The 57,052-nt window shown below is 70.2% G+C and carries 54 protein-coding genes and 2 pseudogenes (2 of these 56 running past the window's edge); 34 read left to right on the top strand and 22 right to left on the bottom strand.

All coding sequences use genetic code 11. The annotated features are described in order from the left end of the window. On the bottom strand, positions 1-955 hold the 5' portion of the coding sequence (locus tag OG488_RS30895) for a fibronectin type III domain-containing protein (protein WP_329234808.1). Its footprint begins 38 nt before the window's first position; the window shows 955 of its 993 coding nt (coding positions 1-955); it begins with the start codon at positions 953-955; its stop codon lies off the left edge, out of view. A 118-nt stretch (positions 956-1,073) separates the two neighbouring features. On the opposite strand from OG488_RS30895, the gene OG488_RS30890 reads away from it, so the two are divergent. Further along, positions 1,074-1,682, top strand: a complete 609-nt coding sequence (locus OG488_RS30890; RefSeq protein ID WP_329234806.1) for a TIGR03086 family metal-binding protein — start codon at positions 1,074-1,076, stop codon at positions 1,680-1,682. A 100-nt stretch (positions 1,683-1,782) separates the two neighbouring features. Here the strand turns inward: OG488_RS30890 and OG488_RS30885 are convergent, their stop codons facing one another. After that, positions 1,783-2,466 (bottom strand): alpha/beta fold hydrolase, encoded by a 684-nt coding sequence (locus tag OG488_RS30885; RefSeq protein ID WP_329234803.1) that lies wholly within the window; start codon positions 2,464-2,466, stop codon positions 1,783-1,785. Positions 2,467-2,530: 64 nt separating this feature from the next. Between OG488_RS30885 and OG488_RS30880 the strand changes: the two genes are divergently transcribed. Both OG488_RS30880 and OG488_RS30875 read left to right on the top strand, forming a co-directional pair. Further along, entirely contained in the window at positions 2,531-3,334 is an 804-nt protein-coding gene (locus tag OG488_RS30880) for a chitosanase (RefSeq protein WP_329234800.1), read from the top strand. Between the two features lie 133 nt (positions 3,335-3,467). Continuing rightward, positions 3,468-4,334 (top strand): chitosanase, encoded by an 867-nt coding sequence (locus OG488_RS30875; RefSeq protein WP_329234797.1) that lies wholly within the window; start codon positions 3,468-3,470, stop codon positions 4,332-4,334. A 66-nt stretch (positions 4,335-4,400) separates the two neighbouring features. On the opposite strand, the gene OG488_RS30870 is transcribed toward OG488_RS30875, so the two are convergent. The 9 genes from OG488_RS30870 to OG488_RS30830 form a co-directional block, all read right to left on the bottom strand. Next, on the bottom strand, positions 4,401-5,873 hold the full coding sequence (locus OG488_RS30870) for a nucleobase:cation symporter-2 family protein (protein ID WP_329234794.1): 1,473 nt from the start codon (positions 5,871-5,873) through the stop codon (positions 4,401-4,403). A 230-nt stretch (positions 5,874-6,103) separates the two neighbouring features. Then, the gene (locus OG488_RS30865; RefSeq protein WP_329234791.1) at positions 6,104-7,501 is read right to left on the bottom strand and encodes an 8-oxoguanine deaminase; all 1,398 of its coding nucleotides are present in this window, start codon (positions 7,499-7,501) and stop codon (positions 6,104-6,106) included. Positions 7,502-7,546: 45 nt separating this feature from the next. Beyond that, entirely contained in the window at positions 7,547-8,947 is a 1,401-nt protein-coding gene (locus OG488_RS30860; protein WP_329234788.1) for a nucleobase:cation symporter-2 family protein, read from the bottom strand. A gap of 65 nt (positions 8,948-9,012) precedes the next feature. Next, on the bottom strand, positions 9,013-9,936 hold the full coding sequence (gene pucL, locus OG488_RS30855) for a factor-independent urate hydroxylase (RefSeq protein ID WP_329234785.1): 924 nt from the start codon (positions 9,934-9,936) through the stop codon (positions 9,013-9,015). A 6-nt stretch (positions 9,937-9,942) separates the two neighbouring features. Beyond that, on the bottom strand, positions 9,943-10,335 hold the full coding sequence (gene uraH / locus OG488_RS30850; RefSeq protein WP_329234782.1) for a hydroxyisourate hydrolase: 393 nt from the start codon (positions 10,333-10,335) through the stop codon (positions 9,943-9,945). A gap of 41 nt (positions 10,336-10,376) precedes the next feature. Further along, on the bottom strand, positions 10,377-10,883 hold the full coding sequence (uraD, locus tag OG488_RS30845; protein WP_329234780.1) for a 2-oxo-4-hydroxy-4-carboxy-5-ureidoimidazoline decarboxylase: 507 nt from the start codon (positions 10,881-10,883) through the stop codon (positions 10,377-10,379). Between the two features lie 156 nt (positions 10,884-11,039). After that, positions 11,040-11,417 carry a helix-turn-helix domain-containing protein gene (locus tag OG488_RS30840; RefSeq protein WP_329234777.1) on the bottom strand — a complete coding sequence of 126 codons (378 nt, stop codon included), beginning with the start codon at positions 11,415-11,417 and terminating at the stop codon, positions 11,040-11,042. Then, positions 11,414-11,665: a hypothetical protein gene (locus tag OG488_RS30835; protein ID WP_329234775.1), complete on the bottom strand. Its 252-nt coding sequence runs from the start codon at positions 11,663-11,665 to the stop codon at positions 11,414-11,416. The genes OG488_RS30840 and OG488_RS30835 overlap by 4 nt, the downstream gene beginning before the upstream one ends. A 176-nt stretch (positions 11,666-11,841) precedes the next feature. Next, on the bottom strand, positions 11,842-12,684 hold the full coding sequence (locus OG488_RS30830) for a GntR family transcriptional regulator (protein WP_329234773.1): 843 nt from the start codon (positions 12,682-12,684) through the stop codon (positions 11,842-11,844). Between the two features lie 249 nt (positions 12,685-12,933). Between OG488_RS30830 and OG488_RS30825 the strand changes: the two genes are divergently transcribed. The 8 genes from OG488_RS30825 to OG488_RS30790 all read left to right on the top strand — a co-directional run bounded on the left by OG488_RS30825 (position 12,934) and on the right by OG488_RS30790 (position 22,714). Further along, entirely contained in the window at positions 12,934-14,199 is a 1,266-nt protein-coding gene (locus OG488_RS30825; protein WP_329234769.1) for an extracellular solute-binding protein, read from the top strand. Positions 14,200-14,240: 41 nt separating this feature from the next. After that, entirely contained in the window at positions 14,241-15,209 is a 969-nt protein-coding gene (locus OG488_RS30820; RefSeq protein ID WP_329234766.1) for a carbohydrate ABC transporter permease, read from the top strand. Continuing rightward, a complete protein-coding gene (locus tag OG488_RS30815) occupies positions 15,206-16,045 on the top strand; it encodes a carbohydrate ABC transporter permease (RefSeq protein WP_329234763.1) in 840 nt (279 codons plus the stop codon). The genes OG488_RS30820 and OG488_RS30815 overlap by 4 nt, the downstream gene beginning before the upstream one ends. A gap of 65 nt (positions 16,046-16,110) precedes the next feature. Next, on the top strand, positions 16,111-17,673 hold the full coding sequence (locus tag OG488_RS30810) for a beta-N-acetylhexosaminidase (RefSeq protein WP_329234760.1): 1,563 nt from the start codon (positions 16,111-16,113) through the stop codon (positions 17,671-17,673). 33 nt (positions 17,674-17,706) lie between these two features. Further along, complete coding sequence (locus OG488_RS30805) at positions 17,707-19,137, top strand: cellulose binding domain-containing protein (RefSeq protein WP_329234757.1); 1,431 nt, start codon at positions 17,707-17,709, stop codon at positions 19,135-19,137. Positions 19,138-19,294: 157 nt separating this feature from the next. Further along, positions 19,295-20,134, top strand: a complete 840-nt coding sequence (locus tag OG488_RS30800; RefSeq protein WP_329234755.1) for a TIM barrel protein — start codon at positions 19,295-19,297, stop codon at positions 20,132-20,134. A gap of 43 nt (positions 20,135-20,177) precedes the next feature. After that, positions 20,178-21,071 (top strand): 2-hydroxy-3-oxopropionate reductase, encoded by an 894-nt coding sequence (locus OG488_RS30795; protein WP_329234752.1) that lies wholly within the window; start codon positions 20,178-20,180, stop codon positions 21,069-21,071. A 185-nt stretch (positions 21,072-21,256) separates the two neighbouring features. Further along, positions 21,257-22,714 (top strand): catalase, encoded by a 1,458-nt coding sequence (locus OG488_RS30790; protein ID WP_329234748.1) that lies wholly within the window; start codon positions 21,257-21,259, stop codon positions 22,712-22,714. Between the two features lie 252 nt (positions 22,715-22,966). Here the strand turns inward: OG488_RS30790 and OG488_RS30785 are convergent, their stop codons facing one another. Then, positions 22,967-23,395 (bottom strand): DUF6083 domain-containing protein, encoded by a 429-nt coding sequence (locus tag OG488_RS30785; protein WP_329234745.1) that lies wholly within the window; start codon positions 23,393-23,395, stop codon positions 22,967-22,969. A gap of 226 nt (positions 23,396-23,621) precedes the next feature. Here OG488_RS30785 and OG488_RS30780 point away from each other — a divergent pair, with 226 nt between their 5' ends. Beyond that, positions 23,622-24,392 (top strand): hypothetical protein, encoded by a 771-nt coding sequence (locus tag OG488_RS30780; protein WP_329234742.1) that lies wholly within the window; start codon positions 23,622-23,624, stop codon positions 24,390-24,392. A gap of 62 nt (positions 24,393-24,454) precedes the next feature. On the opposite strand, the gene gcl is transcribed toward OG488_RS30780, so the two are convergent. Beyond that, on the bottom strand, positions 24,455-26,239 hold the full coding sequence (gcl, locus tag OG488_RS30775) for a glyoxylate carboligase (RefSeq protein WP_329234740.1): 1,785 nt from the start codon (positions 26,237-26,239) through the stop codon (positions 24,455-24,457). Positions 26,240-26,496: 257 nt separating this feature from the next. On the opposite strand from gcl, the gene OG488_RS30770 reads away from it, so the two are divergent. Together OG488_RS30770 and OG488_RS30765 are read left to right on the top strand one after the other, a co-directional pair. Next, on the top strand, positions 26,497-27,240 hold the full coding sequence (locus tag OG488_RS30770) for a hypothetical protein (RefSeq protein ID WP_329234738.1): 744 nt from the start codon (positions 26,497-26,499) through the stop codon (positions 27,238-27,240). A 71-nt stretch (positions 27,241-27,311) separates the two neighbouring features. Further along, a complete protein-coding gene (locus OG488_RS30765; protein WP_329234735.1) occupies positions 27,312-27,533 on the top strand; it encodes a hypothetical protein in 222 nt (73 codons plus the stop codon). A gap of 20 nt (positions 27,534-27,553) precedes the next feature. Here the strand turns inward: OG488_RS30765 and OG488_RS30760 are convergent. Next, positions 27,554-28,480 (bottom strand): annotated as a pseudogene (locus OG488_RS30760) (AMP-binding protein); the annotation flags it as partial. Between the two features lie 28 nt (positions 28,481-28,508). On the opposite strand from OG488_RS30760, the gene OG488_RS30755 reads away from it, so the two are divergent. The 10 genes from OG488_RS30755 to OG488_RS30710 all read left to right on the top strand — a co-directional run bounded on the left by OG488_RS30755 (position 28,509) and on the right by OG488_RS30710 (position 36,306). Continuing rightward, positions 28,509-29,774, top strand: coding sequence for a hypothetical protein (locus tag OG488_RS30755; RefSeq protein WP_329234732.1), 1,266 nt, complete (start codon positions 28,509-28,511; stop codon positions 29,772-29,774). Next, entirely contained in the window at positions 29,771-31,165 is a 1,395-nt protein-coding gene (locus OG488_RS30750; protein ID WP_329234729.1) for a recombinase family protein, read from the top strand. The genes OG488_RS30755 and OG488_RS30750 overlap by 4 nt, the downstream gene beginning before the upstream one ends. Positions 31,166-31,463: 298 nt before the next feature. Continuing rightward, the gene (locus tag OG488_RS30745; RefSeq protein WP_329234727.1) at positions 31,464-31,673 is read left to right on the top strand and encodes a hypothetical protein; all 210 of its coding nucleotides are present in this window, start codon (positions 31,464-31,466) and stop codon (positions 31,671-31,673) included. Then, entirely contained in the window at positions 31,657-32,160 is a 504-nt protein-coding gene (locus OG488_RS30740; protein WP_329234725.1) for a DUF6879 family protein, read from the top strand. The genes OG488_RS30745 and OG488_RS30740 overlap by 17 nt, the downstream gene beginning before the upstream one ends. After that, the gene (locus OG488_RS30735) at positions 32,157-32,990 is read left to right on the top strand and encodes a helix-turn-helix domain-containing protein (protein ID WP_329234722.1); all 834 of its coding nucleotides are present in this window, start codon (positions 32,157-32,159) and stop codon (positions 32,988-32,990) included. The genes OG488_RS30740 and OG488_RS30735 overlap by 4 nt, the downstream gene beginning before the upstream one ends. Before the next feature lie 289 nt (positions 32,991-33,279). After that, positions 33,280-33,507: a DUF7848 domain-containing protein gene (locus OG488_RS30730; RefSeq protein ID WP_329234719.1), complete on the top strand. Its 228-nt coding sequence runs from the start codon at positions 33,280-33,282 to the stop codon at positions 33,505-33,507. Positions 33,508-34,214: 707 nt separating this feature from the next. Beyond that, positions 34,215-34,397 (top strand): helix-turn-helix transcriptional regulator, encoded by a 183-nt coding sequence (locus OG488_RS30725; RefSeq protein ID WP_329234716.1) that lies wholly within the window; start codon positions 34,215-34,217, stop codon positions 34,395-34,397. Next, complete coding sequence (locus tag OG488_RS30720; RefSeq protein ID WP_329234714.1) at positions 34,394-34,633, top strand: hypothetical protein; 240 nt, start codon at positions 34,394-34,396, stop codon at positions 34,631-34,633. Before OG488_RS30725 ends, OG488_RS30720 begins: the two co-directional genes overlap by 4 nt. 109 nt (positions 34,634-34,742) lie before the next feature. Further along, a complete protein-coding gene (locus OG488_RS30715) occupies positions 34,743-35,606 on the top strand; it encodes a hypothetical protein (protein WP_329234712.1) in 864 nt (287 codons plus the stop codon). A gap of 496 nt (positions 35,607-36,102) precedes the next feature. Further along, positions 36,103-36,306, top strand: coding sequence for a hypothetical protein (locus OG488_RS30710; protein WP_329234709.1), 204 nt, complete (start codon positions 36,103-36,105; stop codon positions 36,304-36,306). Between the two features lie 179 nt (positions 36,307-36,485). Here OG488_RS30710 and OG488_RS30705 read toward each other — a convergent pair whose 3' ends face one another. Continuing rightward, on the bottom strand, positions 36,486-36,689 hold the full coding sequence (locus tag OG488_RS30705) for a hypothetical protein (RefSeq protein WP_329234707.1): 204 nt from the start codon (positions 36,687-36,689) through the stop codon (positions 36,486-36,488). A 469-nt stretch (positions 36,690-37,158) separates the two neighbouring features. Here OG488_RS30705 and OG488_RS30700 point away from each other — a divergent pair, with 469 nt between their 5' ends. From OG488_RS30700 to OG488_RS30680, 5 genes are all read left to right on the top strand, one after another. Then, positions 37,159-37,380: a hypothetical protein gene (locus tag OG488_RS30700; RefSeq protein ID WP_329234704.1), complete on the top strand. Its 222-nt coding sequence runs from the start codon at positions 37,159-37,161 to the stop codon at positions 37,378-37,380. Between the two features lie 3 nt (positions 37,381-37,383). Next, entirely contained in the window at positions 37,384-37,815 is a 432-nt protein-coding gene (locus tag OG488_RS30695) for a hypothetical protein (protein WP_329234701.1), read from the top strand. A gap of 457 nt (positions 37,816-38,272) precedes the next feature. After that, entirely contained in the window at positions 38,273-38,737 is a 465-nt protein-coding gene (locus tag OG488_RS30690) for a hypothetical protein (protein ID WP_329234698.1), read from the top strand. Between the two features lie 161 nt (positions 38,738-38,898). After that, positions 38,899-39,495, top strand: a complete 597-nt coding sequence (locus OG488_RS30685; RefSeq protein ID WP_329234695.1) for a hypothetical protein — start codon at positions 38,899-38,901, stop codon at positions 39,493-39,495. A 226-nt stretch (positions 39,496-39,721) separates the two neighbouring features. Then, complete coding sequence (locus tag OG488_RS30680; RefSeq protein WP_329234692.1) at positions 39,722-40,360, top strand: hypothetical protein; 639 nt, start codon at positions 39,722-39,724, stop codon at positions 40,358-40,360. Positions 40,361-40,774: 414 nt separating this feature from the next. Here the strand turns inward: OG488_RS30680 and OG488_RS30675 are convergent. Together OG488_RS30675 and OG488_RS30670 are read right to left on the bottom strand one after the other, a co-directional pair. Then, positions 40,775-41,482 (bottom strand): annotated as a pseudogene (locus tag OG488_RS30675) (AMP-binding protein); the annotation flags it as partial. Continuing rightward, the gene (locus tag OG488_RS30670) at positions 41,479-43,155 is read right to left on the bottom strand and encodes an AMP-binding protein (protein WP_329234687.1); all 1,677 of its coding nucleotides are present in this window, start codon (positions 43,153-43,155) and stop codon (positions 41,479-41,481) included. The pseudogene OG488_RS30675 and the gene OG488_RS30670, both read right to left, overlap by 4 nt. Positions 43,156-43,259: 104 nt before the next feature. Between OG488_RS30670 and OG488_RS30665 the strand changes: the two genes are divergently transcribed. Next, positions 43,260-44,105: a helix-turn-helix transcriptional regulator gene (locus OG488_RS30665; protein ID WP_329234684.1), complete on the top strand. Its 846-nt coding sequence runs from the start codon at positions 43,260-43,262 to the stop codon at positions 44,103-44,105. A 51-nt stretch (positions 44,106-44,156) separates the two neighbouring features. Here the strand turns inward: OG488_RS30665 and OG488_RS30660 are convergent, their stop codons facing one another. Further along, on the bottom strand, positions 44,157-45,275 hold the full coding sequence (locus OG488_RS30660; protein ID WP_329234681.1) for a winged helix DNA-binding domain-containing protein: 1,119 nt from the start codon (positions 45,273-45,275) through the stop codon (positions 44,157-44,159). Between the two features lie 107 nt (positions 45,276-45,382). Between OG488_RS30660 and OG488_RS30655 the strand changes: the two genes are divergently transcribed. After that, the gene (locus OG488_RS30655; protein ID WP_329234678.1) at positions 45,383-46,252 is read left to right on the top strand and encodes a DMT family transporter; all 870 of its coding nucleotides are present in this window, start codon (positions 45,383-45,385) and stop codon (positions 46,250-46,252) included. A gap of 5 nt (positions 46,253-46,257) precedes the next feature. On the opposite strand, the gene OG488_RS30650 is transcribed toward OG488_RS30655, so the two are convergent. Continuing rightward, complete coding sequence (locus OG488_RS30650; RefSeq protein WP_329234675.1) at positions 46,258-47,289, bottom strand: glutathione S-transferase family protein; 1,032 nt, start codon at positions 47,287-47,289, stop codon at positions 46,258-46,260. Then, positions 47,286-48,797: an MFS transporter gene (locus OG488_RS30645; RefSeq protein WP_329234672.1), complete on the bottom strand. Its 1,512-nt coding sequence runs from the start codon at positions 48,795-48,797 to the stop codon at positions 47,286-47,288. The genes OG488_RS30650 and OG488_RS30645 overlap by 4 nt, the downstream gene beginning before the upstream one ends. A 178-nt stretch (positions 48,798-48,975) precedes the next feature. On the opposite strand from OG488_RS30645, the gene OG488_RS30640 reads away from it, so the two are divergent. From OG488_RS30640 to OG488_RS30630, 3 genes are all read left to right on the top strand, one after another. Next, positions 48,976-49,377: a VOC family protein gene (locus OG488_RS30640; protein ID WP_329234669.1), complete on the top strand. Its 402-nt coding sequence runs from the start codon at positions 48,976-48,978 to the stop codon at positions 49,375-49,377. 229 nt (positions 49,378-49,606) lie between these two features. Then, positions 49,607-52,198: a S8 family serine peptidase gene (locus OG488_RS30635; protein ID WP_329234666.1), complete on the top strand. Its 2,592-nt coding sequence runs from the start codon at positions 49,607-49,609 to the stop codon at positions 52,196-52,198. Next, positions 52,195-55,149 carry a VCBS repeat-containing protein gene (locus tag OG488_RS30630; protein ID WP_329234663.1) on the top strand — a complete coding sequence of 985 codons (2,955 nt, stop codon included), beginning with the start codon at positions 52,195-52,197 and terminating at the stop codon, positions 55,147-55,149. The genes OG488_RS30635 and OG488_RS30630 overlap by 4 nt, the downstream gene beginning before the upstream one ends. A 74-nt stretch (positions 55,150-55,223) precedes the next feature. Here OG488_RS30630 and OG488_RS30625 read toward each other — a convergent pair whose 3' ends face one another. Together OG488_RS30625 and OG488_RS30620 are read right to left on the bottom strand one after the other, a co-directional pair. Beyond that, the gene (locus tag OG488_RS30625) at positions 55,224-56,258 is read right to left on the bottom strand and encodes an aldo/keto reductase (RefSeq protein ID WP_329234659.1); all 1,035 of its coding nucleotides are present in this window, start codon (positions 56,256-56,258) and stop codon (positions 55,224-55,226) included. Beyond that, positions 56,255-57,052, bottom strand: partial view of an ABC transporter ATP-binding protein gene (locus OG488_RS30620; protein ID WP_443074251.1) — the 3' portion only. It continues 3,054 nt past the right edge of the window; the window shows 798 of its 3,852 coding nt (coding positions 3,055-3,852); the start codon falls outside the window, past its right edge; the stop codon is at positions 56,255-56,257. Before OG488_RS30620 ends, OG488_RS30625 begins: the two co-directional genes overlap by 4 nt.

Here is a 57,052-nt window from a genome sequence, read left to right as displayed (position 1 = left end):
CGCCCCACGTCCCGTCGGGGAGCTTGGGCCGGATCTTGAGCGAGTAGCGGGTGCCCGGCGGGTCGTCGAGGGTGAGGCGGTACGTCGCGCGGCCCGCGGGCGGGGTCCCGCCCCAGACGATCGTGGTGGTCAGCTTCCCGTTCAGGAACAGCTGGTACGCGGGGATCGTGCCGCCGGTGTCCGGCTGGTCCCAGGAGAGGTCCACCACGAACTCCTTCTGCTGCGCGGTCGTCCTCGTGCGGAGCCCGGTGGGAGCCGTGCTCGCGGGGTCGCCCGGCGCGGACGGGGTGGTGAGGTCGAGCGGGCCGCTGTCGGGCGAGGAACGGTCGGCGGCGTCGCGCGCGCGGACGGTGAAGGTGTAGACGGTCCCGGGGCGCAGGCCGGTGAGCCGGGCCGTGGTCCCGGTGCCGGGGACGCTGTGGATCCTGGCGTCCTCCTGGTAGATGTCGTAGGCCGTCACGCCGACGTCGTCGGTGGATCCGCCCCAGGACAGCGTGACCGTCCGGGCGCTGTCGGCCTCGCCCCGGAGTCTCACCGGGGTGGTGGGCGCCTTCTTGTCGTCCGGCGCGGGGGCGGGTGTGGTGAGGGGGACGGAGGCACTCGCGGGCGAGACGTTCCCGGCCGCGTCACGTGCTCTGACGGTGAAGGCGTAGTCCGTGGAGGCGGTCAGACCGTCGACGTCGGTCATCAGCTTCGTCGCGGGCACCGAGAGGACCTTCTTCCCCCCTCGGTAGACGTCGTAGCCGGTGATCCCGGTGTCGTCCGAGGCCTGCTCCCACATGACGTGGGCGGACGTGGCGCTGCCGGCCTGGGCGGTCACACCCGTGGGGGCGGTGGGTTTCTTCGTGTCGGCCTGCGCGGTACCGCCGCAGGCCGTGAGCGCGGCGAGGAGCAGCGCGGCGGGACAGGCCAACGCGGTGCGTGCGTGGGGGCGTTGCACGGTGATGCCTTCCATCCGACAGCAATGGTCCAGACCTATATGCCATGCGGGCGGGCCCCTCGACAAGGGGGTGGATCGGAACGTTCCGCAATGTCCGCGATGAGTTCCGGGGCCGGGGGGGAGTCCTAGGGACATGGAAACGCACGAGGGAAACGCATCCGGACTCGACCTCGGACCCGTGGCGCGGCAGGTCCGCGCGCTCGCCGGCTCCGTCGACGACGGTCAGCTGGCCGGCCCGACCCCCTGTCCGGACTACGCGGTACGGGAGCTGCTCGGACATCTGCTGGGGCTGACCGCCGCCTTCCGCGACGCGGCCGCCAAGGAGCTCGGGCCGACGACCGACACCTCCCCGGACTCGGCCCTGCCCGTCCTGCCGGCCGACTGGCGCACGGCCCTGCCGCCCCTCCTGGACGAGCTGGTGGCGGCCTGGCGCTCCCCGGCCGCCCTGGAGGGGATGACCAGGGCGGGCGGGGTGGACCTGCCCGGCGAGGTCGCGGGGATGGTCGTACGGAACGAGCTGCTCGTGCACGGCTGGGACCTGGCCCGGTCGACGGGGCAGGAGTTCCGGGCGGACGAGGCGAGCCTGCGCTCGTCGGAGGCGATGCTGGCGCCGGGGGACGACGACAGGTCCGGCGCCGACGCGATCTTCGGCCCGCCCGTCCCCGTCCCGGAAGACGCACCGCTGCTGGACCGCGTCATCGCGCTCAGCGGCCGCCGACCGGACTGGCGGCCGGGCGACTGACGTCCTCGCGGGACCCGGGGCCGCCCAGCCGGGGACCGGCCCCGGGTGGCCGGGCGGCGCGACCGGCGGCCGCGCGCCGGGACCGAGCGCGGCGGGCCTCTCAGCTGGTGAAGAACTCGGTGATCTGGTGGGCCACCTGATCCGGGTGCTTCTTGTGCACCTGGTGGCCGCCGCCCAGGGTGATCAGCCGGCAGTCGGGGATGAGCGAGGCCATGTCGGCCAGCCTCCCCTGCGGCATGGTGCTCTCCGGGCCCCCCGCGAGCATGAGCGTCGGGGCGACGATCTGCCCCAGCTCCTCCTCCCAGCGGGGATCCGGATCGGCGATCTGCGCGCGGACGGCCGGGAGGGCGTTCTCGTCGTAGTCCACCGGTCCCGTGGGGCCGGTGTCGTCGACGAGCTGCCCCGGGAACGGCGGCGGGGTCTCGACCAGCACCAGCCGCTCCACCCGGTCCGCGTGCTCCTCGGCGAGCAGGTAGGCGACCACCCCGCCCATCGCGTGCCCGACGACGCCGACCCGGTCGAGCTCGCAGGCGTCGAGGAACTCCAGGACGTCGTCCCTCATCTGCTCGAAGGCGTACTCGTCGGGCCAGTCGCTCTCGCCGTGCCCGCGCAGGTCGATGGCGTACACCCGCCACTCCTCGCCGAGCAGCGTGCCCACCGCCTCCCAGCTCAGGGACGAGCCCCCGAGACCGTGCAACAGGACCACGGGTGAACCGAAGGGGTCGCCCCAGGTCCGGTACGCCAGCCGTACATCGCCGACGTCCACAACAGACTGATCTTCCATGTACCGAACGCTACAGGCGCCGGACCCCGGTCGGCTCCGGCCCCCGGCCTGGCACGCTTGGTGCGTGAAGCGCAGACGTCTCGCCCTCGCCGCTGCCGCGGCCCTCGTCCTGACCGGCTGCTCCGGCGCCGCCTCCGGCTCCCCCGAGAAGGGCCTCGACGACCCCGCGAAGAAGGACGTCGCGATGCAGCTGGTGTCCAGCGCGGAGAACTCCACCCTGGACTGGAAGGCCCAGTACGGCTACATCGAGGACATCGGCGACGGCCGCGGCTACACCGCCGGCATCATCGGATTCTGCTCCGGCACCGGAGACCTCCTGAGGGTCGTCGAGCGCTACACGGAGAAGCGCCCGGGCAACGCGCTCGCGCCGTTCCTCCCGGCGCTGCGCGCGGTGAACGGCACCGACGCGCACGACGGACTGGGCACCGCCTTCACCAGGGCCTGGGCGAAGGCGGCGGAGGATCCGGCACTCCGGTCGGCGCAGGACGCGGAGCGCGACGCCTCGTACTTCGATCCGGCGGTCGGGCGGGCGGAGGCCGACGGGCTCAGCGCCCTGGGACAGTTCATCTACTACGACGCCTACGTGATGCACGGGTACGCCGACGCCGAGGGGACGGTGGGCTTCCGGACGATACGCGCCCAGGCCCTCGCCGAGGCCGATCCGCCGTCCGGGGGCGGTGACGAGGAGGCGTATCTGAACGCCTTCCTGGACGCCCGGGTGGCCGCGCTCCGCAAGGAGCCGTCGCACAGCGACACCAGCCGCGTGGAGACCGCCCAGCGCGTCTTCGTGCGCGAGGGGAAGCTCCAGCTGGAGACGCCGCTGGCGTGGAGGGTCTACGGGGAGAGCTACCGCATCGACGCGAGCTGACACCCCGGCTCGACACCGATCCGCAGGGAACCCGGAGCGCCGTACGGCGCGCGGGGGGTTACCGCGCGCCCCGAGCTCTGGTAGGAAACCTTCCTAACAGAACATCGGACGACGAACTCCTTCTGGAGGACCGGTGCATCACCCCCACACCAGCACCTCGCGTCGCACCACCCGACTCACCCGCACCGTCGGACTCGCCGTACTGGCCCTCGGGCTGACCTTCACGGCGATTCCGGCCACCGCCCACACCGGCGCCCCCATGCCGCCGGCCGCACACCTGGAGGCAGCCGCGACCGGTCTCGACGACCCCGCGAAGAAGGACATCGCGATGCAGCTCGTGTCGAGCGCGGAGAACTCGACGCTCGACTGGAAGGCCCAGTACGGCTACATCGAGGACATCGGCGACGGCCGCGGCTACACCGCCGGCATCATCGGATTCTGCTCCGGCACCGGGGACATGCTCGCCCTGGTGGAGCTGTACACCGAGCGGAAGCCGGGCAACGTCCTGGCCCCGTACCTGCCCGCCCTGCGGCAGGTCGACGGGACCGACTCGCACGAGGGGCTCGACCCCGGATTCACCGGCGCCTGGGCAGAGGCGGCGTCGGACCCCGTGTTCGAGCAGGCCCAGAACGACGAGCGCGACCGCGTCTACTTCGACCCGGCGGTGCGTCAGGGCAAGGCCGACGGCGTCGGCACGCTCGGCCAGTTCGCGTACTACGACGCCCTCGTGATGCACGGCGGCGGCACCGACGCCACGAGCTTCGGCTCGATCCGGCAGCGGGCCCTGGCCGTGGCGTCACCGCCCACGCAGGGCGGTGACGAGACCGCCTACCTCGACGCGTTCCTGGACGCGCGCGTCTGGGCGATGGAACAGGAGGAGGCCCACTCGGACACCAGCCGGGTCGACACGGCCCAGCGGGTGTTCCTGCGGAACGGCAATCTGGACCTGGACCCGCCGCTCGACTGGCAGGTCTACGGCGACAGCTTCCACATCGGCTGACGCCGTCCACGCCGGAGGTGCGCGTACGGGCCCCCGTCAGGGGTGTCCGTACGCGCACCGCGCACGTCAGTGGGCGACGGGCAGGGCCATCGGGTCCTTCGGCTGTTCGCTGTCCGGCACCCCGGTCTCCGGCTCCGGCTCCTCGTCCGGCCGCAGGCCCCAGTGGTTGAAGGCCAGGTTCAGCACGATCGCCACCACGCAGCCGGTGGAGATGCCGGAGTCCAGGACGACGAGCAGGTCCTCGGGGAAGGCGTGGTAGAAGTCCGGCGCGGCGATCGGGATGAGGCCGACGCCGACGGCCGCCGCGACGATCAGGGCGTTCTCGCCCTTCTCCAGGGCCGCTGTCGCCAGCGTCTGGACACCGCTCGCGGCGACGGATCCGAAGAGCACGATGCCCGCGCCGCCGAGGACCGGAAGCGGTACGAGGGCGATGACGGACGCGGCGACGGGGACCAGGCCGAGCAGCACCAGGATGACTCCGCCGGCGGCGACGACGAACCGGCTGCGGACCTTGGTCATGGCGACCAGCCCTATGTTCTGGGCGAACGCGCTGCACATGAAGCCGTTGAAGAGCGGGCTGACGGCGCTGCCCAGGGTGTCGGCGCGCAGGCCGCCCTCGATGGTCCGCTCGTCCGCCGGGCGCCCGACGATCTTGCCGAGCGCCAGCATGTCGGCGGTGGACTCGGTCATGCAGACCAGCATGACGATGCACATCGAGATGATGGCGGCGACCTCGAACTGCGGGGCGCCGAAGTGGAACGGCGTCGGGAAACCGACCACGTCGGCGTCGCCCAGTGCCCCGAAGTCGGTGATGCCGGCGGGGATCGCGATGAGGGTGCCGATGACCAGGCCGAGCAGGATGGCGATCTGCTGGAGGAAGCCCCGCAGCAGTTTGCGCAGCGCCAGCACGATCACGAGGGTGACGGCGGCCATGGAGATGTTGGTCATCGAGCCGTAGTCGTCGGCCGTCGCGTTGCCGCCCTGCGACCAGTTGAAGGCGACCGGCAGCAGCGAGACACCGATCAGGGTGATGACGGTGCCGGTGACGACGGGCGGGAAGAACCGCACCAGTTTGCAGAAGTACGGGGCGAGGACGAAGCCGAGGAGGCCGGCGACGATGATCGCCCCGAAGATGACGGCGATGCCGTCGTGCCCCCGGTCCTTGCCTATCGCGATCATCGGGGTCACCCCGGCGAACGACACCCCGTTGACGAAGGGCAGTTTGGCACCTATGCGCCAGAACCCGAGGGTCTGGAGCAGGGTGGCTATCCCCGCGGTGAAGAGGCTCGCCCCCATGAGGAAGGCGGTCTCCTTGGCGCTGAGGCCCACGGCGGGCCCCACGATCATGGGCGGGGCCACCACGCCCGCGTACATCGCGGCCACGTGCTGGAGGCCGCTGGTGAACATCCTGAGCGGCGGGAGCCTCTCGTCGACCGGGTGCTTGCCCACCGGTCCTTCCGCCGTATTCCCTTCTGCTGTGGTTCCCTCTGCGGTGCTTCCGTCGACTGCGTTCTTGCGAAACCTGGGCGTAGCTGCCACGGCTTCCTCCGGTCGGGTACACGTCGGGCGACGTGGGTATCAGGGAGGTGGTGCTGAGTGGTGCGTTGGTGCAGGTCGTGCAGCTGGTGCGGGCAGCTTGGAGCTCACCTGTGCGGGGCGCGCGACAGAGATCGCGCGCACCCGGCACAGGCTGCCGTGGACCGTGTGGGTCCGCGGCGGCCGGCCGAGGGCCGTCCCCCCCGGCCGGCCTGTCATGGGGGTGCGGAGCGTCAGGCTCCGGCGGCGATCTGCGCCAGGCGCCTCGCCTCGTCGCGGGTCGCGCGGGCGATGGCGTCCTCGTCCACCGTGGTGAGGCGGCCGTCCTCGACGACGGTCCTGCCGTTGACGAGGGACAGGGTGACGGGGGCCGCGGCGCCGAAGACCAGGGCGGTCACCGGGTCGGCGATGGACGCGTGGGCGAGGGTGTCCAGCTTCCACAGCACGAGGTCGGCGAGCTTGCCCGGCTCCAGGGAGCCGATCTCGTCGCCCCGGCCGAGGACCCTGGCGCCGCCGTGGGTGCCCAGGCGCAGCGCCTGACGGGCGTTCAGCGCCTTCTCGCGGTGGGCGCCGAGGCGGTTGATGAGGAGCGCGTTGCGCAGCTCGGTGTGGAGTTCGCCGGACTCGTTGGACGCGGTGCCGTCGACGCCGAGCCCGACGGGGACACCGGCGGCGAGCATGTCGGGGACGCGGGCGATACCGGCGGCGAGGCGGGCGTTGGAGGACGGGCAGTGCGCGACGCCGGTGCCGGTGCGGGCGAAGGCGGCGATGTCGGAGTCGTTCATGTGGACGCAGTGCGCCATCCACACGTCGTCGCCGAGCCAGCCGGTCGACTCGAAGTAGTCCGTGGGGCCCATCCCGAACAGTTCCTTGCAGAACTGCTCCTCCTCGACGGTCTCCGAACCGTGCGTGTGCAGCCGTACGCCGCGTCGACGCGCCAACTCGGCACCCTGCCGCATCAGTTCGGTGGACACGGAGAAGGGCGAACAGGGGGCGACGGCGACCTGCGTCATCGCACCGAAGGAGGCGTCGTGGTGGGCGTCGATGGTCGCCTCGGTGGCGGCGAGCGCGCCGTCGAGGGTCTCCACCGCGAAGTCCGGCGGCAGCCCGCCGTCCTTCTCGCTGCGGTCCATGGAGCCGCGGGCGAGGGTGAACCGTACGCCCATGTCGCGGGCCGCGCCGATGATCGCGCCGGACAGGTCGCCGGAGCCCTGGGGGTAGACGTAGTGGTGGTCCATCGCGGTGGTGACCCCGCCGCGGGCCATCATCGCCAGCGAACCCTGCGCGGCGGTACGGGCCATGGGCTCGTCGATGCGCGCCCACGTCGGGTAGAGCGCGACCAGCCAGTCGAAGAGGTTGTGGTCGGTCGCGAGGCCCCGGGTGATCCACTGGTAGAAGTGGTGGTGGGTGTTGACCAGGCCGGGTGTGGCGAGGTGGCCGGTGCCGTCGACACGCCGTACGACACCCGTGAGTCCCTCCGGCGCCTTGCCGGCGCCGACGGACTCGATGCGGTTGTCGGCCACGACGATGTACCCCGAGGCGTACTCGGTGTCGTGGGCGTCGACCGTGGCGATCGAGCAGTTCTCGATCACGATGCGCTCAGTGGTCCTTGAATCCGCCGAAGCTGCCATGGTGCTTCCCTCTTCTGTCTCTGGCGATGTGGGCACGGCAGGACCCTAGGAGGATTTGAGTGCCACAGCGTTACGGCTGTGGGTGCCGAGATGATGGAAGAACAGATTGAGCAGGACCGCGACGAGCGCGCCCGCACTGATCCCGGATCCGAGCACGGTCTGTGCCCAGGACGGGAATCCGGCGTAGAAGGCGGGGGCCGCGAGCGGGATGATGCCCGCGCCGAGTGCCACCGCCACGAGGATGATGTTGGAGCTGTCGTCGAGGCCGGCCTCGGCCAGGGTCCGGATGCCGCTCACCGCGATCGAGCCGAACAGGACGATGCCGGCGCCGCCGAGCACGGGCATGGGGACCAGCGAGACGACCGCGCCCAGCATGGGGAACACGCCCAGGACGATCAGGGCGCCGCCGGCCGCGGCGACGACGTAGCGGCTGCGTACCCGCGTGAGCGACACGACGCCGACGTTCTGGGCGAAGGCGCTGGTCGGGAAGCCTCCGAAGACCGGTCCGACGAGCGTGGCGATCCCGTCCGTGCGCAGACCGCGGGTGATCGTGGCGCCGTCGGTGCGCCGCTCGCAGATCTCGCCGAGCGCCAGCATGCCGGCCGACGACTCCGTCATCAGCACGAGCATCACGATGCACAGGGAGAGGATCGCGGCGGGCTGGAACTCGGGTGCGCCGAAGGCGAAGGGCGTCGGCAGGGCGGCCACGGGGGCGGAGCCGAGCGCGGAGAAGTCGGCGAGCCCGAAGGGAATCGCGGCCAGCGTGCCGAGCAGCATGCCCGCGAGCAGGGCGGTCTGCTTGACGAAGCCGCGCCCGAAGCGCTGGATGATCAGGATGACGACGAGGGTGAAGGCGGCCAGCGCCAGGTACTTCATGGCGCCGAAGTCGTCGGCGGTGGCGTCGCCGCCCTGAGCCCAGCCGACCGGTACCGGCATCAGGGTGACGCCGATGAGCGTGATGACGACGCCGGTGACGAGGGGCGGGAAGAAGCGCAGCAGCCGCCCGAAGAAGGGTCCGACGGCCAGGCAGAAGACGCCTGCGACGAGTACCGCCCCGTAGATCGCGGGGAGTTGGTGGCCGGGGGCGCTGGTCTCCGCGATGGCGAGCATCGGCGCGATCCCGGCGGAGGACGCCGCGTTGACGAAGGGCAGCCGGTTCCCGGCGAAGCGTGCGGCACCGAGGGTCTGGAGGAGGGTGGCGAGTCCCGCGATCAGGAGGCTCGCCGCGATGAGACGGGTCATGCCGGCCGCGTCGAGACCGACGGCCTGCCCGATGATGAGCGGAGGGGTGACGACGCCCGCGTACATGGCGGCGATGTGCTGGAGCGCGGCGGGGACGAGCCGCGAGGGCGGGAGCTTCTCGTCCACCGGGTGAACTGCCGTTCCGGCAGCGGTCGGTGGGGCGGTACATGGGCCTTTCGCCGGCCCCGTTGCAGGCTGTGCCATGGGATTTCCCTCCGGGATGACCGGTCCCCGCCGCCTCGGCGGGCGGGGACCGGTTCAGCACCGCGTCAGAGGTTGGTCAGGTCGACCGGGATCTTCGGCTCGACGCCGTCCCGGAGCACCGTCGCCTCGATGAGGCCGTACGGGCGGTCGGCCGCGAAGTACACCTCGTTGTCGTTCTTGAGGCCGAAGGGCTCCAGGTCGACCAGGAAGTGGTGGTTGTTCGGCAGCGAGAAGCGGATCTCGTCGATCTCGCTGCGGTTGTTGATGATGCGCGAACCCATCTGGTAGAGGGTCTGCTGGAGCGAGAGGGAGTACGTCTCCGCGAAGGCCTGGAGCATGTGCTTGCGCGTCTGCTCGTAGGACTTCTCCCAGTTCGGCATGCGCTCGTCGTCGCTGGTCCAGTTGTAGCGCCACTTGGCGGAGACGTCCGTCGCGAGGATGCGGTCGTACGCCTCCTTCAGCGTCGTGTACTTGTCCTTGACGTAGCCCCAGAACTCCGAGTTGGTGGAGTTCATGACGCTCAGGTCCTTGAGGCCGGAGATGACCTCCCACTTCTCACCGTCGAAGGTGATCTGGGTGGTGCGCGTCTCCTGGCCCTTGCGGACGAAGGAGTGCTTGACCTCGTCGGCGCCGATGAACTTGGAGTTGCCGTCGGAGGTCGCGATGCGCTCCCAGCCGTACTCCTCGATCCTGATCCGGGCCACCTGGATCGGCTCCTGCGAGGTCACGAAGTGCCGCGCGAGGTGGATGCCGAACTGCTCGGCGGACTCGATGCCGTGTTCCTTGGCGAAGGCGAACACCGTGTTCTTGGTGGTGTCGGTCGGCAGGACGTTGGCGTTGGAACCGGAGTAGTGGACGTCGTCCATGTCGCCGGAGAGCGCGACCGAGACGTTGAGGTCCTTGATGTGGTGGGTGTCGCCGTCCCGCGTGATCTTGACGACGCGGTTCTCTGCTTTGCCGTACTGGTTCTGGCCGAGAATCGTGGGCATTGTCTGCTAGCTCCCTCGGTAAACGGAGTAGCCGAACGGGTTGAGCAGCAGCGGTACGTGGTAGTGCTCGCCCGGGGTGACGGCGAATGCGATCGCCACCTCCGGGAAGAACGCGCCGCTGTCCCTTACGCGGGGGGCGTCCTGCTGCGCCTCGGCTTGCTTCTTCGCGGTGAAGTACGACTCGGTGTCGAAGACGAGCCGTACGTGGGTGGTTCCTTCCGGCAGGGCCGGCAGGTCTTTGCAGCGCCCGTCCGCGTCGGTCGCGGATCCGCCGAGCGTCACGTACTGCGTGTCGCCGCCGCTGCGGGCGGCCAGGGAGACGGTGACGGCTTCGGCGGGACGGCCGATGCTGGTGTCCAGGATGTGGGTGGACACCGATGCGGTGGTGTCGGTGCTCAAGACCGTCACGCTCCTTGTTTCTCTTCGGGTGGTGCGAGGGCTCAGGAGTCCTGCACGAGGCGGGTCAGCCGGATGCGGTTGATCTTGCCCAGCTCGGTGCGGACGATCTCGCGTTCCTGCTCGGGCGAGTTGCCGGACCGGGCCTTCACCGCGTCGCGCATCTGCTCACCGGTGGCTCCGGTGGCGCAGATCAGGAAGACGTGTCCGAACCGCTCCTGGTAGGCCAGGTTGAGTTCGAGCATCTCGGCCTTGAGCTCCTCGGACGCACCGGCCATCCCCCGCTGCTCACGGGCGGAGGCCGGGTCCCCGGGCTTGGGGCGTCCGATCGGCGGGTGGCCGGCCATCGCCTCGGCCAGGTCCTCCGCGGAGAGCTCGGCCATGGCGGCGTCGCTCGCGGAGAACAGGGCTTCCGGGCCGGTGTAGGGCCGGTGGGCGAGGACGAAGGTTCCCCACGCCGTACTGGCACACACCTCGTGCAGTGCGGCTGTGGCCTCTTCGTCCGCCAGGGTGTTGAACCGGGCGAGGCCCGGTGTGGAGCTCGTAGTCACGGGAGCCTCCGTGGCTTTTTCTCGCTGTGCGTTGTCGGGCTGCGGATAGCTAACGCTCTTCGCAACACCACGTCAACAGTTTGTTGAAATTGCGCGAACAGATGATGCCGCCGCCCGAGTTCCCGGACGGCGGCATCGAGAGGCGTTACGGGTCGGCTAGACACCCTTGGCCGCATTGTCGCGGTTCAGGTAGTTGTAGACGGTGAAGCGGCTGACCCCGAGGGCCCCCGCCACCGTCTCCACCCCGTGCCGCACCGAGAAGGCACCGCGTGCCTCCAGGGTCCGGACCACTCCTTGCTTCGCCTTACGGTCCAGGTCTGCCAGCGGCATCCCGTGCCGCCGCTCCATCGCGGCCAGGATGTGGTCGAGCGATTCGGAGAGCTGCGGGAGCCGTACCGCTATGACGTCCGCCCCCTCCCAGGCGAGCACCACGTCCTCGGTGGTGGCCTGGTCCGGGGCGAGGATCTCGGCCCCCATGGCGTCGACGAGGGGCTTCACCGCGGTGACCAGCGGGTGGTCGGCCGGTTCGGTCACGGGGTGTCCTCCCCGATCACGTTGAGCTGGAGGGAGACCCGGGTGGCGCCCGAGGCCAGGGCCTTGCGCAGCAGGGAGTCCACGGCGGTCAGCACCTGGTCGGCGCCCCCTTCGGCCGTGTTCCCGAAGGGGCCCACGTCCACCGCGTCCAGGTCGGCGGAGTGGATGACCTCGCGGGCCACCACCGCGTGGGCGGGTGCCTCGTCCAGATCGAAGGGCTCGGTGGTGAATTCCACCCTCAAGCGCACGGTGCCTCCCTCATGTCCCGCCGCGTCCGTCGGCTCGCGCGGCTCGCCCCGACCCTAAGGCACGGGCTCCCGGACCCCCTCGGACCCGACGCCCCGGTCCCGGACACCCGGACGCGCCCCGGGCCGGCGCCCGGCGGGCGCCCGCTGCGGGCCGGACGCACCCGGCTCCCCGGCGCTCAGGGCCCCGCCTGGATGTCCCCCCGGGTGGACGAGGCGATCGGGTCGCCGTGCGCGAAGTCCCCGGGCGGGATCCCCGGGTGGTGCCCGTCCCTGACCAGCCCCGCGGTCGCCGCGGCGGGCCCGAGCGCGAGGCGGGAGACGATCCGGTAGCGGTCGCCCCGGTACAGCGAGTGGACGTACTCCACGGGCACCCCGGAGACGTCCGAGGTCAGACGCTCGAAGAGCAGGGCCGGGGAGAGCTCGGGGACCCCCAGGAGCTGGGCCTCCGCCCGTGTGACGACGGTCGGCTCGATGGCCTGGACCGCCTCCCGGACATGGACCCCGTGGGTGTGCCGGAGGTGCTCGTAGAGATCGCCGTCCTCCAGCTCCTGCGCCGACAGGCCGGGGACGAGCGCCGCCCTGATGTGCAGGTGCTCGATCGCCATGGGCGCGCCGTCGACCAGGCGCAGCCGTGCGACGTAGACGACCTCCTCGGCGGGCGACATCCGCAGCTTGCGGCCGACCCGGGCGCCGGCCTGGAGGGTGGTGAACTCCAGGAGCCGGCTCGACCACGCGCCGGCCGCCTGCGGCACGCTCAGGGCGAGGTCCGCCGAGACCAGCTCCTGGGTGATCTTCTCCGGCGCGACGAACATCCCGCGCCCGTGCTCGCGGACCAGCAGGCCGGCGGCCACCAGCTCGTCGACGGCGGCACGCAGGGTGGGCCGGGACACCCCGAGCAGGGCGCAGAGGGCCCGCTCGGACGGGATGGCGTCCCCGGGGCTGCGGCTCTCGATCAGCTCGAGGACCGCGTCGCGCGCCCGTTCCCTCTTGAGCACCGTCCCCGGTACGTCGGCTTTCATGCGTTCCCCTTCGCGCGTTCCGCTCCCTTTACCAGTTGAGCAATCCATGGCCACTGGTCAGAGAGATTCTAACCACCCTCATCGCCATGAGACGAGAGCCGGACGCACCGGAGTCCCCAAAATCCCTTTGTACACAAGGGCTTGACGGCCCCATTGGTCTATGCCACCTTCATCCACCACCAAGAGGTGAGCTGTCCAGTGGGCTTCACTGGTCAGGTGGTCAGGTCTCTGCTCCCGTTGAGGTGAACCGTGAAGTACCGCTTGCTTGCCGGTGTGTCCGCGCTCGTGACGGCCGCCGCTCTCAGTGCCTGCAGCTCCGGCGCCGACGACGCCGAAGGGGCCGGAGGCGTGACGACGGTCGATGTCTGGCTGATGCGGGACAGCGTCTCGGCCGCGTTCCAGAAGGAGTTCACCGAAGGCTTCGAGGCCGCGCACCCGGACATCGACGTGAAGATCCAGATCCAGGAGTGGGACGGCATCGGCCAGAAGATCACCGCCGCCCTGGCCAGCAACGACGCCCCGGACGTGATCGAGGCGGGCAACACGCAGGTGGCGCAGTTCGCGGAGAGCGGCGGGCTGCTGGACCTCAGCGACAAGAAGGACGAGCTGAACGGCGGTGACTGGCTGAAGGGCCTGGCCGAGCCGGGCTCGTACGACGGGAAGCAGTACGGCATCCCGTACTACGCCGCCAACCGGGTCGTGGTCTACCGCAAGGACCTCTTCGAGAAGGCCGGCGTCGACCCCGCGAAGCTCACCACGCGCGAGGAGTGGATCGCCGCCACCACGAAGCTGAACAAGGGCGGCACCCAGGGCATCTACCTGCCGGGACAGCTCTGGTACGCGCTGGCCGGCTTCGTCTGGGACGAGGGCGGGGACCTGGCGACCGAGTCCGGCGGCCGGTGGAAGGGCGCGCTCGACACCCCCGAGGCGCTGCGCGGCATGGCCTTCTACGCCCGGCTCCAGGCGCTCGGCAAGGGCCCCCGGGACTCCGACGAGGACGACCCGCCCCAGGCCGAGGTGATGGCCCAGGGCCAGGTCGCCCAGGTCATCTCCACCCCGGGCGGCGCCAACGTGGTCGTCGAGAACAACCCGGAGCTCGAGGGGAAGCTCGGCTTCTTCCCGATCCCCGGGAAGACGGCGGGCACCCCGGGCGCGGTGTTCACCGGCGGCTCCGACCTGGTCGTCCCGGCGGCGGCCGGACATCCGGACGCGGCGGTGACCTTCATCAGGGAACTGACGGGCGACGCCTGGCAGAAGAAGCTCGCGGTGGCCATGAGCTACGTCCCGAACCGGACGTCGCTCGCCCCGGCCGTGGCGGACGACCCGGGTGCCTCGGCCATGGCCGTCGGCGCGGCGAACGGGCACGCGACGCCGAACACCCCGGGCTGGGCGGCCGTGGAGGCCGAGAACCCGGTCAAGGACTACATGACCGCGGTCCTCACCGGGGGTGACGCGAAGCAGGAGGCGGCCAAGGCCTCCGCCGACATCACGCGGGCCATGAACGCCGGTTCCTGATCCGCCCCCGTCCGTTTCCCACCACCGAGAGGAGGCCCGCCGTGCCGGCTGTCCGCGAAAGACCCGCGCCACGCGTCCACCGTCCACCGAAGGCGCCACCGGGGCGGCGGGCCGGAACACCCCCGCGCGACCTCTGGCCCTACGCCCTGATCGCGCCCGCGATCGGCGGCATGCTCTACCTGCTGGTGTACCCGCTGGTGCGGGCCGTGGTGATCTCCCTCCAGGACTTCCGGCTCCGCCAGCTGATCAGCGGGGACGCGGAGTTCGTGGGACTACGCAACTACCGGACGCTGCTGTCCGACCCGCGCTTCTGGGAGGTGACCGGCCGCACCTTCGTCTTCATGGCCGTCAACGTCGTACTGATCATGGTCATCTCGACGCTGGTCGCGCTGATGACGGAGCGGCTCCGCCGGGCCGGCCGGACGATCGTCCTCTGCTCGCTGGTGCTCGCCTGGGCCATGCCCGTGGTCGCGGCGACGACGGTCTTCCAGTGGCTGTTCCACTCCGAGTTCGGCATCGTCAACCAGTCCCTGACGGCGCTCGGCTTCGGATCCTTCGACCGCTACCCGTGGTTCGCGAACGGTACGGCGTCCTTCACGATCCTGGTCCTGCTGATCGTCTGGCAGTCCGTGCCGTTCGCGGCGGTCACCCTCTACTCCGCCCTGACCACGGTCCCCGCCGAGCTGTACGAGTCGGCCCGCCTCGACGGCGCCTCGGGCTCCCGCATCTTCCGCTCGGTCACCTTCCCGATGCTGCGGCCGATCTTCCTGCTGGTCCTCTCCCTGGAGGTGATCTGGACCTTCAAGGCCTTCGTCCAGATCTGGGTGATGACCCGCGGCGGGCCCGGCGACGCCACCACCATCCTCCCCGTGTACGCGGTCCAGACGGCGCTCTCCAGCCAGCGCTACGACCTGGGATCGGCCGCGTCGATGATCACCGTGGTCCTGATGTCCGGGGTGCTGGTCCTCTACTTCCGCCAGATGCTCCGACAGGAGGACGACCCGCGATGACCTCACCGCACCTCAGGATCCGGCGGATCCCGCTGAACGCCGCCGCCGTCGTGACCGTCGTGGTCTGCCTGTTCCCGGTGTACTGGATGATCTCCACCGCGTTCAAGCCGTCCCGGGACATCCAGTCCTCCGAGCCGCGGCTGGTCCCCTACACCTGGACGCTGGACCACTTCCGCCGGGCCGTACAGGCGGACGGCTTCGAGCTGTTCTGGCGCAACAGCATCCTGGTCACCCTGGGCGCCGTGCTGCTCTCCCTCGTCGTGGCGCTCGGCGCGTCGTTCGCCGTCGCACGGCTGCGGTGGAAGGGCCGGCGGCAGTTCATGCTGCTGGTCTTCGTCGCCCAGATGGCGCCCTGGGAGTCGCTGATCATCCCCATCTACATCATCTCGCGCGACACGGACATGCTCGACCGGCTGCCCACCCTCACCCTCGTCTACTTCATGATCACGCTGCCCTTCACGATCGTGGTGCTCCGGGGCTTCCTGGCGACGATCCCGCCCGAACTGGAGGAGGCCGCCCAGGTCGACGGCTGCACGAGGACGGGGGCGTTCGCACGGGTGGCCCTGCCGCTGCTCGCCCCGGGCCTGATGGCGACCTCGCTCTTCGGATTCATCACCGCCTGGAACGAGTTCGCCTACGCCAACTTCCTGATCATCAAGCAGCAGGACAACCGCACCCTGCCGGTCTGGCTCTCGTCCTTCCAGAACACCTTCGGCACCGACTGGGGCGCCACCATGGCCGCCTCCACGCTCTTCGCGCTGCCCGCCCTCGTGATCTTCCTGGTGCTCCAGCGCCATGTGACCTCCGGCTTCGCGGCCGGCGCGGTCAAGGGCTGAGCCCGCCGGCGTCCCCGCACGCCCGGCCACGCGAACCGCCCGACTCCCCGACCCCGGAGGCCCCCGTGCCCGCATCACGCCCCGAGCTCTCCCTCGTCCCCCGGCCCCGCAAGCTCTCGCCGCGCCCGGGCCGCCTCGTCCTGGACCAGGACACCTCCGTACGCGTCCTGCCGGGTGCCGAGGGGGCGGCGGACCTGCTGCGGACGCTCCTCGGTCCGGCGACCGGGCTGCCCCTGCCGCTCTCGGCCGACGGCCGGGTCGTCCTGGCGCTCGACCCGGAGCTCGGCGGGCTGGGGGCCGAGGGGTACGGCCTCACCGTGGGGCCCCGGACCCTGCTGCTGCGGGCCGCCCGGCCCGACGGCCTGCTGCGGGGCGTCCAGACGATCCGGCAGCTGCTGCCGCCCGAAGCACTGTCCGGCGGTGCGCGCGGCCGGTCCTGGGAGCTGCCGTGCGTCGAGATCAGCGACGTGCCGCGGTATCCCTGGCGCGGCGCGATGCTCGACGTCGCCCGGCACTTCCAGCCCGTCTCCTACCTGCGCCGGTACGTGGACCTGATGGCGCTGCACAAGCTCAACGTCCTGCATCTGCACCTCACGGACGACCAGGGCTGGCGCATGCCCGTCGACGCCTTCCCGCGGCTGACCTCGGTGGGCGGCACCCGGGCCGAGTCGCTGTCCGACGGGGTGCCGCACGCGGGCGCGTACACCAAGGCGGAGCTGCGGGACCTGGTCCGCCACGCGCGGGAGCGGGGGGTGACCGTGGTGCCGGAGATCGAGATGCCGGGCCATGTGCGCGCGGCCCTCGCGGCCTACCCGCACCTGGGGAACCACCCGGAACGGCAGCTGGACGTCTGGACCAGGTGGGGCGTCTGCGACACCGTGCTCGGTGTCCACGAGGAGGTCTTCGCCTTCTGCCGGACCGTGCTGGAGGAGGTCATGGACGTCTTCCCCTCCCCGTACATCCACATCGGCGGCGAGGAGTGCCCCACCGGCGAGTGGGAGGCCTCCCCGGCGGCCCGCGGCCGGGCGGCCGCCGAAGGGCTCACCGGCCCCGGCGACCTGCACGGCTGGTTCATGGGCCGGATCGGCTCGTTCCTCGTCGAGCACGGCCGCCGGCCCACCGGCTGGGCCGAGAGCGGGGCCGAACTGCCTCCCGAATTCACCGTGATGACCTGGCGCGATCCGGCCCACGCCCGCACCGCGGCCCGGCGGGGGCACCAGGTGGTGACCGCGCACCACCGCGCCACCTACCTGGACTACGTCCAGTCCACCGACCCGGACGAGCCCCCCGCCCAGCCGGGTGACCCCGTCCCCCTGCACGCGGTGCACGCCAACGAGCCGGTGCCCGGGGACTGGGAGCCGGAGGAGGCCTCCCGTGTGCTGGGCACCCAGGCGCAGCTGTGGACCGAGTACGTGACGACGCCCGACCGGATCGAATACCTCACCTACCCCCGGCTGTGCGCCCTCGCGGACCGCGCCTGGTCCGGCGGGCGCGGCGACTGGGCCGGGTTCGTCGAGCGGCTGCGCGACCACACCGCCCGGCTGGACGCCCTCGGCGTCCCCTACCGGCCCCTCACCACGCGGTCCCTGGCGACCGCGTCCTCAGGTACAGCGCGACCCCCTCGGTAGCCCGTCCCCCACCGTTCCGGAGAGGAACATGCCATGACCACATTCCGCAGGAGCCGTATCCGCGCGGCGGCGGCCGCCGCCGTCACCCTGGCCCTGGGCTGCACCGCCCTCGCCGCCCTGCCGGGCACGGCCGGTGCCGCCGCGGCCGGCGGGCTCGTCGTCCAGTACCGCACGAGCGCGTCCGGGGCTACGGCCGACCAGAGCGAGCCGTGGCTGAAGGTCCGCAACAGCGGGAGCGCGAGCGTGCCGCTCTCCGACGTCAAGCTGCGCTACTACTTCAAGGGTGACTCGGCGTCGGCGGCCTACCGGTTCGCCTGTTCCTGGGCGGTGAAGGGCTGCGCGAACATCACCGGCACCTTCAGGACCCTGCCGAACCCGACCGCGACCGCCGACCGCTACCTGGAGATCGGCTTCACCGCCGGTGCGGGCACCCTGGCCCCCGGGGCGGACACCGGTGACATGCAGCTGCGCTTCCACCGTGCGGACTGGCAGCCGCTCGGGCAGAGCGACGACTACTCCTTCGGCGCCGAGCGGAACACGTACGGCGACTGGGCCAGGATCACCGCGCAGGTGGGGTCGGTGACGGCCTGGGGCGAGGCCCCCGGGGGCAACGGCCCCACCGACCCGACGGATCCCCCCACCGACCCCCCGGCCGACGGGCCGAGGCTGTTCGACGACTTCAGCTACACCGGTCACACGGATCCCCGGATCGCGGCGAACGGCTGGAGCGTCCGCTCGAACTCCGGCGGCCCCGGGGTGCCGGGCGCCGTCTGGGCTCCGGAGAACGTCACCTTCAGCAGCCAGGGCGGCAGTTCGGTGATGAACCTGGAGACGTCCACGGCGGGCACGGGTGCCTCGACGGAGCAGACGGAGATCCTCACGAAGTCCTCGAAGTTCCGCAACGGCACCTACGCGGCCCGGGTGAAGTTCAGCGACGCGCCGAGGTCGGGTCCCGACGGCGACCACCTCGTCCAGACCTTCTTCACCATCAACGACCTCAAGGCGCCGATGGCGGACGACTACGCGGAGTACGACTTCGAGTACCTGCCGAACGGCGGCTGGGGCGAGCCGTCCAACATCCTCTACACCACGTCCTGGGAGACCTACCGGCCCGACCCGTGGGAGGCGGTCAACCAGCACAGCGAGGCACGGCAGAGCTACGCGGGATGGCACGACCTGGTGGTCACCATCGACAACAGCGCCATCACGTACTACGTCGACGGGCAGCCCTTCGGGACCCACGGCGCGGCGTACCTCCCGGAGCGGCCGATGTCGATCAACTTCAACCAGTGGCTGATCGACCTGGCGGGCCAGACCAGCACCACGCCCCGCTCGTACGACCAGCAGGTGGACTACGTCCTGCACGTGAAGGACCAGGTCCTCTCCCCCGCCCAGGTATCGGCTCTGGTGAGCGGTTACCGGGCGGCGGGCACGACGTTCCAGGACACGGTGCCGGCCGTCTGACCAGGCACGGATGAGCGGTCGCGGGGTGGAGGGCGGGACGGCCTCCACCCCGCTCCCGTGTGTCCGGAATTCGGTTCGCCTCTTGACAGCCTCACCACACGCCAGGCAATCTTCCGTTAAGCAGAAACTAACTTCCGCGATACGGAAGGAGCGCATGATGGGTTTCTCGGACCAGCGCTTCGATGTGAACCTCTCGATCCTCTTCACCGAACTCCCGCTCCTGGAGCGTCCCGCGGCAGCCGCCGCAGCGGGCTTCACCGCGGTCGAGCTCTGGTGGCCGTGGATCGAGACCCCCACCCCCGCGCAGGCCGAGCTCGACGCCCTGAAGAAGGCGCTCGACGACGCGGGCACGCACCTGGTGGGGCTGAACTTCTACGCGGGCCGGCTCCCCGGCCCCGACCGGGGCGCGCTCTCGCTCCCCGGCGAGGAGTCGGACCGCTTCCGCGCCAACATCGACGTGGCGGCGGACTTCGCGGCCTCGGTCGGCTGCAAGGCGCTCAACGCGCTGTACGGCAACCGCGTCGAGGGGGTGGACCCGGCCGTCCAGGACGAACTCGCCCTGGAGAACCTGGTCCTGGCCGCCCGCGCGGCCCACCGGATCGGTGCGACCCTCCTCGTCGAGACGCTCAACGACACGGAGTCGCCGCTCTACCCCCTGGTCAGCGCACCGGCGGGCATCGAGGTGGTCGACCGTGTCAACGAGGCGACGGGGCTGGGCAACGCCACGTTCCTGCTGGACCTCTACCACCTGTCGATGAACGGCGAGGACCTCAGCCAGGTGATCAAGGCGTACGCCGCGAAGACCGGCCACGTCCAGATCGCCGACAACCCGGGGCGCGGCGCACCCGGCACCGGCTCACTCCCGCTGGAGCGGCTCCTCGACGAGCTGACCGAGGCCGGGTACGACGGCTGGGTCGGCCTGGAGTACAAGCCGGGCGACCGCCCGAGCGCCGAGGCGTTCGGCTGGCTCCCCGCCGAGCACCGGCCGGCCCGCTGAGGCCCGCCCCCTCCCGCACACACGTTTACCGGAAGGCACCCTCATGAGCACCAACCTCCCCAAGGTCGCCTGGATCGGGCTCGGCATCATGGGCTCGCCCATGTCCGAGAACCTGGTCGAGGCCGGTTACCAGGTGACCGGCTACACCCTGGAGCAGGACAAGGTCGACCGGCTCGTCGCGGCGGGCGGCAAGGGCGCCGCCTCCATCGCGGAGGCCGTCCGTGACGCCGACGTCGTCATCACGATGGTCCCGGCGTCCCCGCAGGTCGAGGCCATCGCGTACGGCCCCGACGGCATCCTGGAGAACGCCCGGCAGGGCGCGCTGCTGATCGACATGTCCTCGATCACTCCGCAGACCTCCGTGGACCTGGCATCGAACGCGAAGGACAAGGGCATCCGCGTCCTGGACGCCCCCGTCTCCGGCGGTGAGGCCGGCGCGATCGAGGCCGTCCTGTCCATCATGGTCGGCGGCGAGCAGACCGACTTCGACGCCGCGAAGCCGCTGCTCGACGCACTCGGCAAGACGATCGTGCTGTGCGGGCCGCACGGCTCCGGCCAGACGGTGAAGGCGGCCAACCAGCTGATCGTCGCGGTCAACATCCAGGCCTGCGCCGAGGCCGTCGTCTTCCTGGAGAAGTCCGGGGTCGACCTGGCCGCCGCGCTCGACGTGCTGAACGGCGGGCTCGCCGGTTCGACGGTCCTCACCCGCAAGAAGGACAACTTCCTCAAGCGGGACTTCGCCCCGGGCTTCCGGATCGACCTGCACCACAAGGACATGGGCATCGTCACCGACGCCGCCCGCAACGTCGGCGCCGCGCTGCCCGTCGGCGGGGTCGTGGCCCAGCTCGTGGCCTCCCTGCGCGCCCAGGGCGACGGCGGCCTCGACCACTCCGCGCTGCTGCGCTCGGTCGAGCGGCTCTCCGGCTCCCAGGTCTGACACCATCCGGCCCCTCCCAGGGCCCCCTGAACTCCGGGTCGCGGCGGCGCTGACACCTGTCCTGTCGCGCCCAGGCGCTGCCGCGACCCGGAACCCTAACCTCCAATTTCAACAAACTGTTGACGTGGCGATCCTGGCGAATCTACGCTCCTGAGGCCGTCAGCAGCCCCGTACGGAAGGCCCCCATGTCCCAGCGTGTGCTCACGACCGAGTCAGGCGCCCCCGTCGCCGACAACCAGAACTCCGCCTCAGCCGGCGCCGGCGGTCCGCTCCTCATCCAGGACCAGCACCTGCTCGAGAAGCTCGCCCGCTTCAACCGTGAGCGCATCCCGGAGCGCGTCGTCCACGCCCGCGGATCCGGCGCGTACGGCTACTTCGAGGTGACGGACGACGTCACCGGCTTCACCCACGCCGACTTCCTCTCCGAGGTGGGCCGCCGCACCGAGACGTTCATCCGGTTCTCGACGGTCGCCGACTCGCTGGGCGGTGCCGACGCCGTACGCGACCCCCGCGGCTTCGCCCTGAAGTTCTACACGGACCAGGGCAACTACGACCTCGTCGGCAACAACACCCCGGTCTTCTTCATCAAGGACCCGGTCAAGTTCCCCGACTTCATCCACTCCCAGAAGCGGGACCCCTTCACGGGCCGTCAGGAGCCGGACAACGTCTGGGACTTCTGGGCGAACTCCCCCGAGTCGACCCACCAGATCACCTGGCTGATGGGTGACCGCGGGATCCCCGCCTCGTACCGTCACATGAACGGCTTCGGCTCGCACACCTACCAGTGGACGAACGTGGAGGGCGACGCCTTCTTCGTCAAGTACCACTTCAAGACCAACCAGGGCGTGCGCTCCCTCTCCGCCGAGCAGGCCGCCGAACAGGTCGGCAAGGACGCCAACTCGCACCAGACGGACCTGCTCCAGGCCATCGAGCGCGGCGTCAACCCGTCCTGGACGCTGTACGTGCAGGTCATGCCGGCGGCCGAGGCCGCGGACTACCGCTTCAACCCGTTCGACGTGACGAAGGTGTGGCCGCACGCCGACTACCCCCTGCAGCGCGTCGGCCGCCTGGTGCTGGACCGCAACCCGGACAACGTCTTCGCCGAGGTCGAGCAGGCCGCGTTCTCGCCGAACAACTTCGTGCCCGGCATCGGCCCGTCCCCGGACAAGATGCTCCAGGGCCGGCTGTTCGCCTACGCCGACGCGCAGCGCTACCGCCTGGGCATCAACCACACCCAGCTCCCGGTCAACGCGCCGCGGACCGCGACCGTCGACAACTACGGGCGCGACGGGCTGCACGCCACCCGTTACGGCTCGCGCCACGACAAGAACTACGAGCCCAATTCGTACGCGGGCCCGGCGCAGACCGGCGCCGCACTGGCCGCGCCGCTGCCCGTGCACGGCTGGACGGGAACCCACGAGGCACCGGCGCACTCGAAGGACGACGACTTCTTCCAGGCGGGCGAGCTCTACCGGCTGATGTCGGCGGACGAGAAGGACCGCCTGGTCGCCAACATCGCCGGCGGCCTCTCGCAGGTCACCCGTGACGACGTGATCGAGAAGAACCTCGCCCACTTCCACGCCGCCGACGCCGACTACGGCAAGCGCGTGGAGGAGGCGGTCCGCGCCCTGCGCGAGGACTGAGCCTCCACCCAAGGGCCCTGCCCGTGCCGCGCACCCGGATGAGGGGAGCGCGCGGCACCGGCAGGACGGGACCGCGGCGGCGGACGACGCCAGTGCGGTGGCGAAGGGCCGGGCGGCCCGCTCCAGACCTGAAGGAGCCCGGCCGCCCGCCGCCCACGGTCCGCCGTCGCGGTCGCTGTGACAGAGCAAAGGGGTGCGGTGCACGCGTGGGGCGTGCACCGCACCCCTTTGCTCTGCCGTACCGCCCTCGGCTCACCCGGTGTCCGGCAGGCCCTCCTCCGGCAGGTCGAACAGGCGTTGCGCGCGTACCCCGTTGTGCTGCCGGAGAGCGGTGGCCCAGGGCCAGTGGTCCTCGGGCACGAGGCGGGGGCAGACGACGCGGTGCGGAATACGGCACCTGGTGCCGGGCAGCGGCTCGGCGTCCCAGAGGTTCATGGCGGTCCCGGTCGAGGTGATGACCCACCGCCGCCGGGGCGGAACGGTGTGGGCCGGGACGAGGACGTGGGGTTCGAGAAGGATCCAGTGCCCGGTGTACGGGGTGGCGTAACGGTCCTGCGGGAGGTCGCAGAAGGGGCACTCGGGCGGCGCCGGCGGCCGTGGCGCGGTCGCGCCTTCGAGGAGCGCCTGGAAGTCGTCGGCGGGCGGGTCCGGGCAGGACGAGGTGGTCTCGGAGTCCCCCATGGGCCAATGATCCGGGCCTGGTCCGGGTACCGGTAGGACGCGATCCGGCCGTGCCGGGCGGGGATGGAGCGTGCCCATGGTTCGCGGCACGCCCCATGAGGCGCGCCCAGGCGCACGGGGCCCGCGCCGCACGGCCGATGTGTGCCCCCGGCCGACGCCTCGGAACTGCCGTACATGAGTACGGAAGCGGGATGGCGGTCACCGTCCCCGTACCCACAATGACCGTATGAGATTACCGGGTTCATCCGTCCGCGCCTCCGGAGGGCGATCCGCCGCAGCGGCCCTCCTGCTCTCTCTCTCCGTCTCCGCGTGCTCCTCCGAGGACCGCGCCACGAGTCCGGAAGAGGTACGTGAGCTCGCGAACGGTGCTCCCGCACGGAAGGCGCGCCAGGAGGTCGAGGCTCATCTACGGGCCACCGTGCGCGCGTACGACGAGGAGACGCCCCTCGACCTCGGCCTGGTGACGGTGAACGACACGTGCGTCGGTGGCGGGGAGAAGGAGTGGTTCTTCCGGACCGGCGACGACCGGTACAGGATCCGCTGTCTCCTGCACGTCACCGCCTGGTTCGGAGCGGACCCCGCCCGGATCGCCGATGTCCTGGACGGGGTCTTCACGGCGGGCGACCGCGCCGCCTCGGCCGGAGCCCCGGCCGCCTCGGTCCCCTTCGGCCAGGGCGACCACCACCGGCGCCTCGTCGACTACTACCGGGGCCGCGGCCCGAACCCGACGGGCCCGGACACCCCTGAGCCGGCCCAGATCTCCGACACGTCCCAGACCTTGTCCTGGGACACCGTACGCAGTTCCGCGAGGACTCCGGTCGAGGAGCCGGAGGCGTGCGTGGACGACGGTCCGCCCGTGACGCGGTGCCTGCGCGAGCCCGCGTCGACGACGGTGGCGGAGGTGCGCGCGCGCCACGGGATGGTGTTCCGGCTGGACCTCGGGAACGCCGAGTACTACAAGGTGTCGAAGGGCGAGGACCCGGCGCGGACCGGCTGACGGGCGTACGGCCGCGGCCCCCGCCCCCCGTCGGAGGGGGCGGGGGCCGCGGCCGTGCGGGGTCAGGCCTTCGTCAGCGGACGGATCGCCGTCGGCGCGTGACCGGGCTCGGACGCCACGTCCTCGAACTCGTTGACGGACGCGATGTCCGTCCCGCTCATCGAGATGTTGGTGACCCGCTCCAGGATCGCCTCGACGACGACCGGCACCCGGTGCTCGGCCGCGAGCTTCTTCGCCTCCTCGAAGGCCGGCAGCAGCTGGTCCGGCTCGGTGACCCGGATCGCCTTGCAGCCGAGGCCCTCGACGACCTTGACGTGGTCCACGCCGTAGACGCCCAGCTCCGGGGAGTTGAGGTTCTCGAACTCCAGGTTGACCTGGAAGTCGATGTCGAAGTTGCGCTGCGCCTGCCGGATGAGCCCCAGGTAGGAGTTGTTCACCAGGACGTGGACGTAGGGGATGCGGTGCTGCGCGCCGACCGCGAGCTCCTCCAGCATGAACTGGAAGTCGTAGTCGCCGGAGAGGGCGACCACGGAGCCGTCCGGGTCGGCGGTGGCAACGCCCAGCGCGGCCGGGATCGTCCAGCCGAGCGGCCCGGCCTGGCCGCAGTTGATCCAGTGGCGCGGCCGGTAGACGTGCAGCATCTGCGCGCCCGCGATCTGGGAGAGACCGATGGTGCTGACGTACCGGGTCTCGGGGCCGAACGCCCGGTTCATCTCCTCGTACACGCGCTGCGGCTTCAGCGGCACGTTGTCGAAGTGCGTACGGCGCTGGAGGGTGGCCCTGCGCTCCTGCGTGGACGCGGCCCACCGCGAGCGGTCCTTGAGCTTCCCGGCCGCCTTCAGCTCGCGCGCCACCTCGACGAAGAGCTCCAGGGCCGCCTTGGCGTCGGAGGCGATGCCGAGGTCCGGGGCGAAGATCTTGCCGAGCTGGGTGGGCTCGATGTCGACGTGGACGAAGGTGCGGCCCTTCGTGTAGACGTCCAGCTTGCCGGTGTGGCGGTTGGCCCAGCGGTTGCCGATGCCGAGGACGAAGTCGGACTCCAGGAAGTTCGCGTTGCCGTAGCGGTGCGAGGTCTGGAGGCCGACCATGCCGGCGTTCAGCTCGTGGTCGTCGGGGAGGATGCCCCAGCCCATCAGGGTGGGGACGACCGGGACGCCGGTCAGCTCGGCGAACTCCACCAGCAGGGCGGAGGCGTCGGCGTTGATGATGCCGCCGCCGGCGACGAGCAGCGGGCGCTCGGACGCGTTGAGCATCTCGACGGCCCGCTCGATCTGCCTGCGGCTCGCGGCGGGCTTGTGGACGGGCAGCGGTTCGTACAGCTCGGGGTCGAACTCGATCTCGGTGAGCTGCACGTCGATCGGCAGATCGATGAGGACCGGTCCCGGCCGGCCGGTACGCATCAGGTGGAAGGCCTGCTGGAAGACGCCCGGGACCTGCGCGGCCTCCAGGACGGTGGTCGCGGCCTTCGTCACCGGGGCGGCGATCGACGCGATGTCGACGGCCTGGAAGTCCTCCTTGTGCAGGACCGCCGTGGGCGCCTGCCCGGTGATGCAGAGGATCGGGATCGAGTCGGCGATGGCCGAGTAGAGGCCGGTGATCATGTCGGTGCCGGCGGGCCCCGACGTACCGATGCAGACGCCGATGTTCCCGGCCGCGGCGCGGGTGTAGCCCTCCGCCATGTGGGAGGCGCCCTCGACGTGGCGGGCGAGGGTGTGGTGCACCCCGCCGGAGGCCTTGAGGGCCGCGTAGAACGGGTTGATCGCCGCACCCGGCACGCCGAACGCGTTGCTGACGCCTTCGCGCTTGAGGATCTCAACTGCCGCTCGGGCAGCGGTCATACGAGGCATGAGTGCTCCTGCTCGGACCTGGTGGAGTCGGGCTCTGTCGCGCCACCTGAGAGCTCGAATTCCGCATTACGGAAACTTAGTTCTGCTATACGGAATCAACTTAGGGCCGCCCCGGACCGTCGTCAAGGGAGGGCGGCGGAACGGGCCGGGACCATCGGGCCGAAGTGCCCGATTCCCTCCCCCGGACGTCGCTCCTGGTGGACGATGGGGGTACGGAACGCAGTCGCCGCCACAGAGGCGGAAGGAAGGGGCAGCACGTGGAGTCCGTACCGGTGCGCTGTCCGGTCTGCCGCCGGGACCACGCGTTCGTCACGCCGGTGTACCCCTGCCCGTGCGGCTCCCCGACCGCCCCGCCGCTGATGCGCGGCGCCCCGGCCGTGGTCATCACGCACCGCACCTGGAACGACGACTGGGTGAGCGTGCGCTGCCACTCCTGCGGGCGGCGCGACCAGTGGCCGCACCCCGAACTCTGCTGCCCCTGCGGCACGGTGCTCCGGGTGCCCGTGCGCCCGGTGGCGCGCGGCGCCGAACCGCCGCCCACCGCGGCAGGCACCCCCGGCCCGTCCCGCACACCCCTGCCGCGCACGGCCGCGCATCCGCGTCCGTCGTTCCGGCCCCTGGTGATACGGACGGCCCGCGACGCGGTGAACACCGCGGCGCTCTATCTGAGGTGGCTGGGCTTCCGCGACGTCGTCCAGCCCGAGGTGCGGCCCAGCTCCCGGATAGACCTGCGGGCCGCCGGCCTCATCGCCCAGGTCGACGCGACCACACGGCCGACCGCCCTGCGGGACGTGGAGTGCCTCTGGCTCAACGCCCTGAACACCTCGGTGCACAGCGCCCTGTTCTCGCTGGCCGGCTACACCGACGAGGCGCGCTCACGTGCGGACGGCCTCGCGATCCCGCTGTTCGTACTGGACCTCACGGGCACACCGCAGCCGTTGAACGGCCCCGCGGAGGAATGGGTCAGCGCCGGGCCCCGACCGCCCGGCGCCGTCGAATGATTTCGGTCACCTGTGCCCTGCCAGCCGCATATGTTCGAGCTGTTGTCAGTATGAGGACGTACAGTGAAGGCATGGTCTTAACTCTCCGGCTTCCCACCCCCACGACCCCTGTTTTTCTGACCCAGCCCACCCATCCGTCCGCCGTCGAGGCCAACGAGGCGATCCGCGCGCTCGTCGACTCGCGGGCCGGCCAGGACTGGACCTCGGTGGAGGCCGCGGAGTACGAGGTACTGCTCATCGAGTGGGCGGCCGCGACCCAGGACATAGGCTCCGGCGTCATCGAGGCCGCCTGATCCCACGGCTCCCGCAGGGGTCAGGACGAGAGACCCTGGGCGCCGTAGCCTTCCCGTAGTTCGACCTTCCGGACCTTGCCGCTGACGGTCATCGGGAACGCCTCGAGAATCCGCAGCCCGCGCGGCACCTTGTAGTGCGCCAGCCGCTCGCGGCAGTACTCCTGCACCTCGTCGAGCGTCGGCGGATCGGCCGGATCCCTGGGAATCACGCAGGCCAGGATCTCCTCGCCGTACCGCTCGTCCGGCACCCCGACCACCTGGACGTCCGCGATCCCGGGGTGACCGTGGAGGAACTCCTCGATCTCGCGCGGGTAGACGTTCTCACCACCCCGGATGATCATGCCCTTGATCCGGCCGACGATCCGCACGTACCCGTCCTCCCGCATCACCGCGAGGTCCCCGGTGTGCATCCAGCGTCCCGCGTCGACGACTTCGGCGGTGCGCTCCGGCTGGTCCCAGTAGCCGAGCATCACGCTGTAGCCCCGGGTGTGCAGTTCGCCGGCCTCGCCACGCGGCAGGGTCACCCCCGACACGGGGTCGACCACCTTCACCTCGATGTGCGGCATCACCCTGCCGACCGTGCCGGTGCGGCGCTCCAGGTCGTCGTCCCGGCGGGTCTGGGTGGAGACGGGCGAGGTCTCCGTCATGCCGTAGCAGATGGACACCTCGTCCATGTGCATCTCACCGACGACCCTCTTCATCACCTCGACCGGACAGGGCGAACCGGCCATGATCCCGGTGCGCAGCGAGGAGAGGTCGTACGAGGCGAAGCCGGGCAGATCGAGCTCCGCGATGAACATCGTGGGCACGCCGTAGAGCGAGGTGCAGCGCTCCTGCTGGACGGCGGCCAGCACCGCGGCCGGCTCGAAGGCGGGTGCGGGGATCACGATGCAGGCGCCGTGCGAGGTGATGCCGAGGTTCCCCATGACCATGCCGAAGCAGTGGTAACCTTTCGAAGCACACGGAGGAACCACGATGATCGAGATCACCTGGCACAAGGACGCCAAGGCCAACACGTACTACGCCACGCACAACGGCAAGCGCATCGCTACGGCCCGCAAGGAAGCCACGGGTAGCGCGTGGATCGGGACTGTCGTCGGTCTCGGCTTCCCGTTCGGTGGCCGTCGCCTCATGGACGTGAAGGAGCTGGCACAGCGGCACGTCGAGCGCATCTACGGCGGAGGTGAGTGGACCCTCTTCCCTGCTCGTGATCTGAAGCCCGGCATGATCCTCGGTCGCGACACGTGGAAGGACGGGGACCGGGAGGTCGTCTCTGTCGATGTCGACACCGAGGCGCAGACGGTCTCTGTCGAGCTCACCTCCGAGGGTGCTCGGGAACTCGGATTCACCCTGGACGACACATGCGCCATTGACGCCATGGTCCGGGTCAAGGTGCAGCTTCCCGAGACCGAGGAGACTCCCGCCAGTGTCGACGCCCCTCCGGTCGAGCCAACTCCCGAGACTGTGCGGTGCGATGCACGCCGACCCGGCAACGAGCGACTCGGATGCATCCGGATGGCAGGGCACAACGGTGCGCACAGCGACCCGGTAGCCGTGGGGTGGAGCGATGCAGTCGGCACCGCCCCGATGGGACAGAGCACCGGCAAGACCGCGGCCCCGGTGACCGCGTGCGGTCGGCATCGCCTCGGTTGGGAGCGTCCTGGACCGGGCGCCCGACGCCTTCCCTGCACCCTCCCTACCGGGCACACGCAGCCTCACCGCGACGCCTTCGGTAAGTCGTTCGTTCGTAGCGAGGATGACGTGACCAAGGACAACTTGACCGCGCCCGTGGCACCCGAGATCGGGCAGGTGATCGACCTGCACCGCTTCACCGCGATCGTGGACGTGATCGCCGGTACGGGCGTCCTGATCGCTCCCCCGGCATCCAACGGTCTGAGCGTGTCTGCCGGTGACGCCTCCCTGCATGACGCACTTCTCGCCGACGTCATGCGACGTCTTGCACCGCTCAGCGTCGAGGCGCTCGCAGGGAGGACGGTGGCCTGTCCCTCGAAGGAGTCACCGAGGACGGCCGGAAGGTGTTCAGCCTCTGCCTGTCCGACTCGATCGCGGCTGAGCCCGACTTCGAAGAGGTCGCCTGCTCCATCGAGGCGCTGCGGCAGGCCGCCTGTCTTGACGGGCTCACCGAGTAGTGGAGACCTGCGGGAGGGGTCGGCTACGGCTGGCCCCTCCCCGCTCGGCCATCATGGAACGCAGACCGGAGCAGGAGAGAGCACCCGATGAACGTCACGATCTACGTCCGACTGTCGCAGGATCGCCACGGCGACAGCCTCGGCGTGGAGAGGCAGGAGGCGGAGTGCCGCGCCTTCGCCGAGGCGCGCGGCTGGACCGTGCGGGAAGCGTTGTCCGACAACGACATCAGCGCCACGAAGGGCAAGGTTCGCCCCGGCTTCGAGGCACTGTTGATGTCCAAGCCCGAGGCCGTCTTGGTCTGGCACACTGACCGGCTCATCCGCGTAACCCGCGACCTTGAGCGAGTGATCGATCTCGGGGTCAACGTCCACGCGATCCACGCTGGTCACCTCGACCTGTCGACTCCGGCCGGTCGCGCGGTTGCCCGTACGGTCACAGCCTGGGCGACGTACGAGGGTGAGCAGAAGGCGATTCGACAGATCGCGTCGAACGTCCAAGCAGCTCGGGCAGGCAAGCCCTACACAGCCGGTATCCGCCCCTTCGGCTACGGCGACGACCACATGACCGTGATGCCCAAGGAGGCTGCTGCGATCGTCGAGGGGGCTCAAATGATCCTTGCCGGTGAATCCCTGTCTGCCGTGGCCCGAGCCTGGAATGAGGCTGGTCTGATCTCGCCTCGCTCAAAGGCGCAGAGCACGAAGGCGGAGGGTTGGACTCTGCGAGGAGTGAAGAACCTACTCACCTCCCCTCGGTACATCGGGCAGCGCACCTACCGGGGCGATGTGGTCGGCGAGGCGGAGTGGCCCTCGATCCTGGATGAGGCGACGCACTACGCGTGCGTCGCCATCCTCAACAGCCCCGACCGGTTCTCTGGTGGACGCCGTACCGGCCGAGTGCCCGGAACCCTGCTCGCCGGTATCGCGCTCTGCGGAGAGTGCGGAGAGACGGTCAATGGCCGTGGCTACCGAGGGGCACCCGTCTACGGGTGCAAGGCGACACACACCAGGACTCCCCGAGAGCTCGCCGACAAGCGGGTCGGTAACTCCGTCCTGGCAAGGCTCGTCTTCCCCGACTTCCTACCGTCCATCTTGGCCGCGAACGCCGAGCAGGACGGCGACTCGGCACACCTCCACGTCGAGGCGAAGAATCTTCGCGAACGGCTCGACGGCTTGGCTCTGGCCTACGCGGAGGGGGCGATCAGCCTGTCTCAGATGACGGCCGGTACCGAGGCGATCAGGGCCAAGCTCGACACCGTCGAGGGCAAGCTGACGAACGTCACCGGCCTGCCCCCCATCGACCCCGTGGCGGGCATCGCTGGACTCATCGAAGGGTGGCCGAACGCCCCGCTCCCGACTCGTCGTGCGTGGGTGGACTTCATCTTGGTCGTCACGCTCAATCCTGCGCGAGGCAGGCACGCACGGAACATGTCCATCGAGGATCACGTCACGGTGGAGTGGAAGCACAGCGAGCCCGAGGAGTAGGCGCTACGTAACGGCCGGCGGGGAGGCGGAGCCGAGCGGCCTGCCGGACCATTGAGCCCCGTTCCCTCACACCGAGGGGGCGGGGCTCCGCTCGTTCCCCTCGAAGCTCTGTGCGCCCTCTGGGCGCCTCAGTTCATGCAGAGACGTGCATACCCGCGTTCATGGGTAGACGGCCGTGGGTGGCGCTCGTACGGTCGTTGTCGACGGGCCCGACAGGGGCCGTGGAGGGACGGGCAGAGGCCCGCCCTCCGAAGCCGGTCAGCTCCGCTGATCCGGCACACAGACCAGGGGGTTACGCATGGCTGAGCGCGCAGGGCTTACCCGACTCACCGGCAATGGGAATGGCGAGTGCGGACAGGGCGACTGCCCGAACGTCTACCGCACCGCGTCCGGCTCGTTCGTGATGCAAGGCGATGTGTCCGGCGCCTTCACTCCGCCGCAGGGGGAAGGGCTTGTAGAGATCCCCGAGAGCGTTCTTCGGGAGGCTGTCCGTGCTCTTGGATGGTGACGACTGGCAGGCCAAGTTCCGCGACTTCCAGACGGAAGCGTGGCGACTGGAGACCCTGCCTCAGTACCTCGTACCGCAGGAAGCCGAGGAGTTCGAGGCGTTCAAGGCAGGGGCCCGGTTCCCCGGCCCTTACTCCGACTCCTGGACGGACATGGTCCGCACTCGGAAGGTGGGACGCGTGCACATCGTGCGTCGGCCGTTGAGCGATTACCTGCGCTTCGAGTTCGAGCGGTACTACCAGCACCAGGCACCGGCAGGAGAGGACATCCGCATTCTCGACCTGACGGACCGGCCCAACCCGCTACCGGACGACGTCGGCGACTACTGGATGTTCGACCGCTCGACGGTCGTGCTCATGCGCTACGAGGACGACGGCACGCAGGTTGGCCGGGAGCTGTACGAGGGTGACCCTGCGCCGTTCATCGAGTACCAGCGCCTCGCCGTCGCCGAGTCCGTCCCCTTCCTGGAGTACGTGAAGAGCGAGTGACGTTCGAGCCCGAGGAGCTCGGCAAGTCCCGGCAAGAGCTGGGCTCCATGCTCCGAGATCTACGCAAGGCGGCCGGTCTCTCTGGGGACCGGCTCGCCGCGCGTTGCGCCATGTCTCAGTCGAAGGTGAGCCGCATCGAGAACGGGCAGACCCGCCCGACCCTCGTTGACATCGAGGCGCTTCTGATCGCCCTCGAAGCTCCGCCCGAAGTGGTGGCGGAAGTGTCCGCCCTCACCCGTACGGCGAACACTGAATGGCAGGACGCGCGAGGGCTCCGCCGGAAGGGGCTCGACAAGAAGCAACGGGAGTTGGCCGGGCTCGAAGCGTCGTCGGCAGAGTTCCGGTTCTTCCTGCTCTCGATGATCACCGGCCTACTCTCGACGCCGGAGTACATCAGGGCGAGCCTGGCCCACATCCCCGGTGACCACAGCAAGGCCATCGCCCGGAAGCTGGAGCGACAGGAAGTCCTGTACGACCGATCGAAGCGGTTCACGTTCCTTCTGACCGAGCAGGCGGCACGGTCCCCGTTCCTTGCTGCCGACGCGATGGCCGTACAGGTTGACCGCCTCGCCTCCCTCACACACCTGCCGAACGTGCACCTCGGCGTGATCCCGATGGACACCCCGCTACCGGGGTGCCCCCTGAACACCTTCACGATCTACGACGGCCGGCTGGCTACGGCGGAGATGTCCACGGGCGTCATGGTGTTCCGCGATCCAAGGGACGTGCGGGCGTACGCCGAGGAGTTCGCTGGGTACGAGGGGCGCGCTCTGTTCGGCGAAGAGGCGAGAGCAAAGCTCGCCGAGTGGTCCGCTGCCTGCCGTGCGTGAGTTCATGCCACAACGCGACTGAACCGCACCCTCGACCTCGTCTCGGGCGATTCTCATCCCGAGACACGCAACCGGGGAGGTCGCACGGAATGAGCGCACGACAGACGGCAATGTCGGGACCGGTGAACCTGGCGCTTCCGCTCCCGCCGCCCGAAGCGGCGGCGAACTGCGAGGTGTGCACGGCGCTGGTCAAGCAACGACAGGCGGCACGGGACAGAGGGGATCTGTCGGGAGCGACAGACGCCGATGTGGAGATCCGCAACCACCCGCACCGAACGAGGAGGGGGCGTTGGCCCGCTCCATCGTCCGCTTCGTGAAGCACCGGATCACGCAGCACCCGGATACGGACGTCACCTTCGAGGCCGAGTGTCTGGCGTACGAGTGTGAGTGGAAGGCGTCGCCCTCGACGGACGGCGCGGCCGTCGACATCGAGTGCATGAGCCATACCGGCCGGACAGGGCATGGGAGCTTCCGGCGCCTCTGCACTTCCTTCGCTCTCGTCGAGCGGGCCGAGTAGAGCTCCGGCCCCCCCTCGGGACGGCGAGCGAGACTCCGAGGCGTGTCGGGCGTAGAGCCCCTGTCGGCCTCCCCCGTGGCCGGCAGGGGCTCCCGTGTGAGCTGCGTCTCTCTTCTGCGATCGATGCGGACTTTTCCTTGATCAACTCCTACCAGTAAGTGAGGGCCTTTCATTCCTCGGGCGGCAGGTGACCGGGGTCACGGCGAAGCGACCCGGACAAGCGTCCCGCTCATCCGGACTTGTAAGTAGGGGGAGCGAGGCGCAGCCGAGCGACCCCGGCATTGAGCGTGACTGGCGTCACGCCGGCCGCACCCTGACTCACGGCCCGCTCGCTCCGTATCAGTAAGTAGGAGCGAGGCGCAGCCGAGCGACCCCAACGGCAAGCATGATTGGCGTCACGTCGAAAGCGTCCTGACTTCCGCCCTGCTCGATGGCTCTTTGTAGGTAGAGGAGCGAGCGACCAAGCGCCGTAGAGGCTGGGCCCCTGGCGGGGCCGCAAGCCGAAGCCACTTACCCCCAAGCCTTCAACGACAGGGCCTCTCTCACCCTGTCATCCCCGAGTCGAGCCCGGTGTCACTCCTCCCGCCGAGTGCTCCTCGTGACCGAAGCCCTGCCGACACCTCCCGCCTCCTGGGTAGTCGGCAGGGCTTCTCTCATTTGCTCTCAACAGAACATCACCGCTGTCTACGTGAAGGGAGGTCCCGCAAGTGGATCTCGATGGGAAGTACCTGACCACCCCGGAAGCCGCTCGTCGGCTCGGCATCGCTCCGGCCACGATGAGGGTCTGGCGCTCGGAAGGGCGAGGCCCCGCGTACGTGCGCGTCGGCGGAACGATCGTCTACCGCGAAGACGTCATCGCCCGTGCCGTCAAGGAGCGTGGCGCTCGATGACCCAACGCTCTACCGGCTACTGGGCGCCGACCTCGGTTGCGGCGGATTGGCTCGGTGAGCGTCACATGCTCGTCCGCCTCTTCGCCTTCCATTGCCGGATCGAGGGCAAGCTCCCCGAGGCGGTCCACCACGAACCGACGCTCCGGCCAGCAACCGCGCTGAATACCGAGTGGATCTACGAAAACTTCGACGAGTGGTCTGCGGCTTACGCCGCCTGGCGCAGACGTCGCCGCTGACCCCGAGCCGGCCGTTCCGGCCGACCACGACTCACCCCTGAACTACACGCCCTCTGGCCCGATGCCAGGGGGTTTCTGTATGCACATCAACCGAAGGAGCACAACCGCAGTGGCTACCACCAAGACGACGACCAAGTCCTTCGCCGACGCCATCACGGCGGCCGAGCGTGACGCCGCCCTCAAGGCGAGCAAGGCACAGACGGAGCTCTCCGAGCTCCGCGACAACATCGAGCGATGGAACGATGCCTACTACGAGGCGACCGGCGTGGTGCAGGGCATGAGGGCCCGCTTCGCCCGAGGCATCGAGACGGCGACCCCGGCCGAGTTCGCCGAAGCCCTCGCGGCCGAGGAGCGCGCAAAGCTCCTCGCGAACAAGCACATCAACAACACCAATCCTGACGGCGAGGACCCGCGCATCCAGCGCGCCGAGCGCGCCCTTCCCCCGTCCGACAAGAAGGTGGCGAAGGCGGTGGCGTCCGCTCTCCTGGAGGCGAACACCTTCCCCGCCGCGCAGGTGTTCTCGACCTTCGCCGACGTGCGCGCCCTCGTGCCGACCGAGGCCGACGCTCCGGTCCTGATCGTCAGCCAGTCGGAAAGCTCCTGGGACGGCACGTACACGGACCGGCAGTACAAGCGCCGCGACATCGTTCCTGGCGTCACCTACAGCGCAACGGTCACCGTCACCCTGTACCGACGCCCCGAGCACCGCGACATCGTCCCTGAGCGCATTGTCCGGGCCCTGCGGAAGGTTGGCGGAGAGGTTCTGAACCCCGACTCCCTGAACGTCCTCATGCGGAGCGTGGGGGACGGCTTGGAGAAGGATGAGGTCCGCTTCACTGTGAAGCAGATCGAGGATCCGAACGTCGACCCCGAGCTGAAGGCTCGGCGTGACGACTGGTACGCGTCCAGGCGACCCACGCTGTCCACCGGCCCGCAGAGCGGCATGGACATCTTCATGGGCCTGGGCCGATGAGCCTCTGATCGGCCGTTGAGTGTCGCCCCTGGAATGGTCCGCTTCCGGGGGCGGTGCTGAACGGCCCGATCAAGGGCTGTCACACACAGGAGGCAACCCCGCATGACAGTCGTCGCTCTCGTCGCCTACATCGCCGCTCTCGTCACGCTCGTACGTGCAACCGCCGATCTGCTCGTCACACCGGGAGCACCGGCGCGTAAGACCGACTGACCAAGCTCGACCAACAGAGAGGCGCCCCGTCACGCAGGGGGCGCCTCTTCGTCATGCCCCAAGGAGGAAACCACCAGCATGAGTAAGACAACGATCTCCGTCCGCCACACCGACGTCACACGCGAGCAACTCGCAGAGACTCAGCGCATGACCGGCAGTACGACGACAGCCGAAGTCGTCACACAGGCGCTCGACCTCTACCTGTCGTACCTGAAAATGCCTGCCGGAGCGCCCTTTGTGGCGACCGGTCACACGTGTGTCCGACCGGCGCGAGGGAGTGTCACGCATGAGTCGTAAGGCATACCTCGACGTCCGCAAGACAACGGCACCCGAGCTGTCGAACCTGCCGGTCGGCACCATTGTCGATTTGCCGGTAGGTACCGGCCGACTCCTCTTCCGTCACACAGCCGACGGGCGCTACTGCCCCGTCTCCGGCTCGGGTGTACCGGCCTGGTTGCTCGTCGAGGTGGCCGAGATGCTGGCGCCGTGACCACGCTTCGCTCGGCCAGCGCCCTACCCGCTCGTCGAGCGCAAGGAGCCCCCTCTCGCTCGGCAAGACGCCACCCCTGGCCAACCACCAGGGAACCGAGACTTCACGTTCAAGGCAAGTCAGACGACAGACCCTTGAACGCCGCATGCCCCCACCACAAGGCAGGGGCAGACGGTAGGTCATTCGCGCTTCTTCCTGAACTCATCCGCTACAGCGCGGATGGACCGGACAGCCACGACGGCCTTCTTGGCGATCGGTGGAATCCGGTCGAGGACTCGCTCGAACACCACCAGCGCGGCCATTGAGACCGCACCGACGATCGCCCAGTATTCAGTATTCATTTTCACTCCAGAAAAAGAAATTTTGACGTTGTCACCCGCCAAGATTTCTTCTCCTTTCCGGCGTCTGACGATACAGCAGCTTGCCCCTGGAGCGCCAACACGCAGGTGAAGGGCATGATTTCGAGGGTGAGAAATGGCAGCCATTACGCCGCTCACTCCCGAAGAGATTGACGCCCTGGAGCCCCAATACCTCGGACCTGCCTGGCAGAAGGACACCTTCAACCGTTCGAAGCTCCCCGAGATCATGCTCGGCTGTCAGATTGCCGACTGGTGCGAAGTTGGCCGGATCAGTCAGCATCATGTAGAAACTCTCTTCCGCCTCTTCGAGGCGCACCGTAGCTCACGCCGCGCGACGGCGGTTGAGCTGGCCACTCCGAGAGAGGCCGCCATCCCGAGGGGCTGGCAGGGGAAGCCGAGGGCACCCCGAGCGTGAACGGACACGCGATCAACCATCACCGCGCCGAGGCGTAGCTACGTGCTGCCTCGGCCTCTTGAAGGAGGTCGCACACCCGTGCCCAAGACCAACCCCGCCGCCCCTTCCTGGGTCGGCCATACGTCCCGCTACCTCACGCTCCCCGCGAGCGATCCGTTCCGGCTCTCCCCTCGGAAGCTGGCCCGGAAGTGCTCCATCCCCGCAGCCGAGTTCGAGTCCGGGCTTCGCTCCCTTCAGGAAGAGGGGTTCCTCCGGCGCCTCGGATACGACACCTGGCAGCTCGCCCGGCCGGTGCGGTGACCCGTGCTGGAAGACCTGTTCCCCAAGATCGAGGAGAACCGAGCCAGGCTGCGGAAGCGCGGGTACGCCCTGGCGGCCGAGCACTACCCGCCGACCGGGCAGGCGTCCCGGTGGTACGCCGACGTGATCCAGTGCGTACCTCGCAGCGGCCAACTGGTGGCGAAGCAGCTTGCCCGACTCTGCGGCGAGGACTCCCGCGTAACCGTTCCGTGGCGCTCGCTGGCCGATGCCGTGGGCGTCCGGGACAGCGCCGGTCGAGAGCGCGCATACACCGAGCGAGGCGTTCAGGCGCTCGTCAAGTCCGGGTGGCTGGCGGTCGAGACGATCGGCGCCAAGCGTGGAGCGAAGACGACGTTCAGCCTGGAGCCCGGAGACCGGGCCACGGAGTGGCTGGGTGGGGTCGACGTTGACGACTGGCTCGACGAAGCGGCCTGAGAACTTTTGGCCAGAGTAGGAAGCCCTGCTCGTCGAGAACTTTTGGCCAGAGTAGAGAGCCCGGCGCTCAGCCGATCCACTCCGAGTTTTGGCCAGAGTAGGAAGTCCCAGAGTCAGAGCACGGTCGTGCTCGGCTCCTGGCGGAGCCTCCGCGCGGACCGACACAGTCTGTCTTCGGCAACGGCGAGGCGGAGCCTCGAAGCGTCTCCACCTGAGCCCGGCCGGTAGGCCGGGACTTCCGGAAGCCGCCTTGCCCGCTTGTTCTCTGGGGCCGTGGGCCCCACTTCCCGAAGCCGCTTGCGCTCTTTCGAGGACTGCCGCCTGTCGGCTCCTGGCGGAGCCTCGGGCTCGCAGTGCATTACCTGCATCCCTTCGCCGTCGCGTACATCCCGTACGCCGCTGGCTCTCTACCCAGTGCCGCCGACAGGCGGCCCTACCCAAGGAGGTAAAGCACCCCATGAACGACTACTCCCCGATCGTCACCGCCGATGGACGCAAGCTGTGCGGCATCGAGTCGTGCGGCCGGCCGCATCGCGTGCGCGGCCTCTGTCTGGCGCACGGTCAGCGTGTCCGCGTGCACGGCGATCCGCAGGCCGACAAGCCGTTGCGCTCCCATTCCTCGCGTCCCTGGAAGGGCGACGACGTCTCGTACGTCGGTGCCCACAACCGAGTGACTCGCGAGCACGGCAAGGCTGCCGAGTGGAAGTGTGCTTGCGGCTGTGGCCGACAGGCCACTGACTGGGCGTACCTCGGGACCGATCCGGCGGCGAAGGTCGACGAGACCGCCTGCCTGTACTCCGTCAGCCCTGACCACTACGCACCGTTGGCGAAGTCGTGCCATCGCAGGTTCGATGCCTGGCAGGCGCAGCGCCGTACCGGCGTCCCCCTGGGCGCCGCCATCATCGAGGCGATGGCCGCTTGAGTCGACCGGACCCCCGCATTTCTCGGGGCGATGGGCCGGTGCCTGGCTTCAGTCCCAGGTCAGGCACCTCCGCCCCCGTGGATCGGCCAGCTGGCGCAGGACGGTAACCAAGTCGCAGGAATTCAGTACGAGTTGGCCCGCCTTGTCGCCACACTGAAGGGATGGACGAACTGTATGTGGTCAGGCACCTGCCGACCTGGCATGAGGAGCCGGAGCCGGACGACGAGTACGACAACGGCACGGACCACAAGACCCTGTACGCCCTCTTCGGGCTGGCCATCTACAAGGCCAACGTTCTCGAACACTCGCTCGTGAACTTGCTCGCGATCACCAAAATCGTCTCGGCAAGGGAGCAGGGGGAGCAGCTCATGCGCGACCCCTGGGCTCAGGGCTTCAAAGACATGATGGGGAAGCTCATCAAGCGAGTGGAGGCGCACACCACCGCCTACCCGGAAGTCGGCAACGACCTCACCAACAGCCTGAAGCGGCGCAACTTTCTGGTTCACAACTTCTGGCGCGAGCGCATCCAAGAGACGATCGCCCAGGCAAGCAGGGCCAAGCTGTGCGCAGACCTGAAGGCGGACTGCCGACTGTTCACTCAGACGGATGAGCGCTTCAGCGAGAGGGTCCTTCACCCCGTGATGGAGAGCGTCGGGGTCACGGCCGAGGACATCCAAGCCGAGTACTTGAAGGAGCGCCGCGAGGCGATGGCGCGCTACGGGACCGGGGCGTTCACGGCCGAGGAAGAGCCAGCCTGACCGTCACGTTGGCTTTGCCCTCCAGACCGCTGCCGCCGAGCTGGCCACGGAGCCCCCGTCCCCCGACTCCCCGCTCGGCCGGCTGCGTCTCTTCGCCGCCGCCAACCCCGAGCTGAAGCTGAGTCGTGGACACGTCCGCCAAGCTCTCGACGGCGGCACCCTCGGCTTGCGCGACTGAGCCCAACCACGTGCGGATAGAGGCGAGTTGACGTCTACAATCTGGACCATGCTGATGTCGGCTTCGGCCTGGTACGAGACATGGTCCTTCTGGCAGTTCGCCATCACCACGCTTGCTGCTCTCATGATTGGGGCCTTGGGGGCGTTTGCCACACTGCGGGCCGCAAACCCGAAACGGCGCCTTGACTTCGGCACAGGCCCCAGCGTGCCCCTCCTCATCGCCGCGCAGACCGGTGCGGGAACGTTGGAACTGACCCACAACGGCTCCCCTGTTGCATCCCCTCGGATCGTCGAGCTGAGGCTCCGGAATTCTGGGCGCCGCGACATTACGCAGTCACAGTTTCACGGTAACGACTCACTGAGGTTCGATTTCGGCGCACAGGTGGTTGGGGTGCTCGGAATGAAATCCTCTCCGGCCGGGACGATCGCCCCTTCGGTAAACCTTTTCGCGACCAGGCCGACCGTCGTAGAGATTCCACCATCCCTCTTGGCACGTAAGCAGGTCTTCGAGGTCACCCTCCTACTGGATGGGCCAGACGCAAAGGTGCGCTGCACGGCGGCGCCGCTGGTCGATGTCAAAATCCGACGTGGTCCCGTTCGGTCGATTTCGGACCTGATGTCAGTCCTCGCCTTGCTCTTCAGCGGTGTGTCCGTCCTTCTCGCGGCCGTCTTCTCGGCTCTGGCGTAGGCGTGAGCAGGCTCGGCGTCAACCCTGAAACCGTGGCAAGATCCCGGCCGGTAAGACTTGGCGGTCGGGAAGAACGCTTCCAAGGGGTCACTCCCCACCCCCCTCCGGCCGTGCGCTACCGTCCCGCGCCACGCCCATGACCGAGGGCGGGTCAGACGGCGCGCTGAGCTACGACGAGAACGCGAGCGAGCGAGAGCCCGGCGACGCCGCAACGGCTGGCAGGCAGGCGCTCAGCGGCTGGCCAGTCAGGCATCAGACAGACCAGAGCCCCGACTCTCTCGCACATCACGCGAGGGGTCGGGGCTCTTCCTGCCGTTGTGGACTGCGTCACATTCCAGGCACCTGGGCTTGACAGGAACTCAGCATTCATGGAGTAGTCATCTCGCCAGCACATACCCCGAAGGCGAACCATTCGAAGCAGTGGTAGAAGGGCACGGGCAGACAGACCCGGTCGTGTTCCGTGTAGGCGACCATCTCCCCGACGAAGTAACCGTTGTTGAGGATGTTGTGGTGGGAGAGCGTGGCTCCCTTGGGGAATCCGGTGGTTCCCGAGGTGTACTGGATGTTGATCGGGTCGTCGCACGACAACTCAGCCTCACGCGAAGCCAGTTGTTCCGGGGTCACGGACCTCGCGGCGGCCGTCAGCTCGTCCCAGGACGGATCGCCGATGTAGTGGACTGACCGCAGGGCGGGGCAGTCCGCGTGGACCTGCTCGACGAGGGACCGGTAGTCGCTCGTGCGGTGGGCGAGCGAGGCGGCCAGCACGGAGATCCCGGCCTGCCGGAGCACGTACGCCAGCTCGTGCGCGCGGTAGGCCGGATTGATGGTGACCATGACGGCGCCGATCCGGGCCGTGGCGTACTGGACGAGGACCCACTCGGGGCAGTTGACCGCCCAGATGCCGACGCGGTCGCCCTTGGCCACCCCGGACGCCATCAGCCCGCGCGCCAGCTCGTCGACGGCCGCACCGAACGCGGCGTACGTCCACCGGCGTCCCGACACCACGTCGACCAGGGCCTCCCGCTCCCCGAAGGCCTCGACGGCCCGGTCCAGGTTGCGCCCGATGGTGTCGCCGAGCAGGGCCGTGGTGCTCGTGCCGTGCGCGTAGGAGAGGCCGCTCATCGCAGGTCCCCCTCGTCGAACTCGGTGCCGGTCCCCCGCGCCGTGCGTTCGCGCAGCTCGATCCTGCGGATCTTCCCCGAGACGGTCTTGGGCAGTTCGGCGAACTCCAGCCGCCGGATGCGCTTGTACGGGGCGAGGACCGACCTGGAGTGCTCGAAGAGCACCTTGGCCGTGGCGGGCCCCGGCTCCCAGCCGTCGGCGAGCACGACGTACGCCTTCGGCACCGAGAGCCGCACCGGGTCGGGGGCGGGCACGACCGCGGCCTCCACGACCGCCTCGTGCTCCAGCAGGGCGCTCTCCAGCTCGAAAGGCGAGATCTTGTAGTCGGAGGCCTTGAACACGTCGTCGGCCCGGCCGACATAGGTGATGTAGCCGTCCGCGTCCCGGGAGCCGATGTCGCCCGTGCGGTAGTAGCCGCCCGCCATGGCCTCGGCCGTGCGGTCCGGGTCGCCGTGGTAGCCCGTCATCAGGCCGACCGGGGCCGCTGACAGATCGAGGGAGATCTCTCCCTCCGCCGCGCCCGGCTCGCCCGAGACCGGATCCAGCAGCTCGACCTTGAACCCGGGACTGGGCCGCCCCATGGAACCCGCCTTGAGCAGCTGTCCCGGGGTGTTGGCCACCTGGACGGCGGTCTCGGTCTGGCCGAAGCCGTCGCGGATGGTGACGCCCCAGGCCCGCCGGACGCTCTCGATGACCTCGGGGTTGAGCGGCTCACCGGCCGCGACGACCTCGCGCGGCGGTGTCTTCAGCTGCGCGAGGTCGGCCTGGATGAGCATCCGCCAGACCGTCGGCGGGGCGCAGAAGCTGGTGATCGCCGAGCGGTCCATCTCCGCCATCAGCCGGGCGGCGTCGAACCGCGTGTAGTTGAAGATGAAGACGGTGGCCTCGGCGCTCCACGGCGCGAAGAGGTTCGACCAGGCGTGCTTCGCCCAGCCGGGTGAGGAGATGTTCAGATGGACGTCGCCGGGCTTGAGGCCGATCCAGTACATCGTGGACAAGTGACCCACGGGGTACGAGACATGGGTGTGCTCGACGAGTTTCGGGCTGGCCGTGGTGCCGGAGGTGAAGTAGAGCATCAGGGGTTCGTCGGCGTCCGTCTCCCGGTCGGGCGTGAACCTCTCCGACGCCTCGTCGGCGCCGCCGTACGAGAGCCAGCCCTCGACGTCGTCCCCGACGGCGATCCGGGTGTAGTCGCCGGGCACCTCGTCGAACTTCGCCGCGTCCGCCGACCGTACGAGGACATGACGGACCCTGCCGCGCTCGACCCGGTCACGCAGGTCCACCGGCCCCAGCATCGGGGTGGCGGGGATGACGACGGCGCGCAGCTTCATCGCGGCCAGCGCCGTCTCCCACAGCTCGACCTGGTTGCCCAGCATGACGAGGATCCGGTCACCGGCGGCCACGCCCTGCTCCCGCAGCCAGTTCGCGGCCCGGTCGGAGCGGGCCGCCATCCGGGCGAAGGAGACCTCGGTGCGCCCGCCGTCCTCCTCCACGATGTGCAGGGCGGTGCGGTCGTTGTCCCGGGCGATGACGTCGAACCAGTCGAGTGCCCAGTTGAAGTGGTCGGGCCGGGGCCATGCGAAGCCCTCGTACGCCGCGGTGTAGTCCTCACGGTGCTCGATCAGGAAGTCCCGGGCCGCCCGGAACCTCTCCGTCGCACTCGTTGCCGGCATGTGCCCTCCTCGTCGCGAACCCGTCCTTTACCATCATGCGAACAGTGACCCAGATCTCACCACCCCCGAACGGGGGTGGGCCGACGGAGCGGGGAGTCATCGGCGTGCCGGAACCGGGCGAGGCGACCGAACTGCGGTCCGCCCTGCTGAGCCTGCGGCGGACGAGCGGGCTGCCCGTCGTCTTCGGCGGACTGCTGTCCGACGCCCGCCACGCCCGGATCGCCGAGCTCAGCGGGGCGCAGACGCCCGCGCTGCGGGGGCTCGTCATCTCCGCGGGGAGCGGGCTCGGCGGGAAGGCGATCGCCCTGTCGCGGCCGTGTGCCGTCACGGACTACCCCTCGTCGCGCCACATCAGCCACGAGTACGACACGGCCGTCGCCGCGGAGGGCCTCCGCTCGGTCGTCGCGGTGCCCGTCGTCGTGCGCCGGACGGTGCGCGGTGTGCTGTACGGAGCACTGCGCGAGCCCCTCACGCTCGGGGACCGTACGTTCGACGCGGTCGCCTCGTCGGCCCGGGACGTGGAGCAGGCACTGGCCGTCCGTGACGAGGTGCAGCACCTCCTGGCGTCGACCAGGGAGCGGATCACCGATCCCGGTACCGGAGCCGGCACCTGGGAGGGCGTCCGCGAGGCGCATCGCGAGCTGCGCGCCCTGGCCCCGAAGATCGTGGACCCGGCGTTGCGCGAGGAGTTGCTCGCGGTGTGCGGGCGGCTTGCGTCGGCCGCGGGGCCGGAGCGCGGTCCGTCCGCCGGGCCGGTGCGGCTCGCGCCGCGCGAGGTGGATGTGATCGCCTGCGTCGCGTCGGGGGCGACGAACGCCACAGCGGCAGGGCGCCTGGGGCTGAGGCCCGAGACGGTGAAGAGCTACCTGCGGTCGGCGATGCGGAAACTGGGGGCGCACACCCGGCTGGAGGCCGTGGTCGCGGCCCGCCGTGCGGGGCTGCTGCCGTAGCCGGCAGAGGGCGTCGTGTCCCCGTGACTCAGCCGGGCGGACCGAGGTGGCTCACTCCCCGAAGTCGACGAACGTGGCGAACCGGATGTCATGGGCGGGGGCCCGGGTCATGACGCCCAGCATGTCCACGGCCTCCTGGGTGATCGCCTCGCGCGTCGCCGGGCCGAGGTCTCCCAGGGCCTGCACCGTGACCGTCGCGTGGTCCGCCCTCTCGTCGAGGCGCCAGAGCGCCGCCAGGAAGCCGTCGGCCAGGACGGTCCCGTAGGCCTGGTTGCCCACGCCGTTGCGCCCCTTGTACGCGGACGGGATCACCCGGGTGCGGTCGGCGTGGCCGAGCAGGACGTTGTCGAACTCCGGGAGGAAGCGCGGCGGGGCCGGGGTCTCCGGGTCGGGGCGGGGGGCGTCGGGCAGGTCGAAGAGTTCGACGCCGTTCTCGTCGCGGAAGGTGACCAGGCCGGGTCGCAGGCGCTCGAAGACCTCCCGCATCCGGGTGAGCCCGGCCCACATCTGGAAGTCCTTCACCGAGGCCGGGCCGAAGGCACCGAGGTAGCGCAGCACGATCGTGTCGGGCGAGGCCGCCGGCTGCGGCGGGCTGTCCAGCCAGTGCCCGGCGGTCGTGAGGGCGACCTGCCCGCTGCGGCCCCACAGCCCCCGCGGCGTGACCTGGACGAGCGGCAGCCTGCAGCGGGCGGCGACCCCGAGCGACTGCGGGTCGGCGTCCGGCCAGTGGACGCGCAGCTCCTCCCGCAACTCCTTCATCGTGCGGGGCCGTTCCTCGACCAGTTCCGTGGCGAGCGAGGAGAGCCGGTCCAGGTCCACCCCGGTGAGCCCGCTCCGGAAGATGTTCAGCTCCCGGTCGCGCGCCGGCTGGACGAGGGGGCGCAGCGTGAGGGCGTCCTCCGCGGTGTGGGTGTGGATGGTCGAGCGCAGGGTGACGATCCTGACCACCTCACGGGACTCCATCAGCTCCGAGAGCGCCGCCGGGGCGAAGCCCTCGAGCCGGGAGAAGAGCTGGAAGTAGGGCGGCCGGGTGTTCTGGGCCTGCAGCCCCACCAGACGGCCGACGGCTTCCTTCACCGGCACGTCGGCACGGCTCAGCAGCAACTGACGCTCCATCGTGGCCCTGTTGAGCGCGCGGGTGGAGAGCACGGGAGCGTTTCCGGAGACCATGGTCCGCAGACTACGCGGGCACCCCGCGGTGCCGGCCCGGAACCGGCGACACCCCCACCGGTCCGCTCCACCACGGACTGCGGGGTGCCCGCCCTCATGATGGGGCGGTGATCAGCGTCCTGTTCGCCGTCCTCACCGCCCTCAGCAACGGCACCGCCTCGGTGCTGCAGCGCCGCGCCGCCCTGGAGGTGCCCGACAGCGAGGCGATGCGCCTGTCGCTGATCGGGCATCTGCTGCGGCAGAGGGTGTGGCTCGCCGGGATCGGGCTCGTGATCGTCGCGGCCGTGTGCCAGGCGGTGGCGCTGGCCACGGGTCCCATCGCCGTGGTCCAGCCGATCTTCGTGATCGAGCTGCCCGCCACCCTGGTCGTCGCCGGGTTCGTCATGCGGGTGGGGGTCCCGCGCCCGGTCTGGGCCGGGGTGGCCGCGGTGACGGCCGGCCTGGCGCTCGGCATGGCGGCTGCCGCGCCGGCCGGCGGCAGCGACGACGTGCAGGGGGCGGCCTGGATCCCGGCGCTGGTGGCGACCGGGATCTTCGAGGCCGTGCTGATCGTGACGGCACTCGGCACCCGGGGCAACGCCCGTGCCGCGCTGCTGGGCCTCGCCGCGGCCTGCGGGTACGCACTGACCGCGGCGCTGATGAAGGACGCCATGGCGCGGCTGGAGAGCGACGGCGCGGTCGCCCTGCTGACGGCGTGGCAGCTGTACGCCACGGCGGTGGCCGGTGTGGGCGCGCTGTTCCTCCTCCAGAACGCGCTCCAGGCCGGTTCGCTGGTCGCGGTGCAGCCGATGCTGACGCTCGGGGACGCCCTGATCAGCATCGCCTACGGGGTGACCCTGTTCGGCGAGGAGCTGCGTACCGGGTGGTGGCTCCTGCCCCAGCTGGCCGGGCTGGCCCTGATCGCCGTCGGCTGCGTGGTCCTCGCCCGCTCGCCGCTGGCGACCGCGAACGCCGCGCCGCCGCCCCGGGTGGAGTGAGCCGGTCAGGGGCGCCCGCGCGCCGGGACCTCCTCGCCCGGCGGCACCGGTCCGGGCGGGGTGCCGTCACCGAACGGGCGGCCGCCCAGCTGCTCCCGGTGGTGCGGGGTGAGCCAGCCGGACAGGTCGGGGCCGAGGGGCACGATGCCGGTCGGGTTGATGCCGGTGTGCACCTGGTAGTAGTGCCGCTTGATGTGGTCGAAGTCGACGGTGTCACCGAAGCCGGGGGTCTGGTAGAGGTCGCGGACGTACGCCCACAGGACACGGTCCTCGGCGATCTTGGAGCGGTTGCACTTGAAGTGCCCGTGGTAGACGGCGTCGAAGCGCACCAGGGTGGTGAAGAGCCGGATGTCGGCCTCGGTGATCGTGTCGCCGACCAGGTAGCGCTGCCCGGCGAGGCGTTCGGAGACGAGGTCGAGGCGGCGGAACACATCGACGTACGCCGCTTCGTACTCGCCCTGTCCCGCGGCGAACCCGGCGCGGTAGACCCCGTTGTTGACGTCCCGGTAGACGCCGTCCATGACCGTGTCGATCTCGTCGCGGAGGCGCTCCGGGTAGAGGTCGGGGGCGCCGGGGCGGTGCAGGGCGGTCCACTCGGTGGCCAGGTCGAGCGTGATCCGCTGGTAGTCGTTGGTGACCAGGGCCCGGGTCGGTACGTCGACGATCGCGGGCACGCTGACCCCTCCCGGGTAGCCGCGCTCGCGTGCGTCGTACGCCTCGCTCAGGTACCCGATGCCGAGCACCGGGTCCTTGCCGCCCTCGTCGAGGGTGAAGCGCCAGCTGCGGTCGTCCTGGACGGGGTCGGCGACGGCCAGGGAGAGGGCGCTCTCCAGTCCCAGCAGCCTCCGTGAGACCAGGGCGCGGCTCGCCCAGGGGCAGGCGCGGCTGACGACCAGGCGGTAGCGGCCGGACTCGACGGGCCAGCCGTCACGGCCGTCGGCGGTGACGCGGTCGGCGAAGTGGCTGCGGGAGCGCTTGAAGGGCTTGTGGCCGTAGGAGGTGTTCCCGTCCTGCTCCCGGTCCTCGGTGTCGCTCATGATGTTCCCCTCGGGGCGTCGGTGGCATCGGCGCCCGTGGCGTCGGACGTCTCGGAACGTCTCCTTCCCCGCCTGCCCGCGACGACGTCCGCGAGGGCCACGACGAGGCCCGCGAGGACGAACGCGACGGAGACGAGGAGCCCGTGGTCGTAGGCGTCCGCCCAGTCGCCGGGGCCCAGCTGCGCGAAGAAGACCGAGCCCACCGCGGCGATGCCGATGGACGAGCCGACGCGCTGGCTGGTCTGCAGGGTGCCGCCGGCGCTGCCCGCGTTGTTCACGGGCACCTCGGCGAGGGTGAGGGTCTGGTTGGGCGCGATGACGAGTCCGCTGCCCAGTCCGGCCAGCAGCAGCGGGGCCGCCATGGCGAGCCCGGCGCCCCTCCCCGGCACCAGGTGCGCGGCCAGGGCCGTGAGTCCGAGCCCGGCGGCCACCATGACGAGTCCGACGACGATGAGGGGCCGGCCGAAGCGGCCGACCAGCCGGCCACCGATGCTCGCCGACGCGCCCGCGCCCAGGGCGAACGGGGTGATCGCGAGGCCGGCCTCCAGGGCGCTGTAGTGCAGCCCGGACTGCAGGTAGAGGGTGCTGATGAAGAAGATCGAGGTGAATCCGGCGAAGTACAGCAGGATCATCAGGCAGCCGAGCCAGAAGGACCGGAGCCGGAAGAGCGACAGGTTCAGCACCGGCTGGATGTTGCGGCGCGCGCAGCGGGCCTCCCAGGCGACGAACGCCGCGAGCAGGACCACGGCGACCGGGACGAGCAGCCACTTGCCGTCGCCGGGCCACTGCTGGGCCTGGACGAAGGGCAGGAGCAGGGTGAGGACCCCCGCCCCGAGCAGCAGGACGCCGACGGGGTCCAGGTCGCGCGGGCGCACCCGGGTCGCCGAGGGGGTGTCCGGGAGGAGCCGCCTGGCCAGCAGGAGGCAGACGATCCCGATCGGGAGGTTGACGTAGAACACCCAGCGCCAGCCCTCCTGCGCCCCGGCCCCCTGGATCAGGAGGCCGCCCAGCAGCGGGCCGACGGCGGTGGAGATGCCCACGACGGTGCCGAACATACCGAAGGCGCGGCCCCGCTCCCGTCCGGAGAACATCTGCTGGATGAGCGCGGAGATCTGGGGGGAGAGCAGCCCGCCGGCCGCGCCCTGGAGGAGGCGGGCGACGACGAGCCAGAGACTGGACTGGGCGGCCCCGCAGGCCGCGGAGGCCAGCGTGAAAAGGGCCAGTCCCCACATGAACACCGCGCGGCGCCCCCGGGCGTCGCCGAGGCGTCCGCCCGGGACGAGGACGAGGCCGAAGGCGAGCGCGTAGCCGGAGAGCACCCACTGGAGGTCCGACTCCGGGGTGTCGAGCCCCTCCTTGATGGACGGCAGCGCCACGTTGACGATGGAGACGTCCAGGAGGGTCATGAACCCCGCCACCAGGCAGACGGCGAGGGCGCGCCAGCGACGGGGGTCGGAGGGGCCGGGCCCGGCAGAGCCTGTGTCCCGGTCACCCGCGCTTGCTGCCATGATCCGCACCCTAGGCCGCGGTCCGCCGATCGTCACCCCGGGCGCGCCGTGCGCCCGGATGTCGCGCGCCCGCCGGTCACGGGGAGCGGGTGTCCGCCCCTCCGGATCTCCCCGCCCCGCAGGGACGTTGCCCGGCGGTTCCCGGCGTGTGACGCCCCATCGGGGGTAGCGATGGAGCATGACTGTCGGGAAAACGAGCGTTCTGGTCCTGGACTGCGCCGAACCCATGGAGCTCGCGCAGTTCTACGCGGCTCTCCTCGAAGCGGAGACGCGGATCGGGAGCGATCCCGACTTCGTCGAGATCGTCGGCAACACCGGTGTGCACCTGGCCGTCCGGCGCGACCACGGCTACGCACCGCCGAGCTGGCCGCGCCCGGAGGACTCCCAGCAGGCGCATCTGCGCATACTGGTGGACCCGGGGGACATGGACGAGGCCGAGCGCGAGGCGATAGGCCTCGGCGCCCGGCCCGTGGACACGGGCGACATCAACAGCGGCCCGCGCGACGTCCGCGTCTACACCGATCCGGCAGGGCACTCCTTCTCCCTGTCCGTGTATCCGGCGCGGCGGACGGAGAGCTAGGCAGGTTCGTGCGGTCCTCCGGGCGGTCGCCTCCCTGGCAGGGCTCCACGCAGGAACCCTCAGCCGCGCAGACCCCTTCGAGGCGGCCGGAGCGCCCCGCGCCGGGTCACCTCGGCGAGCCCCGAAGCCATGCGGTGGCGAGGCGAGGGAGCGGACTCAGTAATTCCTCAGTAACGGCAGCTTTCTAGCGTGCGAACTCCACCGTACCGTCCCCGGAGGAGCACCCTCGATGCACCTGCCCCGACCGCCCCGGCGCAGATCCGCCGCATGGGCGACGGCCGCGCTCACCGCGACCGCACTGACCACCGGCGTCCTGCCGGCCGTCGCCGCCGACACCCCGCCCCCCGCCGCCGGCGCTGCCACCGCGAAGATCGACCCGTCGCTGAGCAGCGCCGTCGCCGAGGGCGGCGACACGACCTTCTTCGTCGTCCTGAAGGACAAGGCGGACCTGGCCGGCGCCAGGAAGCAGAAGGCGCACGCCAAGAAGGCCAAGGCCGCCTACCAGGAGCTGCGCGCCCACGCCGACGACAGCCAGGCCCCCCTCAGAGCCTTCCTCGACAAGAGGAAGGTCGGCCACAAGGACTACTGGATCGCCAACACGATCCAGGTCACCGGAGACCGGGCGCTCGTCGACGAGCTCGCGAAGCGCCCGGACGTGGCGTCGGTCGTCAAGCAGCGCACGTTCAAGCTCGACGACATCGAGACCTCCGACAGGAACGTCACCATGTCGCGCACCGCGGCGCTGGGGACCGGCTCGGCCGCCGACGGTACCGACGCGGCGGCGTGGGGTGTCTCCGACATCAAGGCCGATCAGGTCTGGGACCGGTACGAGGACCGCGGCGAGGGCATCGTCATCGCGAACGTCGACTCGGGTGTGCAGTACGACCACCCGGACCTGGTCGCGAACTACCGCGGCAACAACGGCGACGGCACCTTCAGCAACGACTACAACTTCTACGACCCGACCGGGGTGTGCACCACGGCCGCCCCGTGCGACAACAACGGGCACGGCACCCACACCATGGGCACCATGGCCGGGAAGAACGGCATCGGGGTCGCGCCGGGCGCGAAGTGGATGGCTGCCAAGGGCTGCGGCACGGACGAGTGTCAGGAGTCGGACCTCCTCGCGGCCGGACAGTGGATCCTCGCGCCGACCGACCACAACGGCCGGAACCCGCGCCCGGACCTCGCCCCGGACATCGTCAACAACTCCTGGGGCGGCGACGACAACGCCTTCTACAAGGACATCGTCGAGGCCTGGAACTCCGCGGGCATCTTCGAGGCGTTCGCGGCCGGTAACGACGGCGACGGGGTGACCTGTTCGACGACCCATCCGCCGGGCTCACAGGTCTCCTCCTACGGTGTCGGCGCCTACGACTCGGCCGAGAAGATCGCCGACTTCTCCGGTTTCGGCCCCTCCCCGATCGACGGCGGAGCGAAGCCGGACATCGCCGCTCCGGGCGTGCTGGTCCCCTCCGCGTGGCCCGGCTCCTCGTACAACACCATCAGCGGTACGTCGATGGCCACCCCGCACGTCGCCGGCGCGGTCGCACTGCTGTGGTCCGCGGCCCCTTCGCTGATCGGTGACATCGACGGGACCCGCAAGCTCCTCGACGAGGGTGCGCGCGACGTCGACGACACGCACTGCGGCGGCACCGCCGGCATGAACAACGTCTGGGGCGAGGGCAGGCTCGACGTCCTCGCCTCCGTCGACAAGGCCCCGCACACCGCGGCCACCGTCGCGGGCACGGCCACCGACAAGGCGACCGGCGCAGCGCTGCCGAACGTCACCGTGAAGGCCACCGACGCCGCCGGCACGGTCCGTACGGTCGCCACCGGCGCGGACGGCACGTACCGTCTGCCGCTGTCCCCCGGCACGTACTCCTTCACCTTCAGCGGCTACGGCTACGCGAGCGCCTCGGCCACCGGCGTCACGCTCACCGCCCAGCAGACCCTCACCCAGAACATCGCGCTGACCGCGGTCGCCTCGCACAAGGTCTCCGGCACCGTCCTGGACGTCTCCGGCAAGCCCCTGGCGGGCGCGGCGGTGGAGATGAACGGCACGCCGGTGGACGCGGTCACCACGAACGCCAAGGGCCGGTACACCTTCGCCGAGGTCTCCGAGGGCGCCTACGACCTGGTGGTGAAGCCCGCCGCCCCGGTCCTGTGCAACGGCGTCTACACCGGCGCCGCCACCGTCGGCGCCGCGGACCTGACCAAGGACGTCCAGGTCCCGAACCGCACCGACAACTCCGGCAACTCCTGTGCCCCGGCCGCGTACGCGTGGATCGCGGGCTCCAAGAAGATCGCCCTGTCCGGTGACGAGGACGCGGTCAAGGTCACCCTGCCGTTCTCCGTGAAGCACTACGGGGTCGCGTACTCCTCGGCCTCGGTCACCACGGACGGCCTGGTCAACTTCCTGTCCTCGCGCGTCGGCGACTACGACAACACCGCCCTGCCGACCGCCGGCCCGAACGGCGTCAAGGGCATCGTCGCCCCGCTGTGGGACGACCTCACGCTGGACAGGAAGTCGTCCGTGCAGACCGCCACCACCGGGACCAAGGGCAGCCGCACCTTCGCCATCGTCTGGAACGACGCCGCCTACGCCAACGGCACGACGGGCCGCGCCACCTTCGAGGTCGTCTTCACCGAGGCCACCGGCGCGGTGACCTTCCAGTACAAGTCGGTCGCGGACCAGGGCAAGGGCGCCACCGTCGGCCTCGCCGACCAGGCAGGCACCGACGCCCTCCAGTACGCGTACGACCAGTCGGTCATCACCGACGGTTCGGCCATCAGCTTCACGCAGGGAGCCACCTCATGAGAGCCCACCACTCACGGCGGGCCGTCCGGCTCGCCTCGGCGCTGATCGCGGCGGGCCTGTGCCTGACCGCCGCCCCGCAGGCCCTGGCGGCCGACGACGGCGACAGCGGGTCGGCGATGAAGCTGACCAGCACCGAGGCGAGGAAGCTCGCCGCCCATGTGTCCCTCGACCCGTGGGTCGAGGCCGAGGACACCACCGGCACGACGGAGCAGGACGGCTCGGCGGCGGCGGACCCCGGCGCCGACAGCGCTTCCGGCGGCGCCGCGAAGCCGACCGGCGTGTCCTCCGACATCGACCCGGCCACCAAGGTCACCATGACCGCGAAGTCCACGCTGGAAGGCGTGCGCGGCATGGGCGCCACGGTGCCGGTCGGCAAGAGGGGTGACTACTACTCCGTCAACGGCATGGGCTACGTGCAGCTCCACAACGCCGACGGCAGCACGAAGTGGGTCCGCAACAGCAGCTCGTTCTTCACGGACTGGCAGGTCAAGCCGCTCCAGGTGTGGAAGACCGAGCCGTACCCGGCGCAGGTCCTCATGGGCTACAACGCGGTCTCACCGTTCACGCCCCACTCCGACTCCGGCTACTCGACCGGTGACCTGACCGGCGACGGCGTCCCGGACCTGGTGTTCTCGGCGCAGGTCGGCACGCCCCCGTACACGCGGCCGTTCAGCAGCCCGGGTTCGCCGCTCACCACCGGCACGTTCGTGACGGTCCTCGACGGCAGCACCGGCGGCACGCTGTGGTCGAAGCTGTACAACCGCGCCTCCCTGGTGAAGATCGTCGACGGCACCCTGCTGGTCGCCGACGCGCCCCGGATGAGCGGCGACGCGAAGGTCCCGGCCGACGCGACGGCCACCCTGACCGGCATCCGCTTCGCGGCCGGCCCGGACGGCAAGCTGACCCCGGCGTCGACGTGGACGTACGACACCGAGGAAGCCCGTTCCGCGAACTGGGGCGACATCCAGGACCTCGGCAAGGGCGAGGTCGCCGTCTCCTGGAGCCTGGAGAAGGCCGACGGTGTCGACGCGCGCGGACGCACGCTGGTGCTGGACGCCGCCGACGGCTCGGTCACCTGGCAGACCGACAGCGTGCTGTACAACCGCAAGATGCGCCTGGACGCCGGCCGCAAGCGGATCGTCGCGATCGAGCAGGCGGACGCCACGGACGCGGTGCACTACGAGGTCGCCTCGTACGACCTGAGGACCGGGCACCGCGCCACCCTGCAGAGCCGGGACAACGTCGTCCCCACCTCGCTGACGGTCGGTGACCTCGGCGGCAGGGCCGGCGACGAGTACGCGGTGGCCGAGTCCTCCTTCGACGAGAACTACCTCGTCAACGCCAGCACCGTACGCATCGTGGGCGGCGACAGCGCGGACACGCTCCGTTGGTCCAACTCGGTCAAGCGGGACGACGACGACGGCGGCAGCGGCCCCAGTGTCTTCGGCATGACGGTGGCCGACGGGAAGCTGATCACCTCCGCCCAGGACAACGACGGCTACGACGGCGCCGACAACATCGGCGGCAGCCGCTACGGAGCGCTGACCGTGTACTCCGGCAGCGGCACCGTCAAGTGGCAGTCCAGGGGCGCCGCCGCCGCGCCCATGTACCAGGACCTCTACAGCGACGCCGCGGGCACGCATGTGCGCGTGATCGACCAGTCGCAGAACATCCGCACGTTCAAGCTCTCCAACGGCAAGGCCGAGAGCGTCGTCCCCATGCAGGGCGACATCGCCTTCGCCAAGAGCGCCGACCTGGACAAGGACGGCAGGAACGATCTCGTCATGGGCGGCTCGTCGAACGGCGTCTGGGCGTACTCGGGACCGTCCCTCGTGAACGGTGCCAAGCCCGAGAAGCTGTGGCAGGCCACCCTGCCCGGCGCGGTCCACGACATCGAACTCGGTGACGTCAACGGCGACGGCAAGCCCGAGATCGTGGTCGCCGCCGACACCGCGACGGTGGTCCTCAACGGGAGGACGGGCAGGACGCTCGCCACGATCGACGGCGGCGGGCAGTTCGTCCACACGGCGCGGCTGGCCGACCTCGACGGCGACGGCGAGCTGGACATCCTCGTCCCGACCGACGCGCTGCGCGCGTACTACGGCGACGGCCACGCCCTCTGGACGTACAGCGCCCCCGAGGCCGCGGGCGACGTGCGCTTCAGTGACCCGTCGGTGAACGACGGCAGGGTCTACGCCGGATACGCCAGCCTGAACTCCTTCGATCTGGACACTCCGGTGACGAGCGCCGTCGCCGTCAACGCGAAGACAGGCAAGGCCCGTTGGTCGGCCGCTCCGAAGGCGCCGGACAACGCGGTCGGCGGCATCCGCGCACTCACTCCCAACGAGGGTGTCTTCGCCTCCGAGGAGATCCCGTATGCCGACGGGCACGCGGTGATCTACACGTGGGCCGTCAGTGCGCCCATCAAGTGGGACACCGCCGACGCTCTCAGCCCGCAGAACTACTTCGAGATCCGCGACGGCCGCACCGGCGAGGTGCTGCACACCTGGATGTCGGGCGGCGTGTGGACGCACAACAGCTTCTTCGCCAAGGACAAGACCCTCTACCAGGGCGGCACCGCGTCGTTCCGACGCTTCCGGGCGAACGGTGACGACACCATGCAGCTGGTCCTGCCCCAGTCCTACGGCGGTGGCTTCATGACGGGCCCCGGCGGGCGGGAACTGCTGGTCGCCGGCACCGAGGCCGGACTGTACCTGTGGGACCCGAGCATCATCGACTCCGAGGACTCCTGGGCCGACGGCGTCGGCTCCATCACACTCATAGGCGCCCGCAACTACTTCGCGGGGGACCTGGACGGTGACGGTGTCGACGAGGTGCTGTCGCTCAACGGTGACGACTCGGGCCGCCACCGGTTGATCGCCCAGTTCGGCGGCGGCTACTACGTGACCGACTACGGCATCCACCAGGTGACGGCGTACAAGCTCTCCTGAACGAAGCGCTGCCGCAACCGCATCGTGTACCGCAGGGGGGCACACGATGCGGTTGCGGCAGCGTGCCCGAGGGCCTAGACGGAACGCCGCCGCAGCGCGGACTCCGTGAGCGACGGCGGGGTGTACCCGGAGTCGCGTGCGGACAGGTTGGTGCCGGGCGGGACGATCTCGTCGATCCGGTCGAGGACGTCCCGGCTCAGCCTCAGCTTGTCCGCGCCCAGTTGGCTGTCCAGCTGTTCGAAGGTGCGCGGCCCGATGATCGCCGACGTGACGGCCGGGTGTTCGAGCACGAAGGCCAGGGCGAGCTGGACGAGGGTGAGCCCCGCCTCGTCGGCAAGATGCGCCAGGGCGTCCGCCGCGGCCAGCTTGGCGGCGTTCTCCGGTGCGGAGATGTCGAAGCGGGCGGCCTGGCGGTCGGCACGGCTCGACGTGGGCTGCCCGGCGCCGGTGCGGTAGCGGCCGGAGAGCCAGCCGCCGGCCAGCGGGCTCCAGGAGAGCACCCCCAGGCCGTACCGCTGGACGACCGGCAGGACCTCCCGCTCGATGCCGCGCGCCAGCAGGGAGTACGGCGGCTGTTCGGCGACCACGCGCTCGCGGCCCCTGCGCTCGGCGAGCCACTGTCCCTCGACGATCGCGGACGGCTCGAAGGTGGAGGTCCCGATGTAGCGGATCTTCCCCTGGTGGACCAGGTCGGAGAGTGCGCCGAGGGTCTCGTCGAAATCGGTGTCCGGCTCGGGGCGGTGCACCTGGTAGAGGTCGATCCAGTCGGTGCCGAGCCTGCGGAGGCTGTTCTCGACCTCGCGGATGATCCAGCGGCGGCTGTTGCCCCGCTCGTTGGGGTCGTCGCCGAGGCTGCCGTGGAACTTGGTGGCCAGCACCACGTCGTCGCGCCGGCCACCGGCGAGGGCCTTGCCGACGATGGTCTCCGACTCGCCCGCGGAGTAGACGTCGGCGGTGTCGACGAAGTTGATGCCCGAGTCCAGCGCGTGGTGGATGATCCGGACGCTGTCGTCGTGGTCGGGGTTCCCGCGGGGGCCGAACATCATGGTGCCGAGGGCCAGCGGGCTGACCTTCACGCCGGTGCGCCCGAGGGTGCGGTACTCCGTCATCGTGCGTTCTCCTTGACGAGTGCGTCGGTGGTGGGGTGGTCGGTGGGGCCGCCCGCGGGTGAGGGGTTCCCCGTCTGCCGGAAGGCCTCCCACAGGCGGTGGTACGTCCCGTGCGCGGCCAGCAGCGCGGTGTGGGTGCCGCTCTCGACGACTCTTCCGTCGTCCAGCACGACGACCCGGTCCGCGCGGGCCGCGGTGGTCAGCCGGTGGGCCACGACCACGGTCGTACGGCGCCGGGACACCAGGTCGGTGGCTGCGGCGACCCGGCGTTCGGTCGCCAGGTCGAGCGAGGAGGTCGCCTCGTCGAGGAGCAGGATGTCCGGGTCGACGAGCTCGGCGCGGGCCAGGGCGAGCAGTTGGCGCTGCCCGGCGGACAGCCCTCTGCCCCGCTCCCCCACCGGCTGGAGGTAGCCGAGCCGCAGTCCGGCGATCATCTCGTGCGCGCCGACGGCGCGGGCCGCCGCCTCGACCTCGGCGTCGGCCGCCTCGGGGCGCCCGTAGGAGATGGCGTCCCGGACGGTGCCGCTGAAGAGGTGGGCCTCCTGCGGGACGACACCGAGTCTGCGGCGGAAGGCGGCCAGGTCGAGGTCGCGCAGGTCCTGGCCGTCGACCCGGACCGTGCCGGCGGTCGGGTCGTAGAACCGGGCCAGGAGCTTGACGACGGTGGACTTGCCCGCTCCGGTGGCTCCGACCAGGACGACGGTCTCACCCGGCGCGATGCGCAGCGAGAGCCCGTGCAGGACTTCCTGGCCGCCGCCGCCCGCGTAGCCGAAGGACACCTCGTCGAACTCGAC

The organism is Streptomyces sp. NBC_01460, from assembly GCF_036227405.1.
Classification (GTDB): domain Bacteria; phylum Actinomycetota; class Actinomycetes; order Streptomycetales; family Streptomycetaceae; genus Streptomyces.
This window is presented reverse-complemented; position numbering and strand designations above follow the sequence as displayed.

Excerpts from the sequence above, each read along its gene's own strand:
- OG488_RS30640 (WP_329234669.1), top strand. The coding sequence starts at position 48,976 with ATGACTGTCGGGAAAACGAGCGTTCTGGTCCTGGACTGCGCCGAACCC.
- OG488_RS30710 (WP_329234709.1), top strand. The coding sequence starts at position 36,103 with ATGAGTCGTAAGGCATACCTCGACGTCCGCAAGACAACGGCACCCGAG.
- OG488_RS30645 (WP_329234672.1), bottom strand. The coding sequence starts at position 48,797 with ATGGCAGCAAGCGCGGGTGACCGGGACACAGGCTCTGCCGGGCCCGGC.
- OG488_RS30670 (WP_329234687.1), bottom strand. The coding sequence starts at position 43,155 with ATGCCGGCAACGAGTGCGACGGAGAGGTTCCGGGCGGCCCGGGACTTC.
- OG488_RS30680 (WP_329234692.1), top strand. The coding sequence starts at position 39,722 with ATGCTGATGTCGGCTTCGGCCTGGTACGAGACATGGTCCTTCTGGCAG.
- gcl (WP_329234740.1), bottom strand. The coding sequence starts at position 26,239 with ATGCCTCGTATGACCGCTGCCCGAGCGGCAGTTGAGATCCTCAAGCGC.
- OG488_RS30790 (WP_329234748.1), top strand. The coding sequence starts at position 21,257 with ATGTCCCAGCGTGTGCTCACGACCGAGTCAGGCGCCCCCGTCGCCGAC.
- OG488_RS30630 (WP_329234663.1), top strand. The coding sequence starts at position 52,195 with ATGAGAGCCCACCACTCACGGCGGGCCGTCCGGCTCGCCTCGGCGCTG.
- OG488_RS30765 (WP_329234735.1), top strand. The coding sequence starts at position 27,312 with ATGGTCTTAACTCTCCGGCTTCCCACCCCCACGACCCCTGTTTTTCTG.
- OG488_RS30860 (WP_329234788.1), bottom strand. The coding sequence starts at position 8,947 with ATGGCACAGCCTGCAACGGGGCCGGCGAAAGGCCCATGTACCGCCCCA.
- OG488_RS30660 (WP_329234681.1), bottom strand. The coding sequence starts at position 45,275 with ATGGTCTCCGGAAACGCTCCCGTGCTCTCCACCCGCGCGCTCAACAGG.
- OG488_RS30785 (WP_329234745.1), bottom strand. The coding sequence starts at position 23,395 with ATGGGGGACTCCGAGACCACCTCGTCCTGCCCGGACCCGCCCGCCGAC.
- OG488_RS30755 (WP_329234732.1), top strand. The coding sequence starts at position 28,509 with ATGATCGAGATCACCTGGCACAAGGACGCCAAGGCCAACACGTACTAC.
- OG488_RS30890 (WP_329234806.1), top strand. The coding sequence starts at position 1,074 with ATGGAAACGCACGAGGGAAACGCATCCGGACTCGACCTCGGACCCGTG.
- OG488_RS30795 (WP_329234752.1), top strand. The coding sequence starts at position 20,178 with ATGAGCACCAACCTCCCCAAGGTCGCCTGGATCGGGCTCGGCATCATG.
- OG488_RS30650 (WP_329234675.1), bottom strand. The coding sequence starts at position 47,289 with ATGAGCGACACCGAGGACCGGGAGCAGGACGGGAACACCTCCTACGGC.
- OG488_RS30690 (WP_329234698.1), top strand. The coding sequence starts at position 38,273 with ATGAACGACTACTCCCCGATCGTCACCGCCGATGGACGCAAGCTGTGC.
- OG488_RS30805 (WP_329234757.1), top strand. The coding sequence starts at position 17,707 with ATGACCACATTCCGCAGGAGCCGTATCCGCGCGGCGGCGGCCGCCGCC.
- OG488_RS30625 (WP_329234659.1), bottom strand. The coding sequence starts at position 56,258 with ATGACGGAGTACCGCACCCTCGGGCGCACCGGCGTGAAGGTCAGCCCG.
- OG488_RS30635 (WP_329234666.1), top strand. The coding sequence starts at position 49,607 with ATGCACCTGCCCCGACCGCCCCGGCGCAGATCCGCCGCATGGGCGACG.
- OG488_RS30685 (WP_329234695.1), top strand. The coding sequence starts at position 38,899 with ATGGACGAACTGTATGTGGTCAGGCACCTGCCGACCTGGCATGAGGAG.
- OG488_RS30780 (WP_329234742.1), top strand. The coding sequence starts at position 23,622 with ATGAGATTACCGGGTTCATCCGTCCGCGCCTCCGGAGGGCGATCCGCC.
- OG488_RS30800 (WP_329234755.1), top strand. The coding sequence starts at position 19,295 with ATGGGTTTCTCGGACCAGCGCTTCGATGTGAACCTCTCGATCCTCTTC.
- OG488_RS30750 (WP_329234729.1), top strand. The coding sequence starts at position 29,771 with ATGAACGTCACGATCTACGTCCGACTGTCGCAGGATCGCCACGGCGAC.
- OG488_RS30830 (WP_329234773.1), bottom strand. The coding sequence starts at position 12,684 with ATGAAAGCCGACGTACCGGGGACGGTGCTCAAGAGGGAACGGGCGCGC.
- OG488_RS30865 (WP_329234791.1), bottom strand. The coding sequence starts at position 7,501 with ATGGCAGCTTCGGCGGATTCAAGGACCACTGAGCGCATCGTGATCGAG.
- pucL (WP_329234785.1), bottom strand. The coding sequence starts at position 9,936 with ATGCCCACGATTCTCGGCCAGAACCAGTACGGCAAAGCAGAGAACCGC.
- OG488_RS30815 (WP_329234763.1), top strand. The coding sequence starts at position 15,206 with ATGACCTCACCGCACCTCAGGATCCGGCGGATCCCGCTGAACGCCGCC.
- OG488_RS30885 (WP_329234803.1), bottom strand. The coding sequence starts at position 2,466 with ATGGAAGATCAGTCTGTTGTGGACGTCGGCGATGTACGGCTGGCGTAC.
- OG488_RS30745 (WP_329234727.1), top strand. The coding sequence starts at position 31,464 with ATGGCTGAGCGCGCAGGGCTTACCCGACTCACCGGCAATGGGAATGGC.
- OG488_RS30720 (WP_329234714.1), top strand. The coding sequence starts at position 34,394 with ATGACCCAACGCTCTACCGGCTACTGGGCGCCGACCTCGGTTGCGGCG.